The organism is Microbacterium sp. FW305-3-2-15-F-LB2 (assembly GCF_058787255.1).
The window spans coordinates 3,205,288-3,260,363 of sequence record NZ_JBYSZO010000001.1; the positions used below are offsets into that span (position 1 = coordinate 3,205,288).

Here is a 55,076-nt window from a genome sequence, read left to right on the forward strand (position 1 = left end):
CGAGAACGGCACCGCGGCGGTCGATCCAGCCGTGGGCCGCGGCGGCCTCGACCATCGCGTACTCCCCCGACACCTGGTACGCCCACACCGGGACATCGACGGATGCCTTCACGTCGGCGAGCACGTCGAGGTACGGCAGCGCGGGCTTCACCATCACCACGTCGGCGCCCTCTTCGACGTCGAGCAACGCTTCGCGCACACCCTCGCGGCCGTTGCCGGGGTCGAGCTGGTAGGAGCGGCGATCGCCCTTCAGCTGCGAGTCCACGGCCTCGCGGAACGGACCGTAGAACGCCCCCGCGTACTTCGCGGAGTATGCCAGCAGCAGCGTGTCGGTGAACCCCTCGGCATCCAGCGCCTCGCGGACCGCGCCGACCTGGCCGTCCATCATGCCGGAGAGGCCGAGCATCGCCGAGCCCGCGCGAGCCTGCGCGAGACCCATCGCCGTGTATCGCTCGAGGGTCGCGTCATTGTCGACCTCGCCGTCGGCGCGCAGCACGCCGCAGTGACCGTGGTTGGTGAACTCGTCGAGGCACAGGTCGGTCTGCACGACGAGCGCGTCGCCGACCTCGGACACCACGGCCTCGGTCGCGACATTCAGGATGCCGTCCGGGTCGTCGGCCCCCGAGCCGACCGCGTCGCGGTGCTCGGGCACGCCGAACAGCATGACGCCGCCGATGCGGGCGGCCGCGGCCTCGGCGACGGCACGGCGCAGCGAGTCGAGCGAGTGCTGGACGACACCCGGCATGGAGCCGATGGGCACCTGCTCGGTGATGCCCTCGCGCACGAACAGCGGCAGCACGAGCTGCGACGGCACGAGGTGCGTCTCGCGGGCCAGGCGGCGGACGGCGGGGGTGCGGCGCAGACGCCGCGGACGGTACTCGGGGAAGCTCATTCGGTGTTCTCGGACTCCGGGGGGACGGTGAATCGGGCGACGGCCTCGATCAACGAGTCGACCGTCTGCGTTTCGGCGATGACATCCACGTTCAAGCCCGCGCGCTTGGCATCCTTTGCGGTGCGCGGTCCGATTGCGGCGATGACGGTGGATGCCGGGATCTCGGGGAACTGCTCGACCACCTGCTCGGCGACCGAGCCGCTGGTCACGAGGATCGCGTTGATCCGGCCCGAATGGACATCGGCGGCGATCTTGTCGGTGACGGGGACACCGACCGTGCGGTACGCCACGACGCTGCGGACGTGGTGCCCGGCCTCGATGAGGAGACGGGTGAGCACGGGCTTGGCGATCTCGCTGCGGAGCGTCAGCACCGTGCGGGGTTCGGTCTCGAGTGCGATCATCTGCTCGGCCATGCCCTGCGCCGAGTTGTCGCGGTCGGGGACGAGGTCGACGTGGTACCCGACGGCCTGCATGGCCGCGGCGGTCGTCTCACCGACGGCGGCGACCTTCGTCGACGTGGGGATCTCTGCACGGTACGCGTAGAGAACGTCGACGGTGGTCGCGCTGGTCAGCGTGAGCCAGTCGAACTGCCCCGCGGCCAGGTCGGCGAGCGCCTGCTCGAGGGTCGCCTGATCGTTGGTCGGCGCGAAGTTGATGAGCGGAGCGATCACGGGCACGGCACCGCGCTGACGGAGGCTCGCGGCGACGCCGTCGCCCCACGGGCCGCCGCGCGGCACGAGGACGCGCCGGCCGGCGAGCGGCTTGTCTGGGGTCGGCGTGTGCCGATGGCCTTCATTCATGTGGTCGACTCTCGTGGTACCAGGTCGGCCGCCCCGCGTTCGAGCAACCGACGCGCGGCTTCTTGGCCCGCACGCGTCGCACGCGCGATGGGTCCCCCGTCGTCGGCAGCATTCGCTCCGTTGCCACTGCCAGGTTCCCCACCATACCCCGGCTCCACGCGCACGGTTCGATCGATACCGATCCGATGCGAGCCGTCGAGGGCGTACACGATCGCGCGGAGGCGGAGATCACCCTCGGTGAGGGCGGCGTGCGTGGCGACGGGGGCGTGGCATCCGGCATCCAGGACGGACAGCACCGTGCGCTCGGCCGTGATCGCAATGCGGGTGGCGGGGTCGTCGAGCGCCGCGAGGGCGCTGAGGATCTCGGGATCGATGTCGGTGCGGGTCTCGATGGCCAGCGAGCCCTGGCCGGGCGCTGTGGGCCATTCGGCGAGCCCGAGGTACTCGGCCTCCAGACCACCGAGGTCTCCGCCCAGGCGCGAGATGCCCGCGGCGGCGAGGATCACGGCATCCAGGTCTCCCTCGCGGACACGCGCCAGCCGCGAGTCGACGTTGCCCCGGATGTCGAGGATCTCCACCCCCGGGTTGTGCCGCAGTACCTGGGCGATACGACGCGGCGAGCCGGTGCCCACACGGGCCCCCGCCGGCAGCGACGAAAGGGGCGTGCCGTCGCGGGTCACGACGACATCGCGGGCGTCCTCGCGCGACGGGGTCGCCGCGATGATGAGCCCCTCGGGCTGCAGCGTCGGCAGGTCCTTCAGGGAATGGACGAGGAAGTCGCAGCGGTCGGCCGCGAGCGCCTCGCGCAGACCGTTCGCGAACACGCCACGGCCACCGAGCTGGGACAGCGACGCCCGGTTGACGTCGCCCTCGGACACGATCGGGACGAGCTCGACCTCGCGACCGGATGCCTCGGCCACCGCGTCGGCGATCATCTGCGACTGCGCCATCGCGAGCGCACTGCGCCGCGTGCCCAGGCGCAGGGCGGCGCTCACTGGAGGATCTCGGGGATCTCGTCGAGGGTGACGCGACGCCCCGTGTAGAACGGCACTTCTTCGCGCACGTGACGGCGGGCCTCGGTGTAGCGGAGGTCGCGCATCATGTCGACGAGGTCGGTGAGGTCGTCGGCCTCCATCGGCAGGAGCCACTCGTAATCGCCGAGAGCGAAGGATGCCACGGTGTTGGCGATCACTCCCGTGTACTGCGAGCCCTTCTTGCCGTGCTCGATGAGCATCTCGCGGCGCTCGGCCTCGGGCAGCAGGTACCACTCGTAGCTGCGGACGAACGGGTACAGGCAGAGCCAGTCCTTCGCGTCGATGCCGCGGAGGAAACCGGGCACGTGCGAGCGGTTGAACTCCGCGTCGCGGTGCACGCCCATCGCGTTCCACGTGGGCAGGAGGTTCTTCAGCAGCTCGGTGCGGCGGAGGCGGCGCAGGTCGCGCTGCAGCGCCTGAGGGTCGGCGCCGTGCAGCCAGACCATCAGGTCGGCGTCGGCACGGAGCCCGCTGACGTCGTAGAACCCGCGGATGGTGACGCCATCCGCCTCGATGAGATCGACGAGGTCGGCGAGCTCGGTGGCGTCGACCGCGGTGACGGGGTTCTCGGGGTCGCGGCGGAGCACCGCCCACAGGGTGTAGATGGAAGAAGAGTCGTCGTGGGCCATGCGTCAAGTCTCGCCCCGCGGGCGCGGGCGGCCAAACCGGTTGACTCGCCGATGGATCACCGGCGTCCGTCGGGCCGCGCGGGCCGTTGGTACTGTGCGACGACGGCATCGGGGGATGCCGGTCGGAAGGGTGTGACCCATGTGGCTCTACCAACTCCCCATGTCGGTGGGGCTGCCGCTGTTCATCGTGATCGTCGTGGGCGGATCCTGCGCGATCCTGCTCGTCCTGCGCCGCTGGGTGCGCCGCGTCGGGGGCCAGGGCGAGGAGTGGGATCGCGTGCTCAGCTACGCCGTCGGCGCGTACGGCGTCTTCTACGGCGTGACGCTCGCCCTCATCGCCGCCGCGGCGTATGGCAACTTCACCGAGGTCGACGGCGTCGTGCTCCAGGAGTCGTCGTCACTGGCATCCCTCTACCGCACGGCGGCGCTTCTGCCCGAGCCGCAGTCCACGGAACTGCAGAACCAGATCATCCAGTACACGCGCAACGTCATCGACGTCGACTGGCCGCTCCAGGCGCAATTGCAGATCCCCTCGGAGACGGATGCCAACGTCACGGCCATGCAGCAGGCGATCGCCGCCGTGCAGCCGACGAGCCCCGCCGAGATCCTGTACGTGGAGCAGTCGCTGGATCAGTTCCAGCTGCTCGTCGAGAACCGGCGCGACCGCATCGCGCTGACGCACCTCGCGCTGCCGAACGTGCTGTGGATCGTCCTCACCGTCGGCGCGGTGCTCAACGCCGTGCTGATCGCGCTCATCGAGGTGCGCAACCTCCGGGTGCACCTGCTGATGGCGAGCATGCTCGCGCTGTTCGTTGCGCTCCTGCTCTATGCGATCGCGGGCTTCGACCATGCGTACGCCGGTCCGATCGCCGTGACGCCCGAGTATTTTCACGACCTCTTGGACGGCCTGTTCGCGAACGAGCCCTGACGCCCGCGGCGTCCCAGTCGGCCCGCACGCACGCACGCCGAACGCCCACGATCCGGCCGAGAGCACACGGTCCGGACGACCGGAACGTGGGCTCTCGCGCGGAACGTGGGCGTTCGACGGACGAGGGGATGCCGCGGGCGCGCGGGTCAGCGGGTGTAGGCGCGGACCAGTGCCCAGACGGTGAAGCCGACCGTGGCGGCGAAACCGGCGACCACCGCGGCGGCCGCGGCCGGGTTGCGGCGAGCGGACTCGCGCACCTCGGCGACGCGCACGTCCACGGCCTCGCTCACCCGACGCGGAACGTTCGCCTTGACCTCGATCGCGGCCAGGGCCGCCTTGAGCTCGGCGCGCGCCTGCTCGACGGGGTCGGCGATGCCCAGGGGAACCGCCGTCTTCGGCACGGGAACGGGACGATCAATACTCATCGCCGGCCTCCTTCACGATGCGGACGTCCTGCGCGATCGCCTGACCCGGGTTCTCGCGCTTCGACAACTTCTTGAACCGCAGGTATCCCAGCAGCGCGAGGATCGCGGTGATCACGATCATCACGCCGAAGACCACCAGCGCCGACAACCAGACGGGCCACCACGACGACAGCCCGGCGATCACGAACGCGAAGAAGACGGGGACGGCCCAGAAGACGACGATCAGCGCGCCGACGAACCAACCCGCACCGATCCCGGCGTCCTTGGCCGTCCGCGCGGCCCACGCCTTTGCGCCGTTGATCTCGGCGACGACGAGGTTGCGCACGAGCTCGGGGATGTCGCCGATGAGCGTGAACAGGCTGTCATCGGCGCGGTCACGGAAACCGCGGGGAGTCGTCATGCCTCAGCTCTCCGACGACGTGAAGCTGTTCTTGTTCGCCTGCGCTCGCGAGGTGGCTGTCTTCTCGGCGCTCTTCGCGTCATCGACGGATTCCTCGACGGCGCCGGCGACCTCGTGGGCCGACGCCTTGGCTGCGCGGCCGGCGCGCTCTGCGCGCTCCGAGACGGTGCCGGACTGCGACGCGGCACCGGTGACCGACTTCGCGCCCTTCCACACCACACCGGGCACGGACTTCAGGGCCGAGACGCCGAACGCCTTGACCTTCTCGACCTGTCCCTGGACTACGGGCTGGTCCCAGACCTTCTCGGCCTGCGCCTTGATCTGCTCGTACCGTTCGCGGCCGGCGCGTGCTCCGAGCACGTAGCCCGCCACGAGTCCTACGACGAGTGCTGCTTTGCCCCTCATGGGGTCTCCTCACGCTCGATCAGTGCTGGTCGAGTCTCACGATAGCGATGTATTCCCGTTCCGGCATCCGCCCTTGACATCGTGGCAGCGTAGGCGAACGATCGGGGACCGGCTGCTCAGCCGCGGTGCCACAGCGTGGCGCTCCGCACGCGATCGGCCTCGCTCCGCGCGTCGGGAATCACCTGCGCAAGACCCGTCCCCGAGAGCCACGCACCCGTTGCCCCGAGGCCGGCCACCGCGCGGACCGCACCGCGGGCGACGGCCGTCTCTGCCGCGCGCCCGATGGCGGCACCGGGCTGCGACTGCACGTAGCGGACACGATGCGACGCGCGCAGCGCCGCCGGGGCGAGCGGCACGCCGAGCAGCGCGGACGCCTCGGCCAGGGCGAGCGCTCCGGCGGCCTCGTCGTCCAGGGTCGCAGTCGCCGGCTCCTCCCCCTGCGCCCCGAACGACACGCGGACGACGTGGATGCCGGGCTCTGTGGCATCCCGAACCCAGTCCCACTTGGCGGTCGAATGCGTGAGGGCCTTCGCGACGTGGCTGCCGGGGACAGTGAGGACGCCCGTTCCGCGGGGAGCGGCGTCGAGGGCCGGGGCGTGGACGACGAGGGTCACGACCTCGACGACGGGCGCGATCGGCTCGCCGCGGTCGAGTCCGGGCACGACAGGTGCCAGCAGCTCGCGCGCCGCCCCCTCCGGGAGGGCGACGATCACGGCGTCGGCGTGGAGGGAGTCGTCTGCGGTGCCCACGTCCCAGCCGCCGTCCGCGGGCGAGAGCCGCTCGACGGCGATCTCGGTGCGCAGGTCGACGCCGAGCTCGACGAGGCGGGCGACGAGGGCGTCCACCAGGCGAGACATCCCCCCGGCGATCCCCTCGACCGCGCCACCGGGCGCCGGGGTGCGTGGGGCGGCACCGGACACGACGGGGACGTCCGAGGCGGGTGCGTCCGCGGGTGCCGGGGTCGCGCGCGCCGCGCGGAGTTCGGCCACGGCCCCGCCCAACGAGCCGGTGCGCGTGAGAGCGGCGTTCAGGCCGGGAGCGGCGAGATCGACATCGATGTCGTCCGGCCGGGCGGAGTAGACGCCGCTCGTGACCGGCGCGACGAGTCGATCGAGCACGCGGGAGCCCATGCGCGAGCGCACGAGGGCGCCGAGGCTGCGCTGGTGACCGATCGTCAGCGGCGGGCGCAGACGGTCGACGTACGCGCGCCACGCACCCGCCCACCCGATCACGCGCCGCACGTCCGGTGCCCACGGATTGTCCGGGATGCCGAGCACCCCGCCCTTGGGCAACGGGGCCGCCCCGATCCCGGGCACGCCCGCGACCCACGCCCCGGCCGCGTTCGGCGGCACGACCTGGTCTTCGAGGCCGAGTTCGGCCAGCAGCGCGCGGACGACCCCGCCGCGCGTGGCGAAGCTCTCGGCACCGACGTCGAGGGTGAGCCCGCCGACCTCGGCCGAGCGCACGACTCCCCCGAAGGCGTCGGATGCCTCGAGCACGGTCACCCGCATGCCGACCTTCGCGCATTCCAGCGCAGCGACGAGGCCGGAGATCCCGCCGCCCGCGACGACGACGTGGCTCGCGTGGGCGTGCTCCGCGAGACGCTCGAGCGGATCGCTCACTCCGCCTCCCCGTGCGCGTGGGCGACGATGCGCGTGAGCACCGTCGGGTCGGCGTCGGGCGGGACCCCGTGGCCGAGGTTCAGCACGTGGGCACGGGCCGCGCGTCCCCGGGCGAGGATGTCGTCGATGTGCGCCGCGAGCACCGGCCAGGGCGCACCGAGCAGCGCGGGGTCGATGTTGCCCTGCAGCGTGGTGTCGGGGCCGACGATCGCGGCCGCTTCGTCGAGCGGCATCCGCCAGTCCACGCCGACCGCGTCGGCGATGCCGCCCAGGCGCATGTCGGCGAGGAACGGACCCGTCCCGACGCCGAAGTGGATGCGCGGCACGTCGACGCCCTCCAGCGCCGTGCGCGAATGCGGGGCGACGAACTCGAGGAACGCCGCGCGCGAGAGGGAACCGGCCCACGAGTCGAAGAGCTGGACCGCCTGCGCCCCGCCCTCGATCTGCGCGCCGAGGAACGCGCGCGAGACCTCAGCCAGCCAGCCCGCGAGACGGTGCCACGACTCGGGATCGGCGTGCATCATGCCCCGGACGCGGAGGTGCTCCTTCGACGGACCGCCCTCGACGAGATACGCCGCGAGCGTGAACGGCGCCCCGGCGAAGCCGATGAGAGGCACGGCGTCGTCGAGCTCGCCGGTCACGATGCGCACGGCTTCCCGGATCGGCTCGGCGGCAGCGGCCACGTCGGCCGGGTCGATCGAGGTGACACGGGCGACGTCGGCGGCGGTGCGCACCGGCTCGGCGAACACGGGGCCGCGGCCCGGCTCGATCTCGACGGCGACGCCGGCCAGCCGGAGCGGCACGACGATGTCACTGAAGAAGATGGCGGCATCCACCCCGTGCCGGCGAATCGGCTGCAGCGTGATCTCCGCCGCGAGATCGGGGGTGAGGCAGGCATCGAGCATCCGCGTCCCGACGCGCAGGTCGCGGTACTCCGGAAGCGAGCGCCCGGCCTGCCGCATGAACCACACCGGCTGCCGTTCGGGACGGTCGCCGCGGAGGGCACGGAGCAGGGGCGCGTCGGGTGAGGCCATGGCATCCATCCTCCCATTCGCGTTCTGTGAAGAACGGGGATGCCTCGACGTCGAGAGGCGCCCCGGAATACCTCGCGGGTGCCGGGCGTAGAATCTCTGCGTGCTGCTCTGTGTGAGCGCGAGTCACAAGACCGCGTCCTTCGATCTCCTCGAGCGGCTCAGCGTACCCACCACCCCCGTCGCCCCCCTGATCGCCGCGCACGACGAGTGCGTGCAGGGAGCGGTCGTCGTGGCCACCTGCAACCGCTTCGAGGCCTACGTCGACATGGACGAGCCGGTCACGGCCGCCGTCGCCGTGGGAGTAGAGGCCACGCTGAGCGCCATCGAGGCGGCGACGGGCGTGCCCGCGAGCGAGCTCGAGGGTTCGTACACCGTGCTGGGCGGCGGTGATGTGGCAGAGCACCTGTTCTCGGTGGCATCCGGTCTCGAATCCGTCGTCGTGGGCGAGGGCGAGATCGCCGGTCAGGTGCGGCGTGCCCTCACCGAGTCGCGCAACCTCGGCACCACGTCCGGCGAGCTGGAGCGGCTGTTCCAGCGCGCGTCCGAGGCGCAGCGCGGCGTGAAGAACTCGACCGCGATCGGCCGCGCCGGTCGCTCGCTGGTACGCCTCGGCCTCGAGCTCGCCGACAGCCGCATCGCCGACTGGTCGACGCAGCGCGTCCTGCTGGTCGGCACGGGCGCCTACGCGGCCGCGACGGTCGCCGCGCTCCGCGACCAGGGCGCCGAAGACATCTCGGTGCACTCCCCCTCGGGCCGCGCCGCGAAGTTCGCCGCCAAGCACGGGCTGCGCGCCGTGTCGGCCGAGACCTTCCCCACCGCCGTCGTGCACGCCGACCTCGTGATCACGTGCACGACCAGCGAGAACCACGTCGTCAGCGCCGCGACCTTCGCCGCCGGACGCACCGCCGCCGAAGCCGCCGCGCCGGCGTCCGTCGGCTGTCCCGTCGAGCACTCCGGCCGCCGCCTCGTCATCGACCTCGGTCTTCCGCGCAACGTCGACCCCGACGTCGCCACGGTGCCCGGCGTCGACCTGCTCGACCTCGAGACCATCCGCCTCCACGCCCCGCTCGAAGAGCTGCAGGCGACGGATGCCGCGCGCGACCTGGTGCGCGACGCCGCCCGCCGCTTCGCCTCCGTGGGAGAGCGCAAGAACATCACGCCCGCCGTCGTGGCGCTGCGCGCCCACGTGTTCGGCGTGCTCGACGCCGAGGTCGAGCGCGTCCGCGCCCGCGGCGACGAGGGCGGCCAGACCGAGCAGGCCCTGCGGCACCTGGTCGGCGTGCTGCTGCACACCCCGACCACCCGCGCCCACCAGCTCGCCGAGTCCGGCCGCGGCGACGACTACATCTCGGCGCTGTCCGCGCTGTTCGGCATCGAGGTCGCCGACGCCGACGCACCCGCCTCACGCATCGCCGACGCGGGCTGAGCTCGAGCCGCACCGGCGAGCGGAGGACTTCCGGGCAGCGGAGGACCGAAACCGCGGCATCCCCCTCCCCCGCCGAATCTCCTCCCCTACGGGGCGCTCCGACAACACGCACCCGACGCCACCCGCGCATTGCTGCACCCGAGCGGCGCGGCAGCCACGTCCAGCCCGCGAATCGACCGCACGCCGATTCGGGCAGGATGTGCGCATGAGCACTCCCGCATCCGAGGTGTACCGCGTCGCCGGTGAGGATCGCCGCCGCAACGGCCTGCGATGGGCGGCGACGGTCGTCATGGGTCTGCTCGACTCCGGAGCAGACGCACCGTCGACGAGCGAGGTCGTGATCCGGCGGGTCGACGGCTCCCTCGTGAAGCGCCTGAAGCCGGGCAGCTTCGACGATTTCCAGACGCAGCTGACCGAGATCACCGACGACCTGCATCACCTGGATGCCGTGCCCTTCGCGCAGAAGTGGGTCGCCGAACCCGCGTGAACGCGCGGGACAATGAGGGCATGAGCCTGCACATCACCGACGACCCGGCCGCCGACGACCTGCTCTCGACGAACCCCCTCGCGCTGCTGATCGGCATGCTGCTGGATCAGCAGGTGGCGATGGAGACGGCGTTCGCGGGACCACTGAAGATCCAAGAGCGGGTGGGGGCGATGGATGCCAGGACGCTCGCGCACGAGGACCCCGAGGCGTTCGCGGCCGCCTTCTCGCAGTCCCCGGCGGTGCACCGCTTCCCCGGGTCGATGGCCACACGCGTGCAATCGCTCTGCGCCGCGATCGAAAAGGACTGGGGCGGGGATGCCGCGCAGCTCTGGACCCGTGACCATCCCGATGGCGCGACCGTGCTGAAGCGCCTCAAAGCCCTGCCCGGCTTCGGCGAGCAGAAGGCGAAGATCTTCCTCGCGCTGCTCGGAAAGCAGTACGGGTACGACGGCTCCGGATGGCGTGAAGCGTCGGCGCCCTACGGGGAAGAGGGCTCCTTCCGGTCGGTCGCCGACATCACGAGCCCGGACTCGTTGGCCAAGGTGCGCGAGCACAAGCGGGCCGCGAAAGCAGCGGCGAAAGCGACGGACTGACCCCTTCTACACCATGTGAGAGAAAAAGGAGAGTTCTCTCATCTTCGTTCCGCGACCGCTGACCCGTGGTTAGTGTTTCAGGGTTCGTTGCAGGTTGATTCGCGATCGAAGGGTGGGCTCTCGTGAAGTTCGCAATGGGTTCCGACACACTGGGTGTGCTGGGTAAGGCGACCTCGGGTTCGAGTGATGAGCTGTCTCTGCTGGTGCGCCAGCTGTTCGAAGCGGCCGAGCCGCTCGAGGGGCAGTTCCAGGGCGCGGGTCGTGCCGCGTTCGACCGTTTCAAGTCGCGCACCGACGCGATCTCGTCCGAGCTGAAGCTCGCGCTCGACGGCGTGCTCGGAGGAATCTCGGGCATGGACCGCTCCTTCCAGGAGGGCGAGTCGTCCATGGTCGACCAGACCACGAGCCTCGAAGCCGGATCGTCGTTCGACGCCGCCCGCTTCGGCAGCCGCTGAGAATCGGAGAGGACTGACTCATGGTGAACCAGGGAGACCGTCGCGACTACTCGATCGCGGCGTCGCAGAACGCTCAGGACAACTTCAACCGCGTCGCCGCGCAGCTCGAGTCGCTGATCGACCAGCGCGACCGCGACGTTCAGGCCGCCATGGCCGACTACTCCGCCGACGGTGTGTCCGAGGACTACCGCGGCAAGGAGGTGCGCTGGAAGAACGCCGCCGCCGAGGTGCGCGGCATCATCCAGACCCTCCGTTCGTCACTGGAGCGCAACGACGAGTCCGCCCAGACCGCGCTGAGCAAGGCTCGCGCGGCGGTGGAGTCGATCGGCTGACAATCCCTCCGGATGCCGGGTGCAGACTGCGCCCGGCATCCGTGGCGCCCGCGCGCAGGGTGAGCCGCGCGGCAGTCTCGTAATGATGAAGGGGGTCGGGCGATGACCAGCTGGAGCATCCAGCCATCAGGCGTCGTGGCCGTGCTGCAAGACGTCAACATCGATGCCGAAGCGCTCGGCACCGCACTGAACTCGCTCAGTCCCGCTCTCGAAGGAGCGGTGACCGCGACGCAGTCGGGCGCGATCTCGGAGGCCGTGCAGGCGTACTTCCAGCAGGAGGAAGCTCCCCGCATCCAGGGCATGAGCGCCCGTATCGGTGCGGCGGCGCAGGGTGTCGTCAGCGCCACCGAAGCCTACGTCGCGGGCGACACCGAGATGGCGGCGAACGCGCAGTCCGCCGCCGTCGCCGCGATCTACCCGCCCACTCTTCCGCACGGGGTGATGTGATGCCAGACGCGATCAAGGTCGATGCGATTCCGGGTGCCGACATCAACCCGGATGCCATCGACGAGAACGCCCGCACGATCGGAACGATCTCCGGCCAGGTGGCCGATCACGGCTCGAACGTGCACTTCAAGTGGCAGGGCATGGCCGGGGTCTACGAGGCACCCGAGTCGCCTACCCTGCTGGGGCTGATGGCCCCGGTCAGTTCGCAGGCCACGCAGGTCAGCGACAACCTCTCCGAGGTGTCGGCCGCGCTCATCGCTTTCGCCGCGGATGTGCGTCCGATCAAGGCCGAGCTCGACTCGCTGCGCACGCAGGCGCAGGATTTCAACGACTCGATCCAGGGCGGCGTGCAGGTTCGCGAGATCAACCCCGCGTGGACGGCGGCGCAGTCGCCGTACGGAGGGGCCACCGCCGCGCCGACCTACCAGGGTTCGTGGGGCTCGTCGACGACGGGGTCGTCGAGCGCTGCGGCACCGGACAAGTACCGCACGGTGACGAAGGAATGGCACGAGGTACAGGAGTACGTCGACCGCAACAACGAGCTGCTGTCCGCGGTGAACGCCCAGCAGGTCAAGCTGTGGGAGGCCGAGCGGGCCTGCGCGAACCGCATCCGCGCGCTCTACGGCGCCGCGCCGTTGCACGCCGCACAGTCCGAGGACGATGCTCTGGGCTACGGCCTTTCCGAGATCCCCGAGGGCACCGAGATGCCCTGGGGCGCCGAGGTCGAACGCACCGAGGGCTGCGGCGAGGCGACCGCCAAGTTCGTCTTCAAGGACTTCCTCTGGGAAGGCATCGCCGTGGGCGGTGTGTGGGGCACGATCACCGGCCTCGGCACCCTCGTGCTCGGCTACAACCCCGAGACGGGGGACTTCTTCTCCGGCGACGCTTACGGTGCAGCCTGGGGCAACCTGGGAATGCTCGTGTTCGCCGGCGCTGCCAACACCGGCATCCTGGCCCCGATCTTCCAGTCGGACTCTCTCATGCAGTCCATGGGCATGGACGGCTTCCTCCCGCAGGAGGTGCGCGACTTCAAGGCCCAGGCCGATGAAGCGGCTATCAACACCGGCAAGGCCCTCATCGCATGGGACAAGTGGCAGGACGACCCGGGCACGGCCCTCGGCGAGTCGGTGTTCAACGTCGGCACCGCGTTGATTCCCGTGGGAGGCGCGGCCGTCGCCGGCGTGAAGACCGCATCGACCGCGGCATCCGTCGTGTCGAAGATCGCGAAGGTGGCCGACTTCGTCGACCCGGCAGCGTTCGCCATGAACGGCGCGATGAAGCTCGGCGGGGCGGGTATTCGCGGACTCGACGGCATCATCGGACGCCTCGGCACGGATGCCGTAGACGGCTTCCACCTCAATACTCCCGACATGCCGTTCGTCGCCGACGACGCCGCGGCCGGGCTGCGCGCGCTCGACGACGCGGGTGTCGACCTCAGCAACGTCACGGCGCGAGTGGAGGACGGCGTCGCGGTCTACGAGTTCCCCCCGACGGATGCCATCCCCTCGGGTCGCATCGAGATGCCCGCCGGCTCGTTCGACGGCGTGCGCGGCGGCGACGTGCCCGTGCGCACGGACGGGGGAACGGATGCCGGTGTCGCGGCGCCGGTGCGCGAGCCCGAGCTCGTCGGCGCCGGTGGGGTCCGCGGCGAGACGGGTCCCGGTCCGGTGAATTCGATCGTCGAGGACGCCCCCGTCCGCACCGAGACCGGTGGAGCGGGTGAGTCGACGGTCGTGCGCGACCCCTCGACCGACACGGGCGGCGGCAGCAGCCACGCGGGCGGCGAGAGCGGCGGCCACGGCGGCTCCGACACCGGCAACGGTGACGGCCTGGGCCGCGGCGACGACACGAGCGGCGCGGGACGCGGCGACGACGCCGCGGCGGGCGGGCACGGGCCTGACGGGGACGTGACCGGACCTGCGGGGGGCGACTCGCCCACCAGCAGCTCGACGACACCCGCCTCGCCTGGACGGGTCTACTCGTTGATGGACGGGACCGAACACACCACCGCATTCGCGCCTGAGGACCTCGGTGGCAGTCGCGTGACCACTCCGCTTCTGGACAAGTACGGAGTAACGCGAACGCACTTCGAAGATCTCATCAACCGCCCGATCGACACCTTGACGCCGTCCGAGAAGACCATCGTCAACGGAGTGCGAAACGAGCTCACCGCTCAGGTGACTCCGGACACGGTCTTCCAGAAGGTTCTTGACCAGCCGCACTTCGACGCTTCGGGGAAGCTGGTGCTCGGACAGGGAGAGAACATTGTTCTCCGTGACGACGGAATGATCACGGGGTCGGTGTCGGTCGCCCAAGACACCGCGCACCTGACGACGCCCGCTGATTTTTTCCAGTCGCTGCGGCTCGACTACCCCAACACCAACTTCTTGCCCGATGACAGTGGCGCTTACGTCGTACGATTCCAGGAGCAGGTCAACGCATCGGGATCCGTCAATCCTCAGCTGCACAGTTCGATGGGCGGCGACGGTTCCGTGGACCACTACAGCCCGCCGTTCACGGGCAACGGCTTCCTAAAGACCGGCGATGACATCATTCCCGAGTATCGAGCCAACCGCGTGAACATGCGTGAAGGAGCCGAGATGTGGGAAGTCCTCAGCGATGGAACTCAACGACTCTTCGCGGTGCTTCGCGCCGGAGAGTGGATCCCGGTGGGCTGAGATGTCAGAAATTCCCGTCAGCGAAACGCAGTACGACTACCGAGGTCGCCGGTACTCCTATCACTCGGGGGGTGACGACTTCGTTCGGGTCAATGTTGAAAGCGGGCCGACCCGGGACGAGTTTCCAGATGCTCTCGAGCTGCACGATGATCCCCGCGAACCGTGGGTGAAGCTGCCATTCTCGGCACTGTCTGCCTACTTCTCTCAAAAGGTGACCGGCACGTGGCACGGCGTACCCGTATCGGTCGGCCCGCGAGTGAAACGCGGTCTGGAGCGCGGCATGGTCACCGTCTGGTACGAGGGCACCGAGCCCGACGCGGCGCTGGCCGCAGGCATGTCGGGAAACCAGAATGATGGATGGTCGGCGCTTGTCGCCCCCGATGAGGTCGAGGACGTACACGTGGCTTCCACGCAACACCCGGTGGTCAGAGCATGAGAACCGTTCTGCAGAAGCTGCTGCATCCCGGCATGTCCCAGCTCGTCCGCGAACGCGGGTACTCCCAGGTCGGCGGCTCCGTCGTGCTCGCGGGTGACGCGACAAACCTGCGAACGGCCAGCGCGCTGCGGGAGGCGTACGGATGGCCGTCCGATGGCTCAGGACACGTCGATGTCGTGCGGTTCGAAGTCCCGCGGTGCGCGAACCTCGCCGTACCACCGCAGGTGGAACGGCCGTGGCCGTCGTACCCGCTCGGGTTCCTACGGCCCGTCGGTGACGAGATCGTCCCGGTCTGGAACATGTCCACGACCCGCTATTCCCCGGGGGCCGAACTGTGGCGGATTTCAGACTCCGGTGAACAGGAGGTCCTCGCCGTGTACCGGGGTGCTGCTCATGGGTGGACCGCGCTCGCGGGGCAACCGCCGGTCACGGAATGGCATCCGTCCAGTCGTTTCTTCGGTACGCGGGCGGTCTATGACGAGACCGAGTACGCCGCGGACATCCACGATGACGAGGTCGATCTCACTTCGTACGTCGAGCCGGCGTCTGCTGACTGGTCACAAGCGCGTCTCGGCGTGTGGACGAAAACGGTTCCGCTCGCGGCCTGCACCGTATACGAGCTCGATTTCACAGCCACCCTCGACGACGTTCCGCTCCGCGTGCTCGAGGAGCACAACGGCGTCGTCCGCGGGCAGCTCCTGACGGACGATCCTGAAATCGCCGGGCGACTGTCGGCCGTCATGGTCGATTACGGCGTCTTCGAGGTGTCCGGCATCCCGGGAACCGATCTCTCCGACACGAAGCTCCTCGCCAATCAACTCGTCGGTTGAGATCGGATGGCGAACACTCTCGCGGAGTCGAGTTCGAACGGAGCTACCACACAGGGAAGGAGCTCCCCATGACAGAGCGTCTCCCCGAGAACGACCTCGAAGTCACCATGAGGTTGGCGCGGTCCGGGGAACTGCCGTCGGAGCGGCTGGCACCGGCTCTTCTGGAAGCCGGGAGGGCTACCCTCCGTCAGGTCTCCGCGGCATCGTCGACGCGCTACTTCATCCGCGAGCAGATGGTGGAGGGGCAGGTCGTCCCGGTGTCGGTCTTCCGTCGCTACTCAACCCCGGAAGGGCCGGTTGACGAGCGTCTCCTCGACGTCGACTCGTGGACCGACGACCGTCACGGAACGGTCGACAAGGCCATCCGCTTCCCTCTCGATGCCGACATCGAGGAGATCTCCCCCGCGGCCGCGCAGGACGTCTTCGACATGGTCGCGCGCCGCACCTACGTCCCGCTGCAACGACGCTGACCGCCGACATGTCCATGCATGACGGTCACCCCCTCGGGTCACGAACGTCGGGAAACGTGCCAGCAAGCGAAGTGGAGATGATCGACGCAGACGACGCCCGCGAGATCGTTCGCCAAGCCCTTCGAAGCGCCGAAGGCCGCGGCGGCGTGCGCTGCGTCCTCGTGGGAGAGAGGATCGACTACGGCGCGTGGTGGGTGCAGGGTTATCAGTCCGAAGCATTCGCCGTTCATGGCGATGTCTTCCAGGCGCTGGCCGGCAACGGCCCATTTGTGATCCCGAAGAACGGCGACGTTGTTTTCACGCTGTCGAGCGCAGAACCCGTCGATGCGCAGATGGCTCGCCTCGCCGCAGCCGACTAGCTCATGAGGTGTGCGCTGATGCGGGAGAGCGGTTCGTCGACGACATGGCTGTATCGGATCGCCTGGCGTTTGGCCGCGATCGCGGCACTCCGACCGTCCCACCGGACCGAGTACACGGACCCTTCTTCGCTGATGACGACGCCGGGATCGGCTTGGATGGGGAACAAGTCATCGAGTCCCTGCTCGAGCCGCCAGAGCACGCCGAACCGCATCAGGAGGAAACGATTCGCGTCCTCCTCCGTTTCGAGGAACGCCTCCGTCGTTCGAGAGCCGCGATTCTCGATGTCCACGTGCCAGGTGGAATCGGCGACTCGGCGAACGGCCAACGCGGTCTCCGGGTTCCACCACCCTCGTGCGGCATCACCGGGGCGCAGCGGGCTGAGGAATCCAGCGCGATGCGCCCACATCTCGAGGATTTCGTTGTCGTCCATTGATTCATCGTCCCCTGCGAAGCCGAACCACGACTCACGAGATTCGCTCGACACCTGTAGCGGGAGCCGTCAACTCACAAAGAAGGAGGGAGAGGCACGATGACCGACCCTCACGAGCCGCCACTCACCGCAAAGGAAGCGGGGCAGGTCGCCCTTCGCTTCCTTCGGGTCCCAGAGGAGTACCGACAGTGACGCGACCGCAGCCCGCCGACGTCCTTTCGGCAGCCGTCGTCGCGTACCTCGGCTGGGGCCGCGCGGCGATGCCCATCGCCGACGAACCGGCGGTGGCCGCGAGCGATGACGGCCGAGAGGCTCTCTACAAGCGACGCCTGCGGGCCGCCCGCCCCGACCTTTCGCCGGATGCCGTGGATGCCCTGGCATCCCGGTGGTTCTTCACCCTCCGACGGCTGGGCATCGAGTTCCTGGAGATGGTGAGAACCCGGAACGACGTGCCGTTCAGGGACACACGGGCGCAACCCGCGAAGAGGCGGACGATGGATGCCGAGACGATCCGCGCCACGGGGATCTGGGTCCGAACGAGTGACGGGTGGTTCGCCTCGACAGCGACGGTGGCGCCCGGGGAACGGCCCACCGAGTTCTTCCTCTACGACCGTGAGGGGCTGAGCTATCGGACCGTGCCGGCCGCGGAGGTTCTGCAGGTGGAGCACGTCGACGCCGAGGGACTCTACGAGGGCCATTGGATTCCGCTCGTGTCGACCTGGAAGCAGGATGGTACCCGCGTACACGCCCCCGTGCCCCGATCGGGCGCGGACTACCTGGCCGTCCTGTACCTCTACCGCAGCCCGGACTGGGAGGCTCTCGTCGCCCTTCCGCGAGCGGAGGTGCACGACGAGCGCGGCGGCAACGGCGGTGTCTCGTTCCTCGTACCGCTCTCCGTACTCAGCGACTTCCGGGAGAAGGTGATGCCCCTGTGACCGACCCCCACAACGAGCGGGCAAGCGCGCAGCAGCGAGAAGAAACGCTCGCGACGATCCGCGCCGAGGGCCTCGGCGGATATCGCTGGTTCGAAGACGCAATGAACGACACGGACATCGTGGCGATCCAGCGCACGGGAAGCGGCTGGGTGGTCTTCGCAACGGATGAGCGCGCCACGGCGCAGGGCCGACGCGAGTTCACGGAGGAAGGTCCGGCGCTCGAGGACTTCCTGTCGCGCCTCCGGTCGAGCAACAGCGTCGCCGGGTGGCGCGCGCAGGTTCGCCGGGACAGCATGCCCCGCTACTTCGTCCGTGAACTCCGCGTCGACGGTCGGTTGGTTCCCGCCCGGTTGTTCCGGCGGTGCGAGACCGACCACGGACCCGTGGACGAGCTCCTCGTGGACGTCGACCACTGGACCCCGGACACGCGCGGCGTCCTGGATCGTGGCATCCGCTTTCCGCTGGATTCCGACCTCGAGGAGATCTCGGATGCCGCAGCGAGAGAGATCTTCGCGATGGTCGCACGGCGCGAGTACATCCCGCTGACCCGCCGCTGAGTCGCGAATTCTGCCGTCCCGCGGGTTATCCACGCAAGGGACGGCGCAAATGCGCGGCGTCAGGGCGTCCCGCATAAGGTGAAAGGTCGAGGGAGGGGGCCCGATGACGAGCACGCACGATCCGTTGCGCTTGGCCGACGTCGATCCGCTCGTGTTCACCGAGCGTGCCCGCGGGGGCCAGATCGTCGGAGCCGTGGCGCTGGATGTCGTCATGCCCCTGGCGTTGCTGGCGGCGGGGATCGTCGTGATCGCGGCCGGTCCCCCGGCGATCGGATGGCTGCTGGTCGTCGCCGCGGTCGCGCTCCTCGCCGTCGCCGTGTGGCTCCTCGGTCGCTCCGGCCGCACCCTCGGCGCCGCGACCGTCGACGCTCGCATCGTCCGCCGCACCACCGGCGCGGCCGCGGGCGGGTCAGCGGTGTGGGCGCTGGCGTCCGGCAAGCTGGCGATGTTCGATCTGCGCAAGGGCCGCGACCCCTTCGCCCCCGCGATCGCCGCGTTCCAGTTCCCCGACGCCACTCCCGCCAGCGCGCCGGGCCGCGCCCGACGCGGCATGGTCCCGACGCTCATGCTCGACTCGGGCGAACGCCTCACGCTCGATACCGCGCTGATCCTCGGCCGCGACCCCTCGGCCCCGGTCGACGCCCCCGCCGAGGTCTACCGCTGGGCCGACATGTCCCGCACCCTGTCGAAGTCGCACGTCCGTCTCGAGTGGGACGGCCGTCAGGTCTGGGTCACCGACCTCGGCTCCACGAACGGCACCTTCGTGCGGGGCGGCGGCAGCTCGACGCCTCTCCTCCCCCACCAGCGCACGCCCGTGCCCACCGATGTCGTCCTCGAGATCGGTGACCGCACGCTGACCGTCCGGGATGCCGCATGAGCACCGTCGCACACCCCCTCCTCGACGCAGCCGGCCCCGGCTGGGCCGGCACCGAGACGCGCGCACCGATCGTCGCCCTGACGACCGCGATGAGCGACTTCCTGCACAAGACCGCGAGCCAGGGGCTGCGCCCGATCATCGTGTCGAGCGAGTTCTCGCGCCTGACACAGCCGCTGGCGCAGGTGTTGTCCGCCGTGCAGGGGCACTGGGTCGTGCGTACGCGCACGGACGGCTTCTACGAGGCGCGCACGGGAGTTCGCCTCGCCGCGCCCGCCGACGCTCTGACAGCGGATCCGCCGACGCCCGAGAACGTGCATCCTCTCTTCGTCCGCGCGCAGGTGGCATCCACTCTGCAGGTCGTGGCGACGATCTCGACGCGACACCGGGTCAGCCGGCCCGTGCGGCTCGGTGGCGTCGCGGAAGCGGCGGTCGCGCTGTTCACCGGAACGGAACCCGCGGCGTGGGGCGCGATCGAGCCGCTCCTCGCACCGTGGGACCGCGACGACCTCACCGAGCGGTCGAGACGCCGCATCCCGCTCGACAGCCACTGGGTCGCCGTGGGCGGCGGCGAACGCGCGGCGCTCGCGACGGTGCAGGTCGGCCGCACGAACGAGGGACTGGAAGAGACGACGCGCGTCTGGGCGGCGGTGCCGGGCGTGGGCCGCGAGGCCGGGGCGACGGCGACCGGCGAGGCGCGCGAGCTCCTCGCTCGTGCGGCAACCGTCGGCCTCCCCCTGATCGGCATCGCGTTCGCCGCGATCGGCGCCCCCGATCTGGCGCGCCGGGCGACGGCATCCCCGCAGCCCGAACCTCTGGCGCTGCTCATCGGGCCGGTGGGTATCCGGGCGCTGGGCATCGACGCGAAGCGCTGGATCGACGAGGTCGGCGGCGCCACGGTCGGCAGCCCACGGCTCCCCGGCGTACTGCTGCCGCTCGGTTCGGTCGACGGCGGCGGGTGGACACGCCTCGATGACGTCCTCAGAACGCTCGACCCCGAGCGACTCGGCGAACTGCTGAACCTCGCCCCGCACGTGCGGGCGCAGCTGCGCGAGCCGGAAAGGACCCGCTGATGCCCGACCAGCGCGACACCGTCCTCATCGAGCAGGCCAAGATCCAGCGCATGCGCTTGGGCGCCGCCCTCGTCTACGGCCACATCGGCGAGCGCCGCACGGTCAACGACCACATGAAGAGGCTCATGGGCTCGATCATCGTCGCCGCGATCGCGTGCGCCGCGTGCGTCGGCGTCTCGTTCGTCTCGCAATTGCTGACCGAGCGCGCCCAGCAGGCGACCTCGACCGTCCAGACCCCCACCGGAGCCGTAACGCCGTGAGCATCTACACCCGCCTGACCGTCGCCGGGTCCGAACGCCGCGCCGAAGTCGTCGTCCCCAGCGGCGAGCCCGTGGGCGCCGCGATTCCGCGCCTGCTCGACCTCCTCGGCGAGACCGCCGGCACCGTGGCGCGACCGCTCGCCGTCATCGCGCCCGACGGCGAGCAGATCGACATCGCTCTCACGCCGCAGCAGCTCGACCTTGCGGACGGCACCCTGGTGCGCTTGGTCCGCCTGGATGCCGCGCCCCCGCCGCCCGTCGTGATCGACGTCACCGATGCCGCCGCCGACGCGCACGACGCCCGCCCGGATCGCTGGGACGACCGGGCCCGCACGATCGCCGGGGGGACCGGCATCGCGGCGGCGTTCGCCGTCGCCGGGTGGCTGTCGCCCTGGTCGTCACCGACGCTCGCGGCTTTCGCGTTGCTCGCGGCCTCGGTGCTCCTCGCCGCGATCGCCACGGGCCTCGGGCTCGGCGGGCTCCGACGGTTGTCGGCATGCGTGTCGGCGGCGGCCGCGGGCCTGGCGCTGCCGGTGGGGAGTGCGACCTCGTCCGCGCTGGCATCGACACTGGCACCGACCGCCGCGATCCTCGCCGGTATCGCCGCCGCGCTCGCGACCGGCGCGACGGTCGCTCTGCTCGGCGTCGGGGTGGCCCACCGGCGCCGTGGGGCCGCGGCGGGCGGCGCGCTGGGCGCCGTTCTCGCGTCCCTGCTGCTCGGACTTCTGTTGGCGGGGGTGGATGCCGTCGCGGCCTCGGCCGTCGCCGGCGTCGTCGCCGCGTTCGCCACCGGTCCGCTGCCGTGGATCGCCCTGTCGTCGGCGGGACTCACCGACCTCGACCAGCGCGCCGCGGCCGGCTCACCGCCCGCGCGGCCCCGCGCGTTCGCGGCCATCGACGAGGCGTACGCCGCCCTGACGTGGAGCATCGGGGCCGTGGCATCCGTTCTCGGTGTGGCCGGGGTGGTGCTCGCGCTGTCCGGCACGATCTGGACGGAACTGCTGGCCCTGGCGTTCTTCCTCGTCGCGGCCCTCCGCACGCGGGCGTTCCCGCTGCGGTGGCAGGGCTGGTTGCTGTGGGTCGCGGCGGGCGCGATCGCCGCCGCCGGACTCACCGTGCTTCTCGTCGGTGGTCTCGGCTGGATCAGCGCGGGCGTGGCGGTCGTCGTGGCCGCCCTCATCGCCACGATGGTGCTGGTGCGGCCGCGGCCGCACGTCCGGGCACGCCTGCGCGGTCTCGGCAACGTCGTCGAGACGCTCGCGGTGGTGGCGCTGATCCCGCTTCTCGTGGGCGCCCTGGGCATCTACGCCGAGCTGCTCGGCATGTTCGGCGGCCGGTCGTGACGGTGCTCGATGTGCGGGCGCTGTCGACCGCGGTGTTCGGCAGCGGTGCCAACGCCCGCGTGCAGCTGACCTCGTGGGATGCCGCGATCCGCGGCGGCCTGTCGACGACGCGTCGCGTCGGGGTGGTGTCGCTCTCACCCGGTGCCGGTACGAGCACGGTGGCGCACCAGCTCGTCCGCGCGGTCGCCGCGCGCCGGAGCGAACCGGTGCTCGCGGTGGACGTCTCGACCGGCACGCCCGGGCTGGCCGCGCGCCTCGGCGCCGAACCGGTGCCGCCGGACGATACGCGCGCCTCGGCCCGCACGACGGCGGAGGCGCTGAGCGGTCTCGAGGTGCGCGACGGCGTCGTCGCTCTGCGTCCGCGCGACGCCGACGACGCCGTGGGCGCGTGGCTCGGCGAAGCCGCACCGATCGCCCGCTTCTTCGATGTGTCGGTCACGGACTTCGGGGCGCGGCATCCCCTCGTCGACCTCGCCGCGTGCGCGGCGCTGTGCGACGTGGTGTGCCTGGTGGGCGACGCGCGCCGCTCACCGGCCGAACACGCCCGCTCCGTCGTCGACGCGATCGCGGGTCTCCCCGAGTCGCCGTCGGTCGTGCTGGCACTGGTCGATCACGCGCGCGAGGGCGACGGCGTCGCCCGTGCCCTCGCGACCGGCGCCGATCACCGGGTCGTCGGTGTGCCGTTCGACCCGGGTCTCGCCGCCGGGGGCCACGCGCGTCGCTCGGCGACCCAACTGGCCGTGGTGCAGCTGGCCGCGGCGCTCGTCTCTGCCACGGGGAGGGCCTCGTGACCGTCCGCATCGTCCACCGCCCCGCCCGCATCAGCGAGGCCGTCGAGCCGGCGCCCGATGTGACCCTGGCGCCGCCCCCGCCGATCGGCGAGGGCGCGACCGGATTCCCCCTGCAGTCGCTGCTGCCCATCGTGGGCAGCCTGTCGTCGATCACGATGATCGTGCTGCTGCGCAACAACCCGATCATGGTCGTGGTGGGAGCCGTCATCCTGGTCGTCGCCCTCGTCGGCGGCCTCGGCATGGCGTTCACGCAGCGCGGCAACGCCGCCCGCCAGCGTCGCGTCCAGCGGGAGCGCTACCTCGACTACCTCGAGGAGACGCGCGAGGCCGTGCGGCAGACCGCCGACGCGCAGCGCACCGCCGCCCTGGCCCTGCACCCCTCACCCGGCACTCTCGTCGAGATCGTCGCCGACCCCGCCCGACGGTGGGAACGACGACCCGGGGATGCCGACTTCCTCCGCGTCCGCATCGGGACGGGCGACCTGCGCGCCGTCGAGGTCGCCTTGCCGCCCGAGCAGAACCCGGTGCAGCCCTTCGATCCCGTGATGCGCGAATCGGCGGAGCGCATGGTGCGCCTCGCCGGTGTCTCGCAGGGCATGCCCGCGACCGTCGACCTCGAACGCGGCGGCCAGGTCTCCCTCGTCGGCGCACGGCCCGACACGCTCCGTGTCGCCCGGGCGCTGGCCGCGCAGATCGCCGCGTTCCACTCCCCTGACGACGTGCACATCGCCGCCGCGATCGCGCCCGCGCAGCGCCAGGACTGGGACGGCATCGATCTCCTGCCCCACCTTTCGAGCGACACCCCGCCGACCGGGGCCGTCACCGCCCGCCGCGTGGCGCCGAGCCTGCCCGAGCTGTTGTCGCTGCTCCGCGACGAGCTCCGCGACCGCGTCGCCACCGCCGCCGCCTCGCGCCGCGCGGGCCGCCGCACCAAGCCCGGACGCCTGGTGATCTTCGTCGACGAGGCCGACCACGCCGCGTCGCCCGTCCCCCGCCTGGATGCCGCCCTCGACCTGTCCGCGCTGGGCGTGACGGTCGTGCACCTCGTCGACGACCGTCTCAAGGAGCCGACGTCTGTCGCCGTCCGCGTGACGATCGACGCCGGCACCGCGACCGTCGAAACGCCCGGTTCGGGTGAGGCGGCGGTCACCGGCATCCGGATCGATCCGATGACCCCCGCCGCGCTCGAGGTCGTGGCCCGCCCCCTCGCGGGGCTGCGCCTGACGCGCACGTCGGCCGAGGATGCCGGGACGGCCCTGGCCCCCGACGTGACGCAGCTGCTCGGCGTCGCCGACGTGGATGCCATCGACACCTCGGCCGCGTGGCGCACGCGCAGCGCCGCGGAGTTCCTGCGCGTGCCGATCGGCGTCGACGACCGGGGCGGCCCGGTGCTGCTCGACCTGAAGGAGTCGGCGCAGCTCGGCATGGGGCCGCACGGCATCTGCATCGGCGCGACCGGTTCGGGCAAGAGCGAGCTGCTGCGCACGCTCATCCTGGGCCTGGCGCTGACGCACTCGCCCGACGACCTCAGCATGATCCTCGTGGACTACAAGGGTGGGGCGGCGTTCGCGCCGTTCGCGCGGCTCCCGCACGTCGCGGGCATCATCGACAACCTCGCCGACGACCCGCAGCTGACCGAGCGCGCCCGCGCGAGCATCCAGGGCGAGGTCGTGCGTCGACAGCGCCTGTTGAAGGATGCCGGGAACGCGGCATCCATCGGTCACTACCGGCAGATGCGACGGGACCGTCCCGAGCTGCCGGCGCTGCCGCACCTTTTCCTGGTGATCGACGAATTCGGCGAGCTGCTCACGGCCGAGCCCGACTTCGTGGAGCTGCTGCTGACGATCGGGCGCATCGGCCGGTCGATCGGCGTGCACCTGCTGCTGTCGAGCCAGCGGATCGAGGCCGGGCGCCTGCGCGGACTCGACACGTACCTGTCGTACCGGATCGGCCTCCGCACGTTCTCGGAGTCGGAGTCGGCCGTGGTGCTCGACACCCCCGACGCGTTCCACCTGCCCGCGATCCCCGGCTTCGGCTACCTGAAGGTCGACACGTCGGTCTACACGCGCTTCCGCGCCGGCTACGTGTCCGGTCCGGTGCCCGACCCGATCGAGTCCGGTCCCCGACACGACGACGCCCCGCCGGTGCTGCGGCTGCCCGCGTACGACCTGCCCGACGACTCGCCCGAGGCCGAGCAGCTCGACAGCGCCGAGCCCGAGACGCCCACCACCGGTCGGACCCTCGTGCAGGCGGCGACATCGCGGCTCGCGCGCGGCATCGCCCGCACGCGTCCGGTGTGGCTCCCGCCGCTGCCGCCCGTGCTCACCCTCGGCGGCGTCCTGCCCCAGGCCGACGGTGCCGGGACGCTCCGCGCGCCGATGGGACTCCTCGACGACCCGTCGAAGCAGACGCAGTCGCCGTGGATGCTCGACCTCACGCGCTCGGGCGGACACGTCTCGATCACCGGCGCGCCGCAGTCGGGGCGCTCGATGTTCCTGCGCACGCTCGCCGCGTCGCTGTCGTTCACGCATTCCCCGCGCCAGGTGAGCATCTACGGCATGGACCTCACGGGCGGTGGTCTCGCCCGCATCGAGCCGTTCCCGCACGTCGGTGGAGTCGCGACGCGCGGCAACCGCGAGCGGCTCACGCGTCTGCTCGAAGAGCTCACCGGCATGCTCGCCGTCCGCGAGCGCGTCTTCCGCGACCACGGTCTCGACTCGCTCGCCGACATGCGCCGCCAGCACGCCGACGGGCGCCTGCCCGACCTGCCGAGCGCGGATGTCGTGCTGCTCGTCGACGGACTCGGGGCGCTGCGGCAGGACTTCGAAGACCTCGAGACCCCGCTCGCCCAACTGCTCGAACGCGGCGGCAGCTTCGGCATCCACGTCGTCGTCGCCCTCTCGCGCTGGAACGAACTGCGCATGAACCTGCAGGGCCTCATCGGCACGCGCCTCGAGCTCAAGCTCAACGACCCCGCCGACTCGCAGATCGCGCGCAAGCTCTCGCAGACGCTCCGCGCCGACGAGCCCGGCCGCGTCCTGACCGACGAGAAGCTCTTCGCGCAGATCGCGCTGCCGCTGCTCGAGGAGGTCGACGACGGCGACACCGGCGAGGCCCTCGAACAGCTCGCGCGCGAGAGCGCGGCCCGGTGGGGCGGTCAGGGCGCGGCGCCGATCCGCCTGCTCCCCGAGGTGCTGTCGCCGATCGAGCTGCCCGACGCGATCGACGAACCGGATGCCGTCCCCCTGGGTCTGCGCCAGGACACGATGCAGCCGGTGTCGCTCGACCTGGTCACGCGCGACCCGCACCTGCTCGTCCTCGGCGACAGCCGCTGCGGGAAGACGACGCTGCTGCGCGGCATCGTGCAGGGTGCGATCGACCGGCACTCCGCCGAGGAGCTCGTCGTCGCCCTCATGGATGCGCGCGGGGAGCTGGCATCCGAGGTTCCGGATGCCTATCTCGGCGGCCATGCATCGTCGGGTCGGCAGGCACGGCTGCTGGCCGAATCCATCGCGGTCGAGCTCGAGAAGCGGGCGAACGACCGCGATGCGGGCCCGCGGATCCTCGTGATCGCCGACGACTTCGACATCCTCGCCGCCGGCGGCACCGAACCGCTGCGCCCGCTGCTGCCGTACCTGGCGTCGGCACGCGACCTGCGCCTCAACGTGGTGGTGAGCCGCCCCGTCGCGGGTGCGTCGCGGGCGATGTTCGATGTGGCGCTGCAGGGCATCCGCGACACGGGGGGCACGGCGCTGATCATGTCGGGCGACCGGTCCGAGGGTGCGCTGCTGCCGAAGCTGTACGCCGAGCCGATGATCGCGGGCCGCGGCCGACTGGCTCGCCGCGGCGAGCGCCCCACGCTCGTGCAGGTGGCGAACTTCGTCGCCAGTGCGGGTGAACCCGAGAGTGCATCGTCCCCGGGCGCGCCGGCCGAAGCCGTCGTGGAAGAGGTGTCGCCCGATGGCGCCACCGACGCGATCGCCGAGATCGAGGATGACGCCGGGCGAACGCAAGAGCCGCCCCTGACCCGCCGGAGAAGAGGCAACCGTGCCCCGTAGCAGCGTCGCATTCACGCGTGACCCCGTCGATATCGACGCGCTCGCCGAGGCCGTGTCGGCGGTGCTCACGACCGAAGAGCTGACCGAGACGTCCGTCGAGATCCGCCCGCTCGACGACGGTGCGGCGGCGCAGGTCGTGGTGGCGGAACGCGTCGTTCTCACGGTGCTCCTCCCCCGTTTGACGCCGCCGACGGCCGAGCTCACGCGGGTCTACGGCACGGTCGAGGTCGCCCCCGATGCCCGGTGGGCGACCGACGGCTTCACCCCGTGGGAGCCCGAGGGCATCATCGGTGTGCGGCTGCTCGACGCGGCCGCGGCCGCCCGTGGGGGCGTCGCCGCGCACCTCGGCTGACGACCAAGATTTCACCCGCCGCACTCGGGGACCCCGTGTTAAGAGTGCGCAACATCGCCTGCGAATAATCGGCGCCCTCCTGGTCACTCCGCAACGACCACCCGAAGGGCACCACGCATGAGCGCCGTACATCGCCACATCCCCGCACATCGACCCCCGGGAGTCGACCGTCGAGCCCTCCTCCGGAGCGCCGCTTGGACGGTCCCCGCGGTCGCCGTCGCCACCGCGGCCCCCGTCGCGGCCGCCTCGAACCCTGCGGAGGTGCGCCTCGCGTTCGACAAGCCGTCCTACGCGGGCGTGTCCTGCGGCACGATCAGCGGCGCCTCCCTCGTCCTCACCGTGGGCGGCGTGCCCGCCTCCGGCCGTGAGGTGACCCTCACTCTCGCCGGGGGATACCAATTCCCGGACGGCACGACCACTCGCACCGTCATCACGGACGTGAACGGTCGTATCGCCCTCCCGGGGATCGCCATTCCCACTCTGGGAGGCTCCGGAACGATCACCGCACTCAGCTCCGGCGCGAGCACGGTCAGCGCGGGTCTGAACTCTCCCGCTGTCACCACCCGATGGGGGCTCCGAGAAGGGAGGAATTTCCCCAGTGGGAGCCCCGGGACGCCGCCGTGGACCGCTCACCCCGTGACGGTCCGCTTCTTCATCGACGGGACGAACCTCTATCACGGCGGCGAACTGTTCGACACGAACGTCACCAAAGTCGTCGGGGGGACCTCGCCGTTCGGCGTCATGCTCCCGTTCAACGAATGGGCCCAGTACCTCAAGGGAGATACCTGGTACATCGTGGACGGCACGAAGAGCTTCGACGACACCACCCTCGCGGGCACGCCGACGACCGCCACCCCATTGACCCTCGGTTTCCTGCTCGACGGGACGACGCTCTACTTCAACGGCAGCAGCGTCGACACGAACGTCACCAAGGCCATCGGTGGGACGGCTTTTGGTGCGTCGTGGGTGCAGTACCTCAAGGGGAGCACCTGGATCATCCGGGACAGCTGGGGGTCGGTGGAATCGTTCCGCGCCCCGGCCACGGCCACGGCCGTCACCCGCAACTACGTCATCGACGGCACCACCCTGTACAACCGCGGCAGCGTCTCGGCCACCGGAGTCACCAAGGCGATCGGCGGGTTCTACGGCTCCGTCCAGTGGATGCAGTATCTCCAGGGCGGCACATGGGTCGCGACATCCAGCGACAGCGAGTGGGCTCCCCCGGACGTCCACGGCGCGCCCGTCACCGCCACACCGGTGTCGCTCGGCTACTTCCTCGACGGCACCACCCTCTACTGGTGCGAGACCCCTGTCGACTACGGTGTGACCCGCGCCATCGGCGGTGACAGCGGTATGCCGGGCTGGTGGGTGGAATACCGGATCGGTCCCCTCTGCTAGCCGGCGCGACCCTCACTCCTGCGTCGGGCCACCGACGATCTGCGTGATGACGACCGCCGGTGCGGCCTCGGTGTGCCCGCACGGGCCGTCACGTCCTTCGAGGAAGGCTCCGGGCGCCAGGTCGCCGAGCGTGGTCAACCATCCACGAGCTGGATCTATCGAGTCGCCGATGTCGAATGAGCCATCAACCAGGTCGACTCGACCGGGCCCCGCGCTCGTTCCGATCGGCCAGATCACAACGAGCTCGCTCTCGACGGGAAGCAGGGCTTGGAGCACGACGCATCCCTGGTCGTTGACGGCGAGCGTTCCGGCGAGATCCTCGACGAGGCTCGCCGAGCGCGGCGGCGCCAGCCCGACGAGGATCGCCGGCTGCGCCGAGTACTCCGTCTCCCGCGGTGAGGGAGTAGGCGTCGGGGCCGGCGCTGAGCACGCAGCGAGAACCACGACAGCCGCTCCGGCGACGAGCCCGAGCCCTAGCCGGCCCATAGCCGTAGGTTGAATCGAGTCAGTGCGTTCGTGACATTGCTCCAGATGGAGATGGTGCCGGCCGGATTGGTTCCTTGATGGATGCCATACGCGACGCTGCCGAGAAACCATGGACCGCCGCTATCTCCGCCTTGGGTGATGTGAGTACCCACTCCCCGGAACGGGCCAGCGTAATAAGTCCCGCCCCCGTCTTCGGGCACTACGGTGACATTCTTGTAGATGCCCGAAACCGTGACCGTCCCGCAGCCATACCCTGTGGTATTGCCGAACTTGCACGCACCCGAGTTGAAGGGGGCTATCGCTGCAGATGCAAAAGTTCAAAGGTCGCCACCGCTGACCTGCGTCTGACCAGTGAACATCTGAGAACTCCACAGCCACCTGAAGTCCCCTCCTGGGTCAACGTCCGTCGCTGATTGGCTGTACGGCACGACCGTGAAAATGAAGTTGCTCGCGTTGGCATACGAGACGCTGCCACTACAGTGGCCAGCCGTCAGGATACCCAGCTCCGGTCCGTTGACGTTCTTAACAGGGAAGGCAGTGGAGCAGTGATAGACGCCGGCGCGATAGAGTGCGTAGCCCGCGACCCAGGCTTCGTCGTCGACGACAGGGTACGCCACATAATCGACGAGGATGGGGATTTGGGGGATCAGATTCGCGTCAGTCAGTTCGTCCTGTAGACCCGCGATCATTCCGCTGGCGCGTGCTGTGTCCATGGTTCCGGGTTCGGCCGGCGCCACTTCGACGTGGAATGAGTCGTCTCGAGAATCGAAGTACGTCATCGACTCGAACTCATCACCGGTGGCCTTGGTCGTTTCCAGCAACAATTGGCGGGAGGCGGTGTCGATGTCCGACTCGGTGTATCGCAGCCCGCCTTCCAACCGGACGCCCGGTACCGACGATGCCATGGCGACCGCGCCGGTTGGCGGATCACCCCTGAACCGGATCACGCCAGTGTCCTGGCCAGGATCGACCTCAGCCTCCGTTAAATCATCGGGGTACTCGTCGCGAATTTCTTGCACGATGAGCGCGAATGCCGCCTGCCAAGGGCTGGCCACCGATTGATCAACCGTCTCCGTCGCGGCATCGGAGATGTCATCAGAGGGAAAGTACTCGATCTCGGAGAGATCCGCGTCTTGCTTCTCGACCGCGGGAACGCCCGGCTGTTCTGCGGCAACCGGGCCGACCAGAAGAAGAGTCGCCAAGAGGGCTCCGACGATTCCGGTGACGACAGTCCGGCCCTGAACCCACATCGGGCACTCCCCATTCGGCGACAAGATCAGATCGACCGATACGGGCGATCGATTGCCTGGATTTTGACACAGCCCGATATATGGCGCTAGCCATTCATCGGGTCAATTGACTGGGAGCGTCCGCGGGGCAATCGTCCGTGGACGCAGCACCTCAAACGCGGCCGCGAGCGCCAGCAACGCCACACCGTCGCGCGCGCGGCCCGAGAAGGTGAGTCCTGTCTGCATTCCGACGTCGGTCAGCGTCCCAGGGGTACCGTCGCGGTCGGAACCCGCGTTGTTCGATACCGCTTCGTGACGGTCAAGTCCGTCGAAGACGAGCTCGAAACGTTCTGGGGCGCGTTCGGTGCGGTGGGGCGGAAGAATCACGCCCAACCGCAGGAATCGTGCCCCACAGCCAGCGAGGCGGCCGCGCCGTAAAACGCCCGCCCCGTGCGCGCCCGCCCTACGCCCCCAGCGCGGGTGTCCGCGCCGGCACCGTCCGCCGAGGACGCAGTGCCTCGAACGCCGCGGCCAGCGACAGCAACGCCGCGTCGTCGTACGCACGCCCCGCGAACGTCAGGCCGGTCGGCATCCCGATGTCGGCCAGCGTCCCTAGTGGGACCGTCACAGTGGGCACACCGCAGTGCCGGATCGCGAGGTTCCCCGTCGCCACCCACACGCCGTTCCGCCACGCGATGTCGGCCGACGCCTCGTTCACGTCGGCATCGGCGGGCGCCACATCGGCGAGCGTGGGGAAGACCACGGCGTCGAGGGACTCGGCATCCATCCACTCCTCCAGGTCGCGGCGACGGGTCTCCTCGAGACCCCGGAGGCCTTCGGCGAGGTGCGGGATTTCGGTGAACGACGCCACCGGGTGCTCGCGGACGTGCGCGGGGTACTCCGCGATGTCATCGTCGAACCCCGTGTACCGGTCGGGCAGCGCACCCTCGGGGTGCGGGAAGATCGCCGCCCCCTCCACCTCGGCGAGGCCGGGGTGTCCGGTGCCGCGGAGGAAGTCGTCCCACGCCCACGCCGACAGGTCGACGATCTCGCGGTGCAGGAACTCCTCCGACACGAGCCCGCGCGTGCGGATCGTCGGCGCACCCGGGCGATCGCCCTCGTAGTTGCTCAAGAGCGGGAAATCGCACTCGACGACGATCGCGCCCGCGGCCTCGAGGTCGGCGCGGGCCACGGCCCACAGGTCGAGCAGCGACGGGCGCGGAACGATCCGCTCGCCGGTCGGGCCGCCGATGCCGCCGGGACCGGTGCCCGCCAGCGGGTCGGTGCCGAGGAACATGCGAGGGATGCCGATGCGCTTCCCCCGGAGCGAGGTCCCGGCCGCGAGCGCGGCGAACGAGGGCGGCCGCACCTCGGACGCCGCGGGCAGCGGAACCCACGGCTGCGCGCGCCAGAAGTCTCCCCGCGTCTCGGGGTCGTCGGCGACGATCACATCGAGGACCGCGAGGAGGTCCGCCATCGAGCGTGTGTGCGGCACGACGACGTCCATCGTCGGTACGAGCGGCCAGTTGCCGCGCACCGAGATCATGCCGCGCGACGGCGTGTAGGCGCACAGACCGTTGCAGGCCGCGGGCGCGCGGCCGCTCGACCACGTCTCCTCGCCCAGGCCGAAGGCCCCGAACGACGCGGCGGTCGCCGTGCCCGAGCCGTTCGACGAGCCCGACGCGAACGCCGACGTCAGGTACTCGGCGTTGTACGGACTCTCGGCGCGGCCGTACAGCCCGCGCTGCATGCCGCCATTGGCCATCGGCGGCATGTTCGTCAGCCCGAGGCAGATCGCCCCGGCCTCGCGCAGCCGCGCGATCGTGAACGCGTCGTCCTGGGCGACGAGATCGGCGAACGCGGGGCTTCCCGCGGCGACCGTCAGGCCGCGCACCATGTAGCTGTCTTTCGCCGTGTACGGGATGCCGTCGAGCAGCCCCCGCGCCCGTCCGGCGGCGCGGCGGGCGTCGGACTCGGCCGCCTCGGCGCGCGCGTCCGGGTTGCGGACGACCACCGCGTTGAGCCTCGTCTCGGTGTCGGGGCCGTCGTACGCGTCGATGCGCGCGAGGTGCGCGTCCACGAGCTCGACGGCGGTCGTGCGGCCCTCGGCGAGCGCGGCGGCGAGTTCGGCGATGGATGCCTCGACGACGTCGATCACGCCGTCACCGCCGGCTGCTGCTGCGTGATGCAGTGGATGCCGCCCCCGCGCGCGAAGATCTCACGAGCGTCGACGGTCACGACCCGGCGACCCGGGTACACCTCTTCCAGGATGCCGCGGGCTGTGGCATCCGCCTCCTCCTCGCCGAACCCGCACGCGATCACGCCGCCGTTCACGACGAGGTGGTTGACGTAGCTCCAGTCCACATCGCCGTCGGCGTCGCGGACCGTGACCGGCGCGGGCAGGTCGCGGATCTCGAACCGGCGGCCGTTGGCATCCGTCTGCGTCTGGAGAAAGGTGCGCAGCTCACGCGTGACGGCGTGGTCGGGGTGCGCGGGGTTCCGCTGGTCGTGGAGAAGCACGACGCCGGGCGACGGCAGGGTCGCCACGATGTCGACGTGTCCGTTCGTGCCGAAGTCCTCGTAATCGCGGGTGAGGCCGCGCGGCAGCCACACGGCGTGCGTGGCGCCGATCGTGCGGAGCATCTCGGCCTCGACACGTCCACGGTCGGCGTAGCGATTGCGGCGTGGGTCGAGCTGCACGGTCTCGGTCAGCAGGACCGTGCCCTCGCCGTCGACGTGGATGCCACCACCCTCGTTCACGAGCAACGACGGGACGAGTTCGGCGCCGGCGCCCTCGGCGATGATCCGGCCGTGATGCGCGGCCTTCGCCCACCTCGCCCAGTCGTGATCGCCCCAGCCGTTGAAGATCCAGTCGACCGCGCCGAGCACGCCGGGGCGCTCGGGATCGACGACGAACGTCGGGCCCGAGTCGCGCATCCAGAACTCGTCGACGGGCGCCTCGAGGATCTCGATCTCGCCGCCGAGCAGGCGACGGGCGCGGGCCGTCTCGGTCGGATCGACGAGCATCGTCACCGGCTCGAACGCCGCGACGGCGTGGGCGACCGCGGTCCAGGCCGCGTAGCCCGCTTCGCGCTCGGCATCCGTCTCGCCCAGGGTGGGCCCCTCGCTCGGGAACGCCATCCACGTGCGGGTGTGCGGAGCGGTTTCGGAGGGCATGCGCCAGGTCATCGCGGTCCTTCGGTGGGTGGGTGGTGCGCCAATCGTGACATTAAACGTTTAAGTGACTGCAGCGCAAGATCCGATCCGTCGGGTAACGTCACCCCACGTGACCCCACGCAAGCCGACGCTGCGCGACGTCGCCGCCGCCGCAGGCGTCTCGATCGCCGCAGCCTCGTTCGCGCTGCGCGACAAGCCGGGGGTCTCACCCGAGACACGCGAGCGCGTGCTCGCCGTCGCGCGCGACCTCGGGTACGCGGTCAACGTCCCGGCCCGCAGCCTCCGCACCGCGCGGTACGGCGCCATCGGCCTGTACCTCCCGCCCGGGACCACCCGCCTCCCGTACTACACCGAGTTCGCCTTCGGCGTCGTGGATGCCGCCGACCGCCTCGGCCTCTCGGTCATCCTGCTCCCCCATCGGGATGGGGATGACGCCTCCCCTCCGACGGCATTCGTCGACGGGTACATCGTCGTGGATGCCACGGCGAAGGATGCCGGCATCCCGGCGATCCTCGACACCGGACGACCCGTCGTGAGCTCCGAGCAGCTGCTCGGCGCAGAGGATCGGGTCGCGGGCAGCGTCGTGTCCGACCACGGCACCGCGACGCGCGAACTGCTCGACCACCTCGCAGATCGGGGCGCCGAGCGCATCGCGATCCTGCTCCCGCCGGAGGGCACAGCGTGGAGCCAGGATGTCGCCCGGGCGTACGAGGAGTGGAGCACCGAGCGCGGTGGCATCCCCCTCTCGCGTCGAATCGGGTTCGTGCCAGTGCCCGAGGAGGTCGCCGCCGCGGTGTCTCAGGTGATCGAAGGCGCGGATGCCGTGGTCGTCGTGCCGAGCGGATCCGCGGTGCCCGCCCTGGCCGCCGTCGCCCGTGCGGGGCGTAGCGTCGGCGACGACCTGCTGCTCGCCGCGTACGTCGACGAGCCGCTGAACGCCCTGCTGACCCCCGCCGTGACGGCACTCGACATGCAGCCGCGCGAGGTCGGCGCCGCGTGCCTCGAGGTCCTCGCCAGGGATGCCGATCGCTTCCGCGTTCACCGCCCGCTGCTCCGCGTGCGCGCGAGCACCGGCGCAGCACCGCTCGGTCGTTGAGTTCCGAGGCTCGGCACGGCGGCGGGACGCCCTCCAGGGTGGCAACGCCGCGCCGTTCAGTCGCGCTAAGTTGCACGACTTAACGCCCCCGCCGACACTTCGCCGCGACCGAAGCACCAGCGCAGCCCGGGCACCACCTTCGCGGAGCCCGGCGGCGTTCAGTCGCGCCAAGTTGCACGACGTGGCCGCCCCGTCGACGTTTCGCCGCGACCGAAGCACCGGCCGCAGCCCGGCGCGGCGACCCCGCGGACCTAGAGTGAACAGCGTGCAGGTGAGGTTCTTCGGCGGCCTCTCCGTGTCGTGGGGCGCGGACGAGGGAGCGGTTCCCGGGCGCGGGCAGCAGGCTCTGCTGCTGCGCCTCGCCGTGGACGCCGGAACCACCGTCGGCTACCGCGCACTCGCCGACGACGTCTGGCCGACCGACGCCCCGGAAGACCCGCGGGCGGCGCTGCAGTCGCTCGCCTCACGCTTGCGGCGGGCGCTTCCCCCCGGCATCCTCGCCTCCGTTCCCGGCGGCTATCGCCTCGACGTGGCACGCAACGACATCGACATCACGCGGTTCCAGGACCTCGTGGCCACCGCGCGCTCGACGGGCGACGCCGCGCTCGCTCGGGAGGCTCTCGACCTGTGGGTCGGCGACCCGTGGATTCCGCACGACGGCTTCGACTGGCTCGTCCGCGACCTGTGGCAGGACCGCGGACACGCCGAACGGCTGGTCGCCGCCGCACCGGCCGCACCCGCGGTGGACTCCCGGCTCGCTCCCGCGGCGATCGTCGGTCTCGTCGGGCGCGCCGAGGAACTGGATGCCATCCGCGAGCGCCTCGCCACCGACCGACTCGTGACCGTGATCGGGCCAGGCGGTGCCGGGAAGACCACGCTCGCGCTCGAGACCGTACGGGCTGCTTCCGACGCCCTCATCGTCGAGCTCGCGCCCGCGACATCCGGCGAGGTATGGGCGGCTCTGTCGGGAGCAGTGGGGCACGGCATCCGGATGAACGAGAATGCGAGCGTCGCACCGGCGACGCCGCGTGAACGAGTGCTCGACGCGGTCGCCGGGCGCGACATCGTCGTGCTGCTCGACAACTGCGAGCATGTGATCCGCGAGGCCGCCGAGGTCGCCCACGAGCTGCTGCTGCGCACACCGGGGCTGCGAATCCTCGCGACCAGCCGCGAGCCTCTCGGAGTGATCGGGGAGGCGTTCGTCGACCTGGGCCCGCTGCCCGAGCTCGACGCCGACGAACTTTTCGCCCGACGCGTGCGCTCCGCGCGCGGCACCCCGCCCTCGCCGGGGGAACGCGCCACGGCCGCGAGCATCGTCCAGCGTCTGGACGGACTCCCCCTCGCGATCGAACTCGCCGCCGCGCGCGCCCGCACCCTCACCCTCGCCGAGATCGACGCCGGGCTCGGCGATCGGTTCGCACTGCTCTCGCACGGTCCGCGCCTGAGCCCCGACCGCCACCGCACGCTCCGGGCCCTAATCGACTGGAGCTGGGACACCCTCACCGACGCCGAGCGGGTGGCCCTGCGCGCGTCGTCGGTGTTCCCCGATGGCATCGGCAGCGGCGACGCCGGTCCGGTGGCCGAGGCGTTCGGGGTGGATGCCACGGTCTTCGACGCCCTCGTCGATCGGTCGCTGCTCGTGCGGCGTGATGGCCGCTTCCGCCTGCTGGAGACGGTCCGCGAGTACGGACTCGACCGGCTGCGAGCGGAGGGAACCGAGACCGAGTATCGGGAGCGCGCGGCCGACGTGCTCACCGTTCTCGCGGCGTCACACGAGAACACGATGCGCGGGCCAGGGTTGCGCGCGGGACTCGTGTGGTTCGACGCCAACGAGGAGAACCTGTCGTCGGCGCTGCGCACGCGCGCGGCCTCGCCGGACCGGCGACCCGGACGACGTCTCCTGCGCGCCCTCCTCTGGGCGTGGGCGGTCCGGGAACGCATGGAAGAACTCCGTCCCGCGCTCGCGACGTTCAGCGACCCGGACGCACCGCTCGACGACGAATCGAGCGTCGTGATCGAGGCGCTCGCGCTGTTCTCGGCATCCTTCTCCGGGGTGGGGCTGGCGTCGACGTACGATCCCGTGGCCTTCGCAACGCGCCGCGCGCAGCTGGCGGAGGCCGCACGTCGGCATCCGTCCGAAGTGTCGGTGCTCGCCGGGCCGCTCCTCGGTCTCGCCGCGTCCGTGCTCGAGGCCGCCGAGAACGGTGTTCAACGTCCATGGCGCTTCGACATCTCGGAAGACGAGATCACGGCCGCACCCCCGTGGTCACGCGCGATGTTCCATGTCATGCGCGCGGGGGCCGCGGTGAACGCGGGCGACCCGGGCGTCCTCGGAACCGAAAGCGAGAAGGCGCTGCGCCTGTTCACCGAGGTCGGCGACCCGTGGGGGACGGGAATCTCCAGCCAGCTCCGGTCGGAGTGGCTCACGCTCTCCGGCCGCCTGGAAGAGGCGCTGAAGGTGACCGACGACGGCCTCGAGGTCGTGGCGGGCATGACGTCGGTGTCCGACCTCCTTCAGCAGCGGGCCCAGGGTGTCGGCATCCTGCTCCGGCTCGACCGGCTCGCCGAGGCACGGGCCCGCGCCTCCGACATGGAGTCGATCGCCGTGGCGGACGGCTCGGCGCGGGCACTGACCCAGGCTCGCATGGCGTCGGCGCAGGTCGAGATCGCGGCGGGCGACGGGGAGGCTGCCCTGCGCCAGGTCGCGCAGATCTCCGTCGAGGCCGCGTTCCCCGAGCAGGTCGTGGCGTGGTGCACCGCGCTGCGCGCCGAGGCGCTGCTGCTTCTCGACCGGCCCGACGAGGCTCGTACGGCGTTGCGCGAGGCGCTGCCCCAGGCGGCGAGGGCACGTGATCACCCCGTGGTCGCGACGGTACTCGTCGCCGTCGCCGGGTGGAACGCCACCGCGCGACGCTTCGACGCCGCCCGCGAGGCGCTCGCGCGCGCGGAGGCCATTCGCGGGGCGGACGACGAGCTGGACCCGTTCCGGCGCTGGGTCGGGGAACGCCTCGGCGCGGACACCGGAGAAGTTCCGGCATCCGCGCCCGGCATCCCTCCCGCCCTTCTGGGCGTCGTGGATGCCGACGTGCTCACGGCCCTGCTCGACTAGGCCTTCCGCATGTAGGCGCGGACGGTCAGCGGGGCGAAGACCGCCACGATCACGGCAGCACCGACGAGCGACAGGACCGCGTCGGAACCGAGCGTGCCCGCGTTGACGAGATCGCGGACCGCGGTGACGAGGTGCGACACCGGGTTGATGTCGACGAACCACTGCAGCCACGACGGCATGGTGTTCGACGGCACGAACGCGTTCGAGAGGAACGTCAACGGGAACAGGATCAGGATCGACACGCCCTGCACGCTCGACGCGGTCCGGGCGATGACGCCAAAGAACGCGAAGATCCAGCTGATCGCCCACGAGCAGACGATGACCAGGATGCCGGCGAGCACCACGGCACCGAGGCCTCCCGCGGGCCGGAAGCCCATGATGAACCCCATCGTGAAGGTCAGCGTCGTGGCGATCGCGTACCGCACGGTGTCGGCCAGCAGCGCCCCCGAGAGCGGCGCGATGCGGGCGATCGGCAGCGACCGGAACCGGTCGAACACGCCCTTGTCCATGTCCTCGCGCAGCTGCACGCCCGTCACGACCGAGGTCGTGATGACCGTCTGGACGAGGATGCCGGGGATGATGATCGGCAGGTAGCTCGCCACGTCTCCGGCGATCGCGCCGCCGAAGATGTACGTGAACATCAGGGTGAACAGGATCGGCTGGACCGTCACGTCGATGAGCTGCTCGGGCGTGCGACGGATCTTCAGCAGGCCGCGCCAGGCCATGGTCAGGGTGTTGCGGAACGTCTGACCGAGCCCCGCGGTGCGGGGCAGGTCGCGCTCGAGAGTCAGGGCGGTCATGCGCGGACTCCTTCCAGGTCGGTGGCGCTCTCGCGCGCCGCGTCGTCGTCGGCCGGCACTCCGCTGCCGGTGAGGGTGAGGAAGACCTCGTCGAGGGTGGGCTGCTGCACACTGAACTCGCTCAGGTGCACGCCCGCGTCGCGGAAGGCCACGAGCAGATCGGTGACCTGGTCGGGGTCGGACATCGGCACCGTGAGGCGCGCCGCCTCCGGAGACACGATGGCCGTGGCATCCAGGACCCGTCCGATCGTCGCGCGGGCGACCTCGAGGTCGGAACCGGGCTGCAGGCGCAGCACGAGCGACGCCTGACCCACGGACGCCTTGAGCTCGAGCGCCGTGCCCTCGGCGACGACGCGTCCGCGGTCGATGACGGCGATGCGGTCGGCGAGCTGGTCGGCCTCGTCGAGGTACTGCGTGGTGAGCACGACCGTGGAACCGGTCGCGACGAGCCGCCGGATCGTGTCCCACATCTGCCCGCGGGTGCGGGGGTCGAGGCCCGTGGTCGGCTCGTCGAGGAAGATGAGCGGCGGCTGGGCGATGAGGGATGCCGCGAGGTCGAGGCGACGGCGCATGCCGCCGGAGAACTTCGCGAGCGGCCGGGACGCCGCCTCGGTGAGGCCGAACTCCTCCAGCAGCTCCGTCGACTTGCGGCGGGCGTCGGCACGCGACAGCCCGAGCAGGCGAGCGAAGATGATGAGGTTCTCGGTGGCGGACAGCTTCTCGTCGACCGACGCGAACTGCCCCGTGAGGCCGATGAGCTGCCGCACCACGTGCGACTCCCGCACGACGTCGTGGCCGAAGATCTCGGCCCGTCCGCCGTCGGGACGCAGGAGCGTCGTCAGCATGCTGATGGTGGTGGTCTTGCCGGCACCGTTGGGGCCGAGGACGCCGTAGACGGTCCCGGCTTCGACGACGAGGTCAACGCCGTCGACGGCCCTGTTCGAGCCGAACGTCTTGACGAGCCCTTCGGCTCGCACCGCGGGAACGCGGGTGGATGAAGTGGTCATGACGACAGGATGCGCCGGGCGTCCTGTCGCACCGCTGTCACGGCGGGAGTGGTGCTGTCACGGCGCTGTCACGCCGTGTGTGTCGCCGTGTGTGTCGCCGTGTGTGCCGCGTCCGGTCGCGCCAAGTTGCACGACTCAGCTCCCTGAGCGACGGATTGCCGCGACCCAAGAGCGCGACACCCTGGATGCCGCGGGCTCGAGTCCGTGGCATCTGCGGGGCCGAGGTCGCGTGGCATCCGCGGGGGCGAGTCCGTGGCATCCGCGGGGCCGAGGTCGCCGAGACTTCATCCCGCTGACGAGTCCCTTGCAGGCTGCAGGGGAGATGTCGGCTCGATGAAGTTTCGCGGGCAGGGTGACGCCGGGCAGGGTGACGCCGGGCGGGCGCGACGCCGCACGCGGCGGCGGGACTCAGGCGCCGCGCAGCCGCTCGGCGAGGTAGGCGTGCAGGCCGTCGAGGGGGATTCGCTCCTGACCCATCGTGTCGCGGTCGCGGACGGTCACGGCGTTGTCGTCGAGCGAGTCGAAGTCGATCGTGACGCAGTACGGCGTGCCGATCTCATCCTGGCGACGGTAGCGGCGACCGATCGCGCCGGCGTCGTCGAAGTCGACGTTCCAGCCGGCCGAGCGCAGCCGGTCAGCGACCTCGCGGGCCAGCGGCGACAGGCGCTCGTTGCGCGACAGCGGCAGCACGGCGGCCTTGACGGGCGCGAGGCGCGGGTCGAGCTTGAGCACCGTGCGGGTGTCACTGCCGCCCTTGGCGTTGGGGACGTCCTCTTCGCGGTAGGCGTCGACGAGGAACGCCATCATCGCGCGCGTGAGACCGAACGACGGCTCGATGACGTACGGGGTGTACTTCTCACCCGAGGCCTGGTCGAAGTACGTCAGGCTCGAGCCCGAGGCCTCCGAGTGGCTCTTCAGGTCGTAGTCGGTGCGGTTGGCGACGCCCATGAGCTCGCCCCACTCCTTGCCCGGGAACCCGAAGCGGTACTCGACGTCGATCGTGCCGGCGGAGTAGTGCGCCCGGTCGTCCTCGGGAACGTCGAACCGCTTCATGTTGACCGGGTCGATACCGAGGTCGACGAACCAGTCCCAGCACGCCTCGACCCAGTGCTCGAACCACTCCTGCGCCTCGGCGGGGGGCGTGAAGTACTCGATCTCCATCTGCTCGAACTCGCGCGTGCGGAAGATGAAGTTTCCGGGGGTGATCTCGTTGCGGAACGCCTTACCCACCTGACCGACGCCGAACGGCGGCTTGCGACGGGATGCCGTGAGCACGTTGGAGAAGTTCACGAAGATGCCCTGCGCCGTCTCGGGGCGCAGGAAGTACAGGCCCGACTCGTCGTCGACGACGCCGAGGTAGGTCTTCACGAGACCGGAGAACGCCTTGGGCTCGGTGTACTGGCCCTTGGTGCCGCAGTTGGGGCACGGGATGTCGGCGAGACCGTTCTCGGCCTTGCGTCCCTTGCGGGCCTCGAAGTCCTCGATGAGGTTGTCGGCGCGGAAGCGCTTGTGGCAGTGCAGGCACTCCACGAGCGGGTCGGTGAAGGTGGCGACGTGCCCCGACGCCTCCCACACGCGCTTGGGCAGGATGATGCTGGAGTCGAGCCCCACCATGTCGCCGCGGCCGCGCACGAACGTCTGCCACCACTGACGACGGATGTTCTCCTTCAGCTCGGTGCCGAGGGGGCCGTAGTCCCACGCCGAACGCGAACCGCCGTAGATCTCACCGGCCTGGAACACGAACCCGCGGTGTCGAGCGAGCGAGATGACCTTGTCGAGGCGGGACTGTTCGGCCACGGTGGCTCCAATGGTCGGGAAAGTTGTGGGTGCGAGCGCGACTGCGCGGCATCCAGTTTATCGAGCGATGCTGCGACTCATCGCGTGATCCGCTCGCGCTGCACCGTGAACGCGTCGAGCGCGGCCTCGTCGATGTCGACGCCGAGGCCCGGGCCGGTGGGCACGCGCACGTGTCCGTCCTCGATGACGGCGGGCACCGTGACGATGTCGCGGTCGTAGAAGCGGGCGGATGCCGAGATGTCGCCGGGCAACGTGAACCCCGGGAGGGCCGCGAGCGCGGCGTTGGCCGCCCGCCCGATGCCCGTCTCGAGCATGCCGCCGCACCACACGGGGATCCCGGCGGCGCGGCACCGGTCGTGGATCGCGAGCGCCTCGAGGTAGCCGCCGACCCGGCCGGCCTTGATGTTGATGATCGATCCGGAGCCCAGTGCCAGGGCGTCGGCGGCGGCCTTGTCCGACACGATCGACTCGTCCAGGCACACCGGCGTGCGCAGGCGTTTCGCCAGGGTTGCGTGGTCGACGAGGTCGTCCTCCTGCAGCGGCTGCTCGATCAGGAGCAGGTCGAACGCGTCGAGCCGTTCCAGCGTGTCGGCATCCGCGAGGGTGTAGGCGGAGTTGGCATCCACTTGCAGGGGGATGCCGCCGAACGCCGCCCGCACGGCGGCGGTGTCGTCGACGTCGCGCCCGGGCTTGATCTTGATCTTGATGCGGACGTATCCCTCGTCGAGGTACGCAGCCACCGCGTCGACGAGCGCCGCGGGGTCGCGCTGGATCCCGACCGAGACCCCCGAGGGCACGCGGTCCTTCTCGGCGCCGAGGTAGGAACCGAAGCTGCGCCCCTCCGCGCGCAGCGCGGCGTCGATGACGGCGAGCTCGAGTCCGGCCTTGGCCATGCGGTGCCCGACGACGGGGTGGAGGATGCCGGCGACCTCCTCCGGCGTGAACGTGCGGCGTTCGAGCAGGGCCGGCGCGAGGAAGCGGGCGAGGACGTCCCCCGCGCCCTGCGTGTATTCACTGGAGTAGGACGGCTCCGCCTGGGTGACGACTTCGCCCCACCCGGCACCGTCGGCGGTCTCGGCGCGGACGACGATCACCTCGCGCACCGTCTCGGTGCCGAACGACGTCGTGAACGGCGACACCAGGGGGATGTGCAGGACGCGCAGCTCGACGGCATCCAAAGTCACGGGAGCGGCGGAAGTACGGGGCGGCATGGAGGCAGGGTATCCGGCGGCCGGGCCAGACGGGAGGCGGGCCTGGGCAGACGGGAGGCGGGCCTGGGCAGACAGGAGGCGGCCGGGCCAGACGGGAGGCGGGCCGGGGCAGACAGGAGGCGGGCCGAACTCCTGAGTCTCTGCGCGCGGCGGGCTCGCCGGCGCCCCGAACGACTCCCTGCCGGGGGAATCTCAGGAGTTCGGCCCGCCACGACGACACCAAGCGCGGCGACGGCACCAAGCCGGCGACCGTAACGCCCTCGCGACCCCGGGGCAAGGGCGGCGCGCGGCGCGCAGGCCGCGCGTAGCGTCATCGGCATGACCGACTTCACTCCCCGCCATGCGATCGTCACCGGTTCGGACTCGGGCATCGGAGCGGCCACCGCGCTCGCGCTCGCCGAGGCCGGCATGGATGTCGCCGTGACCTATCACAGCGACAAGGACGGCGCCGAGTCGACCGCCGAGGGCGTCCGTGCCCGCGGAGGTCGCGCGATCGTCGCGCAGTTCGACGCCACCGACTTCGATTCCGTCCCTCGCGTCGTGGATGCGATCGCCGACGACCTCGGAGGTCTCGACGTGTTCGTCAACAACGCCGGCGGCGGCATCGGCGGACCGTTCCTCGACCTCGACCTCGACACCTGGCGCACCGACATCGCGCTCAATCTCGACGGCGCCTTCCTCGCCCTGCACACCGCCGCGCGACGCATGGTGAAGGCCGGCAACGGCGGTCGCCTCATCGCCGTTTCGAGCGTGCACGAGCACCAGCCGCGCGTCGGCTCGGCGCCCTACGTCGCCGCCAAGCACGGCCTCGGTGGGCTCATCAAGACCATGGCGCTCGAGCTCGGGCAGTACGGCATCACCGCGAACGCCGTCGCGCCGGGCGAGATCGCCACGCCCATCAACAACATGGATGCCGAGGATGCCGACCGCATCCACCGTCCCGGCATCCCGCTCGGGCGCCCCGGCAAGCCGGACGAGGTCGCCGACGTCATCCGCTTCCTGGCCTCGCCGACCGGTTCGTACGTGACGGGAGCGAGCTGGGTGGTCGACGGCGGAATGCTGCAGATGGGCCCGCAGGCCGGGTCGCACATGGAGTCGGACGCGTGGCGTTCGGCCGGAGAGTGAGGGCGCGATGAGCGACGAGAAGAGCTTCGAAGAGAACCGCCACGATCAGCTGACGAGCGCCCCGAAGGCGACGGAGGAGGATGCCGCTCCCCGCTTCGACGTCACGAAGCGCGACGGCGTCACCCGCATCGACGTGCGTGACGATGCCGCCGTGCGTCCGGGTCCCGGTCAGGGCGACCCCGCCGCGGAGAAGGACGAACCCGTCTCGGGCGACTGAGTCACACGAGCAGGTACCCACGGCGGTCGATGCCGCCGATGCGGAGACCGGATGCCAGGTACTTCCGCATCTCGTCCCGCACGCGGTACCGCCATTCGGCGGCGGACGCGGGGTCGGTGCGGCGCAGACCCTCGATGTCGTCGGGGATCTCGACGACATCGCGTACGGCATCCTCCGTCGGGGTCGGGGCGGGCGGCTCCGCAACCGCCCACGACACCAGCAGCCGGTCGGACTCGTCGCCGCGGTTCACGTCATCGGGCATCTCGCCGTACTGATTGACGAGGTACTCCGTCGCGTGCGCGCCGAGGATCGCGAGGTTGAAGTGCGCGTTACGGCGGATCAGCGGGTCGAACGTCCACGTGATTCTGCCGATGCCCCGCTCGAGCGCCCACTCGCGCTGGTGTGCCTTGAGCTGTCGCCCGAGCCCCCGCCCTTGGTGGCCGGGCAGGATGCCGGTGATGTGCGAGTGCATCGTGCGGTCAGCGGGCGGGCCGAAGAACGCCGCGGACGCGCCGATCATCCGGTCGCCGTCGTAGAGGCCGACGACGTAATTGCCGGAGTGTTCGAGCGCGCGCAGGATGTTGGACGGCATCGTCGCCCGGTCGCCGACCCACACGTCATCGAACAGCCGCGACCCGGCCTCGATGGCCTCCAGGGTGTCGAGCGGGCGGATGTCGATGCCGGTCGTGCTCATGCTCCGAGTCTGGCATCCGCGTCAGCGCGGAAGCACCCCGCTGGCATTGCCACCTCGTCCCACTTCCGGCGGAGCATGTCCCACTTCTTGTCACCTGGAGGCGTCCCCGGCGGCAAGAAGTGGGACAGGGAAGGGATGCCATGAGTCGGCGTGGTCTCTCCCACCCCGACTACCGACCCGGCGAGGTCACGGCGAGCAGGCGTTCCGTCTCCTCCCAGAGCCGTCTCTGCCACGTGGGGTCGTCGCCGGGCGCGGTCGGGACGATCGGCGTGGCTCGACGGACCGTGAAGTAGGAACCGGAAGCCCCCGCGTAGGACGGGTCGAGCGCCGCGGCGACGATGAGGCCTGCTCCTCGACGCGGGTCGCCGATACGAAGCCAGGACAGGACCCGCGCCAACGGCCGGGCGAAGCTCAATTCCCGCCCGAGACCGGTCACGTTGAATCCTGGGTCGACGGCGATGACGGTGACGTCCGAGGGAGCCACGCGGCGCGCGAGCTCGACGCTGAACATGATGTTCAGCAGCTTCGTCTTTCCGTAGATCAGTGAGGACTCCCGCGCGCCGAACGGACTCACATCGGTCAGGTCCGACGGCAGCGTCAGCTCGCCGTGGCGGCGCGAGGCCTCCGACCCGACGTTGACGATCCTCGCCCCGGGCGTGGCGGCGATCCGCGGGAGCAACGTCCTCGTCAACAGCCACGGCGCGAGGTAGTTCACCGCGACCATCTCGGCGTACCCGTCGGGGGTGACGCGCTGCTCGAACGCGTGGAGTCCGGCGTTGTTGATGAGCACGTCGATGTGCGCGTAGGCGTCGGCGATCCTCTCCCCCGCCGCCCGCACCTCGGCCAAGCGGGTGAGGTCGGCCGACACGACGTCGATCTCGGCGTCGGGAACCGCCGCGAGGATGTGGGCGCGAGCACGGTCCGCCCGGCTCGCGTCGCGAGCCGGCATCACGATCCGCATCCCCCCTCGCGCGAGCTCGGTCGCGGCGATCAGCCCGAGTCCACTCGTGGCACCGGTGATGACCGCGATGCGCCGGCGGGCACTGTCCATGAGATCGACCTCGCTCCTCGGACCACTCGTTCGATAAAGTGGGTATTTCTCCACTATACAAAGTAATAGGAAAATGTCCACTACTGACGATTCCCCCGGCATCGACGACCGCGAACGGCTCGTCCTGGCCCTCGGCGCCGAGCTGAACGCGCTCATCGGCGCGTCCCGCGCCCTCACCGAGCGCTCCGCCGCCGTGTTCCACCCGGAGCTGCGCCCGGCCGCCTTCCACCTCGCACGGTGGCTCTTCGCCTACGGACCGGCCAAGCCCAGCGTGATCGCGGACGCCGTCGCGATGGATCGCAGCTCGACCAGCGCTCTTCTCGGACGCATGAAATCCCTGGGGTTGGTGGAGAGACTCCCGGACCCGGCAGACGGTCGAGCGGTCCGCTTGTCCTTGACCGATGACGGCACAGCCCGCGTTCTGGCCGCACTCGATCTGCGCGGCTCGTCGTTCCTCACGCGCCTCGACGGATGGCGGACGGAGGACATCCGCGCCTTCACCGACCTCATGCACGCCTTCAACGCGTCACCCGGCGACGCCGAGCGGGACGACTGACCGGCACGGCCCCGCCGATAGGCCACGGCGCGGCCGCGAACACTCCCGCGTCAGCGCGGAAGCACCCCGCCGACGTGACGAATCGTCCGGCCGCGTTCGATCACGATCGCGATCCCGCCGACCAGCCACAGCGGCAGCTGGGTGAGGAACGCCCAGCGGAAGGCATCCAGCGAATAGGTGTCGGGGCTGCCCGCGCCCTGGACGTCCATCGCGATACCGATGAACAGGATCGCCAGGAGCGCGGCGAGGAAGCCGCCGCCGTTGACGATGCCGGTCGCGGTGCTCAAGCGGTGGCTCGGAGTGAACGTGCGGGCGTGATCGAACGCGATCATGGACGCCGGTCCGCCGGTCGCCAGCGCGAACATCAACACGATGAGGAGCCACAGCGGAGCGGGGCCGGGCCACGCGGCCACGACGATCCAGACGAGGGCTTGGAAAACGACGGTCGGCAGCACGAGCCAGCGCGAGCGCCGACGCGGGTGCCGACTCGAGAGCGCGCCGATGACAGGACCGCTCACGATGCCGAACAGCACGAACAACGTCATGATGCCCGAGGCGGTCGGGGGCGCGAGCCCCTCGCCGGCGGTCAGGAATGGGAATCCCCACAGCAGCATGAACGCGGTTCCCGCGAACGGAGTGGTGAAGTGCGACCAGAACCCCAGCCGCGTGCCGGGATGGGCCCACGACTCACGGAACCCCTGCCGCAGATCGGGAGCCGAGGTCACGACGCGGATCGCGCCGGTGCGCGTGTCGACCGACAGGTCTACCGGGTCGTCACGCCGCTCGGGGGGACGGTTCCGGATGATCGCGTACGTCAGCACGGCGAACAGCACGCCGAGGCCCGCGACGCTGCCGAACGCGACACTCCAGCTCGTGGCGTGCAGCAGGGCGGCGAGCGGCACGACGGCGACGATCTGGCCCAGCTGTCCGATGATGCCGGTCATCTGCACGAGCACGGGCGCGCGCTGCGCGGGGAACCACGTCGCGATCACACGCAGCACGCTCGGGAAGATCATCGCGTCACCGGCACCGATGAGCACGCGGGCCAGGATGCCGATCCCCACCGCATCCGCGAAGGCCATGACCAGCTGACCCGCCGCCATCAGCACCATGCCGATCGCGATCATCGGACGCGCGCCGTAGCGGTCGAGGAGGAGTCCGACGGGGATCTGCATCGCGCCATAGACGAACAGCTGGATGACGGCGAACAACGACAGCGCCGAGGCATCCGCGTGGAACCGCGTCGCGGCATCCACCCCTACCGCCGAAAGCGACGTGCGATTCACGATCGACACGACGTACGCGAGCACCCCGACCGCCCACAGCGTCCACGTCCGCCAACCGGGGCGTTCGAGGGTGCTGATCACGGCGAGTCCTGGGGAAGAAGGGGGCGGATGCCACGGAAGACGGCATCCACCAGGCTAGTCGCGGGCGCCGACACGGCGGGTCGATGGGGTCCGTCCGGGTGGGGCGGTGGGGTCCGTGGTGGCCCCGGGGCGGCGAGGGTGGCCCCGGGGCCACGGACAGCGCCCCGGGTCCCGCGCGGCGCCGATCGCCTCAAGCGTCGTCGAGCGCGCCGGACATGTCGGCGCGGACCGCGGCCAGATGCTGCGTCAGCGGGGTGCCGGTGTCGTCAGCCAGCCACCGCTCGAGCGCGATCTGCAGCAGCTCGACCGCAACACCCGCGACCACGCGCGCGGTCGAGGGATCGACGCCGCGGGCGACGTAGCCATCACGCAGCGCATCGCGGAGGTCGGCCTGCTTCTGCAGGTCGCGCTCACGGAGGGACGGCTCGGCCCCGATGAAACGCCGCGCGGCCTCCATCTGCGCGCGCCGGGGTTCGAACCGCTCGCCGGCGAGCACGTGGAATCCCCGCCACGCGATCGAGAACGGCGTCGCCCCCGCGGGCGCGGCGGCGACGATCGAGGCGGCGAGCGCGGGAATCTCGTCGTCGCCGAAGAAGACCTCGCGCTTGTCGCTGAAGTGGCGGAAGAACGTGCGCCGGGTCACGCCCGCGCGCTCGACGATGTCGGGCACCGTGGTCGCCTCGAATCCGCGCTCCGCGAAGAGCTCCAGCGCCGCAGCGCGGAGCCGCTCCCGTGTGTCCGGTGCCCACCTGGCCATGTCGATGATCCTAAGTGATGACCCACAGTGTCATCACCTGCGGTACGGTGAAGACACCGAGTGTCATCACGACTGAGAGGCATCCATGCCCGTCCAGACCGCCGCAGTGCTCCCCACCCCGCGCGCACGGCTCGAGGTGATCGCCGCGGACATTCCGCAACCCGCCGCGGACGAGATCCTCGTGCGCGTCCACGCCGTCGCGATCAACCCCGTCGACTGGGTCATCCAGGGCACCAGCCGCGTCACCTACCGGTGGCTGCGGACCCCCGCGGTCCTCGGATCGGACGTGGCCGGAGAGGTCGTCGCGGTCGGATCCGGCGTCACGAGATTCCGGGTCGGGCAGCGCGTGTTCGGGCTTGCCACCGGAACCGACCGCGGGCGCGACCCCCGGCGCGAAGGCGCGTTCCAGGAGTACACCGTCCTGCTCGAACGGCTCGCCGCGCCGACGCCCGACGCACTCTCCGACGAGGAGGCCGCGGTCTTCCCCCTCGGCGTGTCCACCGCCGCGTGCGCGCTCTTCCAGCCCGGCCACCTCGGACTCCGGATGCCGATCGGCGGCACGCCCACGGGAAACGGGGGCGTGGTGGTGGTGTGGGGCGGATCGACGAGCGTCGGAATGAACGCCGTCCAGCTCGCCCGCGCCGCGGGGTACGACGTCGTCTCGACGGCCTCCCCGCGCAACGCCGCGACCGTGCGCTCCCTCGGCGCCGACACCGTGGTCGACTACAGCTCGGCGAGCGCCGTGGGCGACCTCGTCTCCGCGATCGGGGGTCGCCCGGTGAAGGGCGCGGTCGCGCTCGGTGCGGGGTCGACCGATCGCTGCATCGACGTCCTGCGCCGTACCGGCGGTTCGCGGCTGGCGATGGCGAGCACGCCCGTGTCGCTGGCCGACCTGGTCGGGCGACGACGACTGTTCACCGCCATGCTCCCCGTCTTCGGCCGCATCGGCCTGACCACGGCGCGGTCGACCCTGCGCGCTCGGCGCGCCGGCATCCGAGCCGGATTCGTGTGGGGCAGCAGCCTGCGCGACGACGAGGTGGGCCCGGGGCTGTGGGGCGGGGTCATCCCGCGCGCGCTCGCCGACGGCAACCTCCGACCGATGCCGGAACCGCTTGTCGTGGGTGAGGGGCTCGCCGACATCCAGGGCGCCCTCGACCGTCAGCGCGCCGGAGTCTCGGCATCCAAGCTCGTCGTCCGGGTGTAGGCCTCGGCCGAGTGCCGTGTGCCCGGGCGGGCGTGTCCGTCGTGTTCACTCAGGCACGGCAGAATGGTCCGATGGTCTCCGCGAGTCCCCACCTGCAGCCCGATCACGCGTGCCTCATCGTCCACGGCAGCGACACCCCCGGCATCATCGCCGCGGTCTCGGCTCTCATCGCCCGCCAGGGCGGCAACATCGTCGCCTTCGACCAGTACTCCGACGACCCGCGCGGAGGGGCGTACTTCCAGCGCGTGGTGTTCCACCGGCCCGATCTGGCGGCCGCGCTCCCCGCGATCGAGGCAGACCTCGACGAGACCCTCGGCCGCGGTTTCGAGCTGGAGTGGAAGGTCACCGACCTCTCGACGCCGAAGCGCATGGCGATCCTCGCCTCGAAGCAGGATCACTGCCTGCTCGACCTGCTCTGGCGCCACCGTCGCGGCGACCTGCCGGTGAGCATCCCGATGGTCGTGTCCAACCACACGACCTCCGCGGATGACGTGCGCTCGTTCAACGTGCCGTTCTTCCACGTCCCGTCGACGCCCGGCCCGGACAAGTCGGCATCCGAGGCTCGCATCCTCGAACTCCTCGTCGGCAACGTCGATTTCGTCGTGCTCGCGCGGTACATGCAGATCCTCTCGCCCGAGTTCCTCGAGAAGCTCGGGGTACCGGTGATCAACATCCACCACTCGTTCCTCCCGGCGTTCATCGGCGCCGAGCCGTACAAGAAGGCGAAGGAGCGCGGCGTCAAGCTCATCGGCGCGACCTCGCACTACGTCACCGGCGACCTCGACGAGGGGCCGATCATCGAGCAGGACACGGTCCGCGTGACGCACGCCGACTCGGCCGCCGAACTGGCCCGCCGTGGCGCCGACGTCGAACGGCAGGTCCTCTCACGCGCCGTCCTGTGGCACGCCGAGGACCGCATCATCCGCCACGGAAACCACACGATCGTCTTCTGAGTCCGCCCGTCGCGACCCCCAAAGAGGCATTTGACGGTCGCGGGGCGGCGCGCCAACATCGACCCATGTCCCGCATCGACGAGCTGCGCGCCACCGCGCACCCCCTCCGACTCCGGATGCTCTCCCTCCTCACCGGCGCCGCGCTGAGCGCCGCCGAAGTCGGTCGAGAACTCGGCGTCTCGCAGGCCGCCGCGAGCTATCACCTGCGTGTGCTCGAGCGAGTGGGACTCATTCGCGTCGTCGAGACCGTCCGAGTGCGAGGCGGGGATGCCAAGCGCTACCGCCACGAGTCGTCCTCGCGCCGCGTCGATCCCGCCGCTCCCCTCCCGCCGCGGGCACCGATCGACGAGGAGGCCCCCTTCGTCGAGGCGATGATCGGCGAGCTGCGGCGGCGAGCGCGCCGGCGCGCCGACGGACCCGGTGTCACCGCGGACGCGGAGCTGTGGGTCGATCCCGAGGTCTGGCGGCGGGTCGTGCACCACGTGGCCGAGGCGTCGGCGCTCCTCCACACCGCCGCCCGACCGCCGCGCACCCCGGGAACACGGCCCGTCTCGATGACGGCCGCCCTCTTCCCGCTCGTGCGCCCGTGAGCCCGCGCGGGCCGCTCGGTCACGCCCCGTTCCGCTGGCTCCTCGCCGCGCGCACGACGAACATCGTCGGCAATGCGGTCGCCCCGATCGCTCTCGCCTTCGCCGTGCTCGACCTGACCGGCTCGGCCGCCGACCTCGGTCTCGTCGTCGCCGCCCGGTCGATCACGAACGTCGCCATGCTCCTGTTCGGCGGCGTGCTCGCGGACCGGCTGCCCCGCAACGTCGTGCTCGTGGGGACATCGGTCGCGGCCGCGGGGACGCAAGGGGCCGTGGCCGCCCTCGTCATAACCGGCTCGGCGACCGTGCCGGCACTCGTGATCCTCAGCATCCTGAACGGCGCCGTGTCGGCCGTGAGCCTCCCGGCATCCGCGGCACTCGTGCCCGACACCGTGCCGTCCGAGCAGTTGCGGTCCGCGAACGCGCTGCTGCGCCTCGGGTTGAACGGCGGCACGATTCTCGGAGCCTCGGCGGGTGGCATCCTGATCGCCACGTTCGGACCGGGGTGGGGTCTGGCGGTGGATGCCGTCGCCTTCGCCGCCGCGGCGGCGTTCTTCTCGCGGCTTCGACTGCCGGAACGGGCGCGGAGCGACGCCGGACGGACGTCGATGCTGTCCGACCTGCGCGAGGGGTGGCGTGAGTTCACGAGCCGCTCGTGGGTGTGGATCGTGGTGTTGCAGTTCGCCGTGTTGAACGCCGCGTTCACCGGCTCGGTCGCCGTGCTCGGGCCCGTGGTCGCGGACGAGACGGTCGGCCGAACCGCGTGGGGCTTCGTGGTCGGGGCACAGACCGTCGGCTTCGCCGTCGGCGCCGTGGTCGCCCTGCGCTGGCGGCCTCGGCGGGCCCTCGGCATCGGTGTCGCCGCGATGGCGTTCGCCGCGGTTCCGGTGGCGACCCTCGCGGCTGCGCCGACCGTCGCCGTCCTGATCGCCGGGTTCGCTCTCGGCGGCTTCGCGACCGAGATCTTCGCGATCGCGTGGGATCAGTCGCTGCAGTCGCACGTTCCGCGGGAGGCGCTCTCCCGCGTCTACTCGTACGACATGGTCGGGTCGTTCGTCGCGGTGCCGCTCGGCGAGGCGGTCGTCGGCCCCGCCGCGCACGTGGTCGGCACGGCCCCGGTCCTGTGGACCTGCGCGGCGCTCATCGTGCTGTCGACGCTGGTCGCCGCCTCGATGCGCAGCGTCTGGCGGGTGCTCGCCGCCTGACCCGACGCGTTCTTCGCACGCGCGGCGCCCGTTCCGGGCCCCCTGCTCCCGCTCCGCGTTCCTGACGCCGAGACCGCATCCGACCGACATCTCCCTTGCAGCGTGCGGGGGTTTTGTCGGCCGGATGCAGTCTCGCGGGGTCGCGGGGTGCGGGGTCGCGAGGGCGTCAATCGGGGTCGGATGCCTTCGACAACGGGCCCGTGCCGCCGCGCGGAGGCTGCTTGCGCTGGCGCGCCAGCTCTCCACCGACGCGGCCACCGTAGGGGCGGCCGTGATCAGCCCACTCGGCGCGGAAGTACGCCAGGCGCCAGTCGCCGAGCTCGATCCGCGCGCCGGTGCGCAGAATGCGGCCGTTCCCGCGGCGTCCCTCGACCGCGGCTCCGCCACCGCCGACGACGTCGAAGCCGTACAAGACGTACTCGTCGTCGCCCTCGTGCCGGATCTCCGCGTGCACCGGCGCGAGGCCGGGCAGGCGCAGGTCGGCCTCGTCGCCGGACCCGATGACGGTCTTCGTGGGCAGCAGATCGAACTCGCGAGGCGGTCGCCCATCCCAATCGCCGGTGCCGATGGCGAAAATGAGACGCGGTCGCCCCGAGCCGGGGGTGTAGTGCGTCGTGGTGATCCGGCGCCGCACGAACCGGTTCACGGTCGGCACGAGCGGCAGCGGCGTCCCCGGCGGCACGGGGAACGTCAGCGGCTCACTGCCCTTCCGGCGGGTGAGTAGCGGCGCCACCGCCGCGACCGATCCCAGCCGGATGTGCGGCGAACCCGTGACGACCCGCTGCAGAAGGCTGCTCTTGACGTCGCCCAGGTGCAGGATCGGGCCGTCCGGACCCTCCACTCGCACCGAGATGCCGCGCCGAGCGAGCGCGTCGGCGATGGTCGACAGCTCCGCGAGCGTGCGGCGCCCGTTGCCGGGGAGGCGGAACGGATCGTTGACCGTCACCCGCACCTCGGATCCCGCGGCGGTGATCGTGCCTTTGAACGGGGGGAGAGTGGCATCCGCCCCCGCCTCCTGTTCGGAGAAGGCGAGGTCGATGTCGAGGCGCACCATGACGGCGCCTACCCTCAGTTGCCGCGGTACGGGTCGGAACCCGGCGCGGTGTCGTCGCTCGTGGTGACGCGGAGGGTGCCGTTGAGCTTCCACGTCGCGCGCGGGGCGTCGGGGCCGATGTCTCGGGGCACCTCGACGGTCATGTCGACGAATGAGTAGTTGACCGCGGCGCCGCGGCCGGTCAGGTACGACCACATCTCTCGGCCGAGGTCGGTCCAGTCGGTGATCGAGTGCCCTTCGGGGCCGGAGGAGTTGGCGAACGGGTCGGTGGTTGCGGTGGTGTCGGACATCGTCCCTGTCCTTTCTGGTGTTCGGGGGCACCAGGGTCTCACCGGCCGCATTGCGAAACGAGGGATTGCGTTCCCGCTCCCTTTGCGGGATAACCCGCGCGCCTTCCCCGCCCCACTCGTCCGCGAGACTTCATCGCGCCGACAAGTCCCTTGCAGATTGCAAGGGAGACGTCAGCGGGATGCAGTCTCGGCGAACCACGGGGGCGAACAGCGCTCAGACCAGGCGCCGCTCGACCAGGATCGTGTCGCGCCACTGCCCCGCCCAGGGGCCGTGTGTCATGAGGGCGATGCGCTCACGCCGTCCGACCCGGCGGAAGCCGGCGCGGTCGTGCAACGCGAGGCTCGCGGTGTTCTCGGGGAAGATGCTCGACTGCACGGTCCAGATGCCGGCCGCGTCGACGGCATCCAGGAATGCCGCCAGCAGTATGGTTCCGACGTGCCGGCCCTGCGCGTCCGGTGAGACGTAGACCGAGTGCTCCACGACGCCGCGATAGACCTCGCGCGCGGAGACTGCGGACGCCGCGACCCAGCCCAGGACCTCGCCCTCGTCCCCGACGGCGACCAGCCGCCCCAGCGAGAGCTTCCCGGCGTCGAACGCCTCCCAGCTCGGAGGTGAAGCCTCGAACGTCGCGTTCCCGGTCTCGATCCCCCACCGGTAGATGTCGAGGACCGCCGGCCAGTCCGCCGCGGTCATCGGACGAACGGCGGTCACGGGCGGAGGGCCAGCGACGCCTGCTCGAGAGCATCGGTCACGACCCGGTAGTACGCCCAGCGACCCCGCTGCTCGCGCGTGGCGAGCCCGGCGTCGACGAGCAGTTTCATGTGATGGGAGACGGTCGGTTGAGAAAGCCCGACGGGCTCGGTGAGGTCGCAGATGCAGGCTTCTCCCTCATCGGATGCCGCGATGAGCGAGAGCAGCCGTACTCGCGTGGGGTCGCCGAGGGCCTTGAAGGTCCGCGCGATCCGCTCCGCCTCCTCGGTTGACAGAGCCCCACCGATGACCGGGGAGCAGCACACCGCGGCGTCGGACGGAAGGAGAGGCAGCGTCGTGGGCATGGGTCGATTCTGGCACATCACATTGACATTCGTCGATACATCGAGCAATCTCGATCCATCGAGGTCCATCGATACGGAGGAGTGAGGCTGATGGTGAACGAGCTACCCGTCGTGGTGATCGGCGCGGGTCCGCAGGGACTGGCCGCCGCCGCGCACCTGGTGGAGCGCGGACTTCCGGTGGTCGTGCTGGAAGGCGGTTCGAGCCCGGCGGTAGCGGTCGCCGAGTGGGGTCATGTACGGCTGTTCTCCGAATGGCCCGAGCTCATCGACACGGCCGCGGCGCGGCTTCTCCAG

General features: G+C 70.7%; 59 protein-coding genes (2 of these 59 only partly in view). 32 read left to right on the plus strand and 27 right to left on the minus strand.

What is annotated here, in order from left to right:
- The 4 genes in view from hemB to hemQ are tightly spaced (each overlapping or abutting the next) and all read right to left on the minus strand, a layout consistent with a single transcriptional unit that may run on beyond the window.
- A protein-coding gene (gene hemB / locus AC3WLZ_RS15395; RefSeq protein ID WP_492470643.1) for a porphobilinogen synthase crosses the window boundary here: on the minus strand, positions 1-892 show its 5' portion. The gene continues 92 nt to the left of window position 1, outside the view; only the first 892 of its 984 coding nucleotides appear in the window; it begins with the start codon at positions 890-892; its stop codon lies beyond the left edge, outside the window.
- Positions 889-1,692: a uroporphyrinogen-III synthase gene (locus AC3WLZ_RS15400; protein WP_492470644.1), complete on the minus strand. Its 804-nt coding sequence runs from the start codon at positions 1,690-1,692 to the stop codon at positions 889-891. The genes hemB and AC3WLZ_RS15400 overlap by 4 nt, the downstream gene beginning before the upstream one ends.
- Positions 1,689-2,687, minus strand: coding sequence for a hydroxymethylbilane synthase (gene hemC, locus AC3WLZ_RS15405; protein WP_492470645.1), 999 nt, complete (start codon positions 2,685-2,687; stop codon positions 1,689-1,691). The genes AC3WLZ_RS15400 and hemC overlap by 4 nt, the downstream gene beginning before the upstream one ends.
- Positions 2,684-3,355 (minus strand): hydrogen peroxide-dependent heme synthase, encoded by a 672-nt coding sequence (gene hemQ, locus AC3WLZ_RS15410; protein ID WP_412925790.1) that lies wholly within the window; start codon positions 3,353-3,355, stop codon positions 2,684-2,686. The genes hemC and hemQ overlap by 4 nt, the downstream gene beginning before the upstream one ends.
- A 139-nt stretch (positions 3,356-3,494) precedes the next feature.
- Between hemQ and AC3WLZ_RS15415 the strand changes: the two genes are divergently transcribed.
- On the plus strand, positions 3,495-4,283 hold the full coding sequence (locus AC3WLZ_RS15415; protein WP_492470646.1) for a bestrophin-like domain: 789 nt from the start codon (positions 3,495-3,497) through the stop codon (positions 4,281-4,283).
- A 146-nt stretch (positions 4,284-4,429) separates the two neighbouring features.
- Here AC3WLZ_RS15415 and AC3WLZ_RS15420 read toward each other — a convergent pair whose 3' ends face one another.
- From AC3WLZ_RS15420 to hemE, 5 genes are all read right to left on the minus strand, one after another.
- Entirely contained in the window at positions 4,430-4,708 is a 279-nt protein-coding gene (locus AC3WLZ_RS15420) for a hypothetical protein (protein ID WP_492470647.1), read from the minus strand.
- Positions 4,698-5,108 carry a phage holin family protein gene (locus AC3WLZ_RS15425; RefSeq protein WP_412925793.1) on the minus strand — a complete coding sequence of 137 codons (411 nt, stop codon included), beginning with the start codon at positions 5,106-5,108 and terminating at the stop codon, positions 4,698-4,700. The genes AC3WLZ_RS15420 and AC3WLZ_RS15425 overlap by 11 nt, the downstream gene beginning before the upstream one ends.
- Before the next feature lie 3 nt (positions 5,109-5,111).
- On the minus strand, positions 5,112-5,513 hold the full coding sequence (locus AC3WLZ_RS15430) for a hypothetical protein (protein WP_492470648.1): 402 nt from the start codon (positions 5,511-5,513) through the stop codon (positions 5,112-5,114).
- A 116-nt stretch (positions 5,514-5,629) separates the two neighbouring features.
- Entirely contained in the window at positions 5,630-7,135 is a 1,506-nt protein-coding gene (locus tag AC3WLZ_RS15435; protein ID WP_492470649.1) for a protoporphyrinogen/coproporphyrinogen oxidase, read from the minus strand.
- The gene (hemE, locus tag AC3WLZ_RS15440) at positions 7,132-8,169 is read right to left on the minus strand and encodes a uroporphyrinogen decarboxylase (protein ID WP_492470650.1); all 1,038 of its coding nucleotides are present in this window, start codon (positions 8,167-8,169) and stop codon (positions 7,132-7,134) included. Before hemE ends, AC3WLZ_RS15435 begins: the two co-directional genes overlap by 4 nt.
- A 100-nt stretch (positions 8,170-8,269) precedes the next feature.
- On the opposite strand from hemE, the gene AC3WLZ_RS15445 reads away from it, so the two are divergent.
- From AC3WLZ_RS15445 to AC3WLZ_RS15495, 11 genes are all read left to right on the plus strand, one after another.
- Positions 8,270-9,595, plus strand: a complete 1,326-nt coding sequence (locus AC3WLZ_RS15445) for a glutamyl-tRNA reductase (RefSeq protein ID WP_492470651.1) — start codon at positions 8,270-8,272, stop codon at positions 9,593-9,595.
- Positions 9,596-9,800: 205 nt separating this feature from the next.
- Positions 9,801-10,082 carry a hypothetical protein gene (locus AC3WLZ_RS15450; RefSeq protein WP_412925798.1) on the plus strand — a complete coding sequence of 94 codons (282 nt, stop codon included), beginning with the start codon at positions 9,801-9,803 and terminating at the stop codon, positions 10,080-10,082.
- A gap of 20 nt (positions 10,083-10,102) precedes the next feature.
- Positions 10,103-10,675: an HhH-GPD-type base excision DNA repair protein gene (locus tag AC3WLZ_RS15455; RefSeq protein WP_412925799.1), complete on the plus strand. Its 573-nt coding sequence runs from the start codon at positions 10,103-10,105 to the stop codon at positions 10,673-10,675.
- A 134-nt stretch (positions 10,676-10,809) separates the two neighbouring features.
- A complete protein-coding gene (locus tag AC3WLZ_RS15460; RefSeq protein ID WP_412925800.1) occupies positions 10,810-11,130 on the plus strand; it encodes a hypothetical protein in 321 nt (106 codons plus the stop codon).
- A 20-nt stretch (positions 11,131-11,150) separates the two neighbouring features.
- A complete protein-coding gene (locus AC3WLZ_RS15465; RefSeq protein WP_228161668.1) occupies positions 11,151-11,462 on the plus strand; it encodes a pore-forming ESAT-6 family protein in 312 nt (103 codons plus the stop codon).
- Between the two features lie 102 nt (positions 11,463-11,564).
- Positions 11,565-11,909: a DUF6507 family protein gene (locus tag AC3WLZ_RS15470; protein ID WP_492470652.1), complete on the plus strand. Its 345-nt coding sequence runs from the start codon at positions 11,565-11,567 to the stop codon at positions 11,907-11,909.
- The gene (locus AC3WLZ_RS15475) at positions 11,909-14,587 is read left to right on the plus strand and encodes a hypothetical protein (RefSeq protein ID WP_492470653.1); all 2,679 of its coding nucleotides are present in this window, start codon (positions 11,909-11,911) and stop codon (positions 14,585-14,587) included. The genes AC3WLZ_RS15470 and AC3WLZ_RS15475 overlap by 1 nt, the downstream gene beginning before the upstream one ends.
- Before the next feature lies 1 nt (position 14,588).
- Positions 14,589-15,023, plus strand: coding sequence for a hypothetical protein (locus AC3WLZ_RS15480; protein ID WP_492470654.1), 435 nt, complete (start codon positions 14,589-14,591; stop codon positions 15,021-15,023).
- Positions 15,020-15,853 (plus strand): hypothetical protein, encoded by an 834-nt coding sequence (locus AC3WLZ_RS15485; RefSeq protein ID WP_412925804.1) that lies wholly within the window; start codon positions 15,020-15,022, stop codon positions 15,851-15,853. The genes AC3WLZ_RS15480 and AC3WLZ_RS15485 overlap by 4 nt, the downstream gene beginning before the upstream one ends.
- A gap of 68 nt (positions 15,854-15,921) precedes the next feature.
- Positions 15,922-16,323 (plus strand): hypothetical protein, encoded by a 402-nt coding sequence (locus AC3WLZ_RS15490; RefSeq protein ID WP_492470655.1) that lies wholly within the window; start codon positions 15,922-15,924, stop codon positions 16,321-16,323.
- Positions 16,324-16,400: 77 nt separating this feature from the next.
- A complete protein-coding gene (locus AC3WLZ_RS15495) occupies positions 16,401-16,682 on the plus strand; it encodes a YrhB domain-containing protein (protein ID WP_492470656.1) in 282 nt (93 codons plus the stop codon).
- Here AC3WLZ_RS15495 and AC3WLZ_RS15500 read toward each other — a convergent pair.
- Positions 16,679-17,113, minus strand: a complete 435-nt coding sequence (locus AC3WLZ_RS15500; protein WP_492470657.1) for an Imm61 family immunity protein — start codon at positions 17,111-17,113, stop codon at positions 16,679-16,681. The two genes, AC3WLZ_RS15495 and AC3WLZ_RS15500, sit on opposite strands and share 4 nt — an antisense overlap.
- A 188-nt stretch (positions 17,114-17,301) precedes the next feature.
- Here AC3WLZ_RS15500 and AC3WLZ_RS15505 point away from each other — a divergent pair, with 188 nt between their 5' ends.
- From AC3WLZ_RS15505 to AC3WLZ_RS15550, 10 genes are all read left to right on the plus strand, one after another.
- The gene (locus AC3WLZ_RS15505) at positions 17,302-18,048 is read left to right on the plus strand and encodes a hypothetical protein (protein WP_492470658.1); all 747 of its coding nucleotides are present in this window, start codon (positions 17,302-17,304) and stop codon (positions 18,046-18,048) included.
- Positions 18,045-18,605 carry a hypothetical protein gene (locus AC3WLZ_RS15510; protein ID WP_492470659.1) on the plus strand — a complete coding sequence of 187 codons (561 nt, stop codon included), beginning with the start codon at positions 18,045-18,047 and terminating at the stop codon, positions 18,603-18,605. Before AC3WLZ_RS15505 ends, AC3WLZ_RS15510 begins: the two co-directional genes overlap by 4 nt.
- A 103-nt stretch (positions 18,606-18,708) precedes the next feature.
- Complete coding sequence (locus AC3WLZ_RS15515) at positions 18,709-19,482, plus strand: FHA domain-containing protein (protein ID WP_412925809.1); 774 nt, start codon at positions 18,709-18,711, stop codon at positions 19,480-19,482.
- A complete protein-coding gene (locus AC3WLZ_RS15520) occupies positions 19,479-20,552 on the plus strand; it encodes a DUF6177 family protein (RefSeq protein WP_492470660.1) in 1,074 nt (357 codons plus the stop codon). The genes AC3WLZ_RS15515 and AC3WLZ_RS15520 overlap by 4 nt, the downstream gene beginning before the upstream one ends.
- Positions 20,552-20,812, plus strand: coding sequence for a hypothetical protein (locus AC3WLZ_RS15525; RefSeq protein ID WP_138177080.1), 261 nt, complete (start codon positions 20,552-20,554; stop codon positions 20,810-20,812). Before AC3WLZ_RS15520 ends, AC3WLZ_RS15525 begins: the two co-directional genes overlap by 1 nt.
- Positions 20,809-22,155 (plus strand): EsaB/YukD family protein, encoded by a 1,347-nt coding sequence (locus AC3WLZ_RS15530; protein ID WP_492470661.1) that lies wholly within the window; start codon positions 20,809-20,811, stop codon positions 22,153-22,155. Before AC3WLZ_RS15525 ends, AC3WLZ_RS15530 begins: the two co-directional genes overlap by 4 nt.
- Positions 22,152-22,946: a P-loop NTPase family protein gene (locus AC3WLZ_RS15535; protein ID WP_492470662.1), complete on the plus strand. Its 795-nt coding sequence runs from the start codon at positions 22,152-22,154 to the stop codon at positions 22,944-22,946. Before AC3WLZ_RS15530 ends, AC3WLZ_RS15535 begins: the two co-directional genes overlap by 4 nt.
- Complete coding sequence (eccCa, locus tag AC3WLZ_RS15540; RefSeq protein ID WP_492470663.1) at positions 22,943-27,004, plus strand: type VII secretion protein EccCa; 4,062 nt, start codon at positions 22,943-22,945, stop codon at positions 27,002-27,004. The genes AC3WLZ_RS15535 and eccCa overlap by 4 nt, the downstream gene beginning before the upstream one ends.
- Complete coding sequence (locus AC3WLZ_RS15545) at positions 26,994-27,356, plus strand: hypothetical protein (RefSeq protein ID WP_492470664.1); 363 nt, start codon at positions 26,994-26,996, stop codon at positions 27,354-27,356. Before eccCa ends, AC3WLZ_RS15545 begins: the two co-directional genes overlap by 11 nt.
- A gap of 117 nt (positions 27,357-27,473) precedes the next feature.
- The gene (locus tag AC3WLZ_RS15550; RefSeq protein ID WP_492470665.1) at positions 27,474-28,754 is read left to right on the plus strand and encodes a hypothetical protein; all 1,281 of its coding nucleotides are present in this window, start codon (positions 27,474-27,476) and stop codon (positions 28,752-28,754) included.
- 12 nt (positions 28,755-28,766) lie between these two features.
- Here AC3WLZ_RS15550 and AC3WLZ_RS15555 read toward each other — a convergent pair whose 3' ends face one another.
- The 5 genes from AC3WLZ_RS15555 to AC3WLZ_RS15575 form a co-directional block, all read right to left on the minus strand.
- Positions 28,767-29,240 carry a hypothetical protein gene (locus tag AC3WLZ_RS15555; protein WP_412925816.1) on the minus strand — a complete coding sequence of 158 codons (474 nt, stop codon included), beginning with the start codon at positions 29,238-29,240 and terminating at the stop codon, positions 28,767-28,769.
- Between the two features lie 317 nt (positions 29,241-29,557).
- Positions 29,558-30,490: a chymotrypsin family serine protease gene (locus AC3WLZ_RS15560; protein WP_492470666.1), complete on the minus strand. Its 933-nt coding sequence runs from the start codon at positions 30,488-30,490 to the stop codon at positions 29,558-29,560.
- 102 nt (positions 30,491-30,592) lie between these two features.
- A complete protein-coding gene (locus AC3WLZ_RS15565) occupies positions 30,593-30,862 on the minus strand; it encodes a hypothetical protein (protein WP_492470667.1) in 270 nt (89 codons plus the stop codon).
- A gap of 70 nt (positions 30,863-30,932) precedes the next feature.
- The gene (locus AC3WLZ_RS15570; RefSeq protein ID WP_492470668.1) at positions 30,933-32,627 is read right to left on the minus strand and encodes an amidase; all 1,695 of its coding nucleotides are present in this window, start codon (positions 32,625-32,627) and stop codon (positions 30,933-30,935) included.
- The gene (locus AC3WLZ_RS15575; RefSeq protein ID WP_492470669.1) at positions 32,624-33,658 is read right to left on the minus strand and encodes an agmatine deiminase family protein; all 1,035 of its coding nucleotides are present in this window, start codon (positions 33,656-33,658) and stop codon (positions 32,624-32,626) included. Before AC3WLZ_RS15575 ends, AC3WLZ_RS15570 begins: the two co-directional genes overlap by 4 nt.
- Positions 33,659-33,755: 97 nt before the next feature.
- Between AC3WLZ_RS15575 and AC3WLZ_RS15580 the strand changes: the two genes are divergently transcribed.
- Positions 33,756-34,742 (plus strand): LacI family DNA-binding transcriptional regulator, encoded by a 987-nt coding sequence (locus AC3WLZ_RS15580; protein ID WP_492470670.1) that lies wholly within the window; start codon positions 33,756-33,758, stop codon positions 34,740-34,742.
- 265 nt (positions 34,743-35,007) lie between these two features.
- Positions 35,008-37,851: an ATP-binding protein gene (locus AC3WLZ_RS15585; RefSeq protein ID WP_492470671.1), complete on the plus strand. Its 2,844-nt coding sequence runs from the start codon at positions 35,008-35,010 to the stop codon at positions 37,849-37,851.
- Here AC3WLZ_RS15585 and AC3WLZ_RS15590 read toward each other — a convergent pair.
- The 4 genes from AC3WLZ_RS15590 to menC all read right to left on the minus strand — a co-directional run bounded on the left by AC3WLZ_RS15590 (position 37,848) and on the right by menC (position 42,666).
- Positions 37,848-38,651, minus strand: coding sequence for an ABC transporter permease (locus AC3WLZ_RS15590; RefSeq protein WP_412925823.1), 804 nt, complete (start codon positions 38,649-38,651; stop codon positions 37,848-37,850). The two genes, AC3WLZ_RS15585 and AC3WLZ_RS15590, sit on opposite strands and share 4 nt — an antisense overlap.
- Positions 38,648-39,658: an ATP-binding cassette domain-containing protein gene (locus AC3WLZ_RS15595; RefSeq protein ID WP_492470672.1), complete on the minus strand. Its 1,011-nt coding sequence runs from the start codon at positions 39,656-39,658 to the stop codon at positions 38,648-38,650. Before AC3WLZ_RS15595 ends, AC3WLZ_RS15590 begins: the two co-directional genes overlap by 4 nt.
- Before the next feature lie 408 nt (positions 39,659-40,066).
- Positions 40,067-41,455 (minus strand): glycine--tRNA ligase, encoded by a 1,389-nt coding sequence (locus tag AC3WLZ_RS15600; protein ID WP_492470673.1) that lies wholly within the window; start codon positions 41,453-41,455, stop codon positions 40,067-40,069.
- A gap of 77 nt (positions 41,456-41,532) precedes the next feature.
- On the minus strand, positions 41,533-42,666 hold the full coding sequence (gene menC, locus AC3WLZ_RS15605; protein ID WP_492470674.1) for an o-succinylbenzoate synthase: 1,134 nt from the start codon (positions 42,664-42,666) through the stop codon (positions 41,533-41,535).
- 318 nt (positions 42,667-42,984) lie between these two features.
- Here menC and AC3WLZ_RS15610 point away from each other — a divergent pair, with 318 nt between their 5' ends.
- Both AC3WLZ_RS15610 and AC3WLZ_RS15615 read left to right on the plus strand, forming a co-directional pair.
- Complete coding sequence (locus AC3WLZ_RS15610; protein WP_492470675.1) at positions 42,985-43,791, plus strand: SDR family oxidoreductase; 807 nt, start codon at positions 42,985-42,987, stop codon at positions 43,789-43,791.
- 7 nt (positions 43,792-43,798) lie between these two features.
- Complete coding sequence (locus AC3WLZ_RS15615; protein WP_134125877.1) at positions 43,799-44,008, plus strand: multidrug transporter; 210 nt, start codon at positions 43,799-43,801, stop codon at positions 44,006-44,008.
- Between the two features lies 1 nt (position 44,009).
- Here the strand turns inward: AC3WLZ_RS15615 and AC3WLZ_RS15620 are convergent, their stop codons facing one another.
- A complete protein-coding gene (locus AC3WLZ_RS15620; protein ID WP_492470676.1) occupies positions 44,010-44,702 on the minus strand; it encodes a GNAT family N-acetyltransferase in 693 nt (230 codons plus the stop codon).
- Positions 44,703-44,871: 169 nt separating this feature from the next.
- Entirely contained in the window at positions 44,872-45,753 is an 882-nt protein-coding gene (locus AC3WLZ_RS15625) for an SDR family NAD(P)-dependent oxidoreductase (RefSeq protein ID WP_492470677.1), read from the minus strand.
- A 73-nt stretch (positions 45,754-45,826) separates the two neighbouring features.
- Between AC3WLZ_RS15625 and AC3WLZ_RS15630 the strand changes: the two genes are divergently transcribed.
- Complete coding sequence (locus tag AC3WLZ_RS15630; protein ID WP_492470678.1) at positions 45,827-46,309, plus strand: MarR family winged helix-turn-helix transcriptional regulator; 483 nt, start codon at positions 45,827-45,829, stop codon at positions 46,307-46,309.
- Positions 46,310-46,359: 50 nt separating this feature from the next.
- On the opposite strand, the gene AC3WLZ_RS15635 is transcribed toward AC3WLZ_RS15630, so the two are convergent.
- Together AC3WLZ_RS15635 and AC3WLZ_RS15640 are read right to left on the minus strand one after the other, a co-directional pair.
- Entirely contained in the window at positions 46,360-47,676 is a 1,317-nt protein-coding gene (locus AC3WLZ_RS15635) for an MFS transporter (RefSeq protein WP_412925831.1), read from the minus strand.
- Positions 47,677-47,866: 190 nt separating this feature from the next.
- Positions 47,867-48,433 carry a TetR family transcriptional regulator gene (locus AC3WLZ_RS15640; protein WP_492470679.1) on the minus strand — a complete coding sequence of 189 codons (567 nt, stop codon included), beginning with the start codon at positions 48,431-48,433 and terminating at the stop codon, positions 47,867-47,869.
- An 85-nt stretch (positions 48,434-48,518) separates the two neighbouring features.
- Between AC3WLZ_RS15640 and AC3WLZ_RS15645 the strand changes: the two genes are divergently transcribed.
- The 4 genes from AC3WLZ_RS15645 (at position 48,519) to AC3WLZ_RS15660 (ending at position 52,382) form a co-directional block, all read left to right on the plus strand.
- Positions 48,519-49,637 (plus strand): zinc-binding alcohol dehydrogenase family protein, encoded by a 1,119-nt coding sequence (locus AC3WLZ_RS15645; protein WP_492470680.1) that lies wholly within the window; start codon positions 48,519-48,521, stop codon positions 49,635-49,637.
- Between the two features lie 71 nt (positions 49,638-49,708).
- A complete protein-coding gene (gene purU / locus AC3WLZ_RS15650; RefSeq protein WP_412925834.1) occupies positions 49,709-50,590 on the plus strand; it encodes a formyltetrahydrofolate deformylase in 882 nt (293 codons plus the stop codon).
- 65 nt (positions 50,591-50,655) lie between these two features.
- Positions 50,656-51,180: an ArsR/SmtB family transcription factor gene (locus AC3WLZ_RS15655; RefSeq protein ID WP_492470681.1), complete on the plus strand. Its 525-nt coding sequence runs from the start codon at positions 50,656-50,658 to the stop codon at positions 51,178-51,180.
- Positions 51,177-52,382 (plus strand): MFS transporter, encoded by a 1,206-nt coding sequence (locus tag AC3WLZ_RS15660; RefSeq protein ID WP_492470682.1) that lies wholly within the window; start codon positions 51,177-51,179, stop codon positions 52,380-52,382. Before AC3WLZ_RS15655 ends, AC3WLZ_RS15660 begins: the two co-directional genes overlap by 4 nt.
- A 166-nt stretch (positions 52,383-52,548) precedes the next feature.
- Here AC3WLZ_RS15660 and AC3WLZ_RS15665 read toward each other — a convergent pair whose 3' ends face one another.
- From AC3WLZ_RS15665 to AC3WLZ_RS15680, 4 genes are all read right to left on the minus strand, one after another.
- Entirely contained in the window at positions 52,549-53,436 is an 888-nt protein-coding gene (locus AC3WLZ_RS15665; protein WP_492470683.1) for an FHA domain-containing protein, read from the minus strand.
- A 14-nt stretch (positions 53,437-53,450) separates the two neighbouring features.
- The gene (locus AC3WLZ_RS15670; RefSeq protein WP_412925838.1) at positions 53,451-53,726 is read right to left on the minus strand and encodes a hypothetical protein; all 276 of its coding nucleotides are present in this window, start codon (positions 53,724-53,726) and stop codon (positions 53,451-53,453) included.
- A gap of 214 nt (positions 53,727-53,940) precedes the next feature.
- On the minus strand, positions 53,941-54,420 hold the full coding sequence (locus AC3WLZ_RS15675) for a GNAT family N-acetyltransferase (RefSeq protein ID WP_412926181.1): 480 nt from the start codon (positions 54,418-54,420) through the stop codon (positions 53,941-53,943).
- Positions 54,421-54,434: 14 nt separating this feature from the next.
- Positions 54,435-54,782 carry an ArsR/SmtB family transcription factor gene (locus tag AC3WLZ_RS15680; protein ID WP_412925839.1) on the minus strand — a complete coding sequence of 116 codons (348 nt, stop codon included), beginning with the start codon at positions 54,780-54,782 and terminating at the stop codon, positions 54,435-54,437.
- A 90-nt stretch (positions 54,783-54,872) separates the two neighbouring features.
- Between AC3WLZ_RS15680 and AC3WLZ_RS15685 the strand changes: the two genes are divergently transcribed.
- Positions 54,873-55,076, plus strand: partial view of an FAD-dependent oxidoreductase gene (locus tag AC3WLZ_RS15685; RefSeq protein WP_492470684.1) — the beginning only. It continues 1,116 nt past the right edge of the window; 204 of the gene's 1,320 nt are visible here — the first part of the coding sequence; the start codon lies at positions 54,873-54,875; the stop codon falls past the right edge of the window.

Excerpts from the sequence above, each read along its gene's own strand:
- AC3WLZ_RS15400 (WP_492470644.1), bottom strand. The coding sequence starts at position 1,692 with ATGAATGAAGGCCATCGGCACACGCCGACCCCAGACAAGCCGCTCGCC.
- hemQ (WP_412925790.1), bottom strand. The coding sequence starts at position 3,355 with ATGGCCCACGACGACTCTTCTTCCATCTACACCCTGTGGGCGGTGCTC.
- AC3WLZ_RS15415 (WP_492470646.1), top strand. The coding sequence starts at position 3,495 with ATGTGGCTCTACCAACTCCCCATGTCGGTGGGGCTGCCGCTGTTCATC.
- AC3WLZ_RS15420 (WP_492470647.1), bottom strand. The coding sequence starts at position 4,708 with ATGAGTATTGATCGTCCCGTTCCCGTGCCGAAGACGGCGGTTCCCCTG.
- AC3WLZ_RS15425 (WP_412925793.1), bottom strand. The coding sequence starts at position 5,108 with ATGACGACTCCCCGCGGTTTCCGTGACCGCGCCGATGACAGCCTGTTC.
- AC3WLZ_RS15430 (WP_492470648.1), bottom strand. The coding sequence starts at position 5,513 with ATGAGGGGCAAAGCAGCACTCGTCGTAGGACTCGTGGCGGGCTACGTG.
- hemE (WP_492470650.1), bottom strand. The coding sequence starts at position 8,169 with ATGGCCTCACCCGACGCGCCCCTGCTCCGTGCCCTCCGCGGCGACCGT.
- AC3WLZ_RS15450 (WP_412925798.1), top strand. The coding sequence starts at position 9,801 with ATGAGCACTCCCGCATCCGAGGTGTACCGCGTCGCCGGTGAGGATCGC.
- AC3WLZ_RS15455 (WP_412925799.1), top strand. The coding sequence starts at position 10,103 with ATGAGCCTGCACATCACCGACGACCCGGCCGCCGACGACCTGCTCTCG.
- AC3WLZ_RS15460 (WP_412925800.1), top strand. The coding sequence starts at position 10,810 with ATGGGTTCCGACACACTGGGTGTGCTGGGTAAGGCGACCTCGGGTTCG.
- AC3WLZ_RS15465 (WP_228161668.1), top strand. The coding sequence starts at position 11,151 with ATGGTGAACCAGGGAGACCGTCGCGACTACTCGATCGCGGCGTCGCAG.
- AC3WLZ_RS15470 (WP_492470652.1), top strand. The coding sequence starts at position 11,565 with ATGACCAGCTGGAGCATCCAGCCATCAGGCGTCGTGGCCGTGCTGCAA.
- AC3WLZ_RS15475 (WP_492470653.1), top strand. The coding sequence starts at position 11,909 with ATGCCAGACGCGATCAAGGTCGATGCGATTCCGGGTGCCGACATCAAC.
- AC3WLZ_RS15480 (WP_492470654.1), top strand. The coding sequence starts at position 14,589 with ATGTCAGAAATTCCCGTCAGCGAAACGCAGTACGACTACCGAGGTCGC.
- AC3WLZ_RS15485 (WP_412925804.1), top strand. The coding sequence starts at position 15,020 with ATGAGAACCGTTCTGCAGAAGCTGCTGCATCCCGGCATGTCCCAGCTC.
- AC3WLZ_RS15490 (WP_492470655.1), top strand. The coding sequence starts at position 15,922 with ATGACAGAGCGTCTCCCCGAGAACGACCTCGAAGTCACCATGAGGTTG.
- AC3WLZ_RS15495 (WP_492470656.1), top strand. The coding sequence starts at position 16,401 with ATGATCGACGCAGACGACGCCCGCGAGATCGTTCGCCAAGCCCTTCGA.
- AC3WLZ_RS15500 (WP_492470657.1), bottom strand. The coding sequence starts at position 17,113 with ATGGACGACAACGAAATCCTCGAGATGTGGGCGCATCGCGCTGGATTC.
- AC3WLZ_RS15515 (WP_412925809.1), top strand. The coding sequence starts at position 18,709 with ATGACGAGCACGCACGATCCGTTGCGCTTGGCCGACGTCGATCCGCTC.
- AC3WLZ_RS15520 (WP_492470660.1), top strand. The coding sequence starts at position 19,479 with ATGAGCACCGTCGCACACCCCCTCCTCGACGCAGCCGGCCCCGGCTGG.
- AC3WLZ_RS15525 (WP_138177080.1), top strand. The coding sequence starts at position 20,552 with ATGCCCGACCAGCGCGACACCGTCCTCATCGAGCAGGCCAAGATCCAG.
- AC3WLZ_RS15550 (WP_492470665.1), top strand. The coding sequence starts at position 27,474 with ATGAGCGCCGTACATCGCCACATCCCCGCACATCGACCCCCGGGAGTC.
- AC3WLZ_RS15555 (WP_412925816.1), bottom strand. The coding sequence starts at position 29,240 with ATGGGCCGGCTAGGGCTCGGGCTCGTCGCCGGAGCGGCTGTCGTGGTT.
- AC3WLZ_RS15560 (WP_492470666.1), bottom strand. The coding sequence starts at position 30,490 with ATGTGGGTTCAGGGCCGGACTGTCGTCACCGGAATCGTCGGAGCCCTC.
- AC3WLZ_RS15575 (WP_492470669.1), bottom strand. The coding sequence starts at position 33,658 with ATGACCTGGCGCATGCCCTCCGAAACCGCTCCGCACACCCGCACGTGG.
- AC3WLZ_RS15590 (WP_412925823.1), bottom strand. The coding sequence starts at position 38,651 with ATGACCGCCCTGACTCTCGAGCGCGACCTGCCCCGCACCGCGGGGCTC.
- AC3WLZ_RS15595 (WP_492470672.1), bottom strand. The coding sequence starts at position 39,658 with ATGACCACTTCATCCACCCGCGTTCCCGCGGTGCGAGCCGAAGGGCTC.
- menC (WP_492470674.1), bottom strand. The coding sequence starts at position 42,666 with ATGCCGCCCCGTACTTCCGCCGCTCCCGTGACTTTGGATGCCGTCGAG.
- AC3WLZ_RS15610 (WP_492470675.1), top strand. The coding sequence starts at position 42,985 with ATGACCGACTTCACTCCCCGCCATGCGATCGTCACCGGTTCGGACTCG.
- AC3WLZ_RS15615 (WP_134125877.1), top strand. The coding sequence starts at position 43,799 with ATGAGCGACGAGAAGAGCTTCGAAGAGAACCGCCACGATCAGCTGACG.
- AC3WLZ_RS15620 (WP_492470676.1), bottom strand. The coding sequence starts at position 44,702 with ATGAGCACGACCGGCATCGACATCCGCCCGCTCGACACCCTGGAGGCC.
- AC3WLZ_RS15625 (WP_492470677.1), bottom strand. The coding sequence starts at position 45,753 with ATGGACAGTGCCCGCCGGCGCATCGCGGTCATCACCGGTGCCACGAGT.
- AC3WLZ_RS15630 (WP_492470678.1), top strand. The coding sequence starts at position 45,827 with ATGTCCACTACTGACGATTCCCCCGGCATCGACGACCGCGAACGGCTC.
- AC3WLZ_RS15640 (WP_492470679.1), bottom strand. The coding sequence starts at position 48,433 with ATGGCCAGGTGGGCACCGGACACACGGGAGCGGCTCCGCGCTGCGGCG.
- AC3WLZ_RS15645 (WP_492470680.1), top strand. The coding sequence starts at position 48,519 with ATGCCCGTCCAGACCGCCGCAGTGCTCCCCACCCCGCGCGCACGGCTC.
- purU (WP_412925834.1), top strand. The coding sequence starts at position 49,709 with ATGGTCTCCGCGAGTCCCCACCTGCAGCCCGATCACGCGTGCCTCATC.
- AC3WLZ_RS15655 (WP_492470681.1), top strand. The coding sequence starts at position 50,656 with ATGTCCCGCATCGACGAGCTGCGCGCCACCGCGCACCCCCTCCGACTC.
- AC3WLZ_RS15665 (WP_492470683.1), bottom strand. The coding sequence starts at position 53,436 with ATGGTGCGCCTCGACATCGACCTCGCCTTCTCCGAACAGGAGGCGGGG.
- AC3WLZ_RS15670 (WP_412925838.1), bottom strand. The coding sequence starts at position 53,726 with ATGTCCGACACCACCGCAACCACCGACCCGTTCGCCAACTCCTCCGGC.
- AC3WLZ_RS15675 (WP_412926181.1), bottom strand. The coding sequence starts at position 54,420 with ATGACCGCGGCGGACTGGCCGGCGGTCCTCGACATCTACCGGTGGGGG.
- AC3WLZ_RS15680 (WP_412925839.1), bottom strand. The coding sequence starts at position 54,782 with ATGCCCACGACGCTGCCTCTCCTTCCGTCCGACGCCGCGGTGTGCTGC.